At 61.0% G+C, this 56610-nt stretch carries 60 protein-coding genes and 1 other RNA gene (2 of these 61 cut by a window edge); 35 read left to right on the top strand and 26 right to left on the bottom strand.

Annotation, left to right across the window (positions count from 1 at the left end):
- Both KHO31_RS04285 and KHO31_RS04280 read left to right on the top strand, forming a co-directional pair.
- Positions 1-59, top strand: partial view of a substrate-binding domain-containing protein gene (locus tag KHO31_RS04285; protein WP_201084698.1) — the final stretch only. The gene continues 1021 nt to the left of window position 1, outside the view; 59 of the gene's 1080 nt are visible here — the last part of the coding sequence; its start codon lies beyond the left edge, outside the window; its stop codon occupies positions 57-59.
- Positions 60-168: 109 nt separating this feature from the next.
- The gene (locus KHO31_RS04280) at positions 169-435 is read left to right on the top strand and encodes a hypothetical protein (RefSeq protein WP_201070397.1); all 267 of its coding nucleotides are present in this window, start codon (positions 169-171) and stop codon (positions 433-435) included.
- A gap of 162 nt (positions 436-597) precedes the next feature.
- On the opposite strand, the gene KHO31_RS04275 is transcribed toward KHO31_RS04280, so the two are convergent.
- The 3 genes from KHO31_RS04275 to KHO31_RS39120 all read right to left on the bottom strand — a co-directional run bounded on the left by KHO31_RS04275 (position 598) and on the right by KHO31_RS39120 (position 2882).
- Positions 598-966: a COG4315 family predicted lipoprotein gene (locus tag KHO31_RS04275; RefSeq protein WP_201070395.1), complete on the bottom strand. Its 369-nt coding sequence runs from the start codon at positions 964-966 to the stop codon at positions 598-600.
- Positions 967-1249: 283 nt separating this feature from the next.
- Positions 1250-1567, bottom strand: coding sequence for a hypothetical protein (locus tag KHO31_RS04270; protein WP_201070392.1), 318 nt, complete (start codon positions 1565-1567; stop codon positions 1250-1252).
- Positions 1568-2651: 1084 nt separating this feature from the next.
- Positions 2652-2882 (bottom strand): Arm DNA-binding domain-containing protein, encoded by a 231-nt coding sequence (locus KHO31_RS39120; protein ID WP_328820946.1) that lies wholly within the window; start codon positions 2880-2882, stop codon positions 2652-2654.
- Between the two features lie 308 nt (positions 2883-3190).
- On the opposite strand from KHO31_RS39120, the gene KHO31_RS04265 reads away from it, so the two are divergent.
- Positions 3191-4393, top strand: a complete 1203-nt coding sequence (locus KHO31_RS04265) for a tyrosine-type recombinase/integrase (RefSeq protein ID WP_328820947.1) — start codon at positions 3191-3193, stop codon at positions 4391-4393.
- Positions 4394-4974: 581 nt separating this feature from the next.
- Here KHO31_RS04265 and KHO31_RS04260 read toward each other — a convergent pair.
- The 17 genes from KHO31_RS04260 to ompA form a co-directional block, all read right to left on the bottom strand.
- The gene (locus KHO31_RS04260; protein ID WP_201070390.1) at positions 4975-5451 is read right to left on the bottom strand and encodes a hypothetical protein; all 477 of its coding nucleotides are present in this window, start codon (positions 5449-5451) and stop codon (positions 4975-4977) included.
- Positions 5452-5503: 52 nt separating this feature from the next.
- Positions 5504-6142 (bottom strand): HD domain-containing protein, encoded by a 639-nt coding sequence (locus KHO31_RS04255; protein ID WP_201070388.1) that lies wholly within the window; start codon positions 6140-6142, stop codon positions 5504-5506.
- Positions 6143-6402: 260 nt separating this feature from the next.
- Positions 6403-7032: a flagellar biosynthesis sigma factor gene (locus KHO31_RS04250; protein ID WP_201070386.1), complete on the bottom strand. Its 630-nt coding sequence runs from the start codon at positions 7030-7032 to the stop codon at positions 6403-6405.
- Positions 7033-7034: 2 nt separating this feature from the next.
- The gene (locus KHO31_RS04245) at positions 7035-8039 is read right to left on the bottom strand and encodes a DUF2515 family protein (protein WP_201070384.1); all 1005 of its coding nucleotides are present in this window, start codon (positions 8037-8039) and stop codon (positions 7035-7037) included.
- A gap of 328 nt (positions 8040-8367) precedes the next feature.
- On the bottom strand, positions 8368-8598 hold the full coding sequence (locus KHO31_RS04240; RefSeq protein ID WP_201070381.1) for a hypothetical protein: 231 nt from the start codon (positions 8596-8598) through the stop codon (positions 8368-8370).
- Positions 8591-8818, bottom strand: a complete 228-nt coding sequence (locus KHO31_RS04235; RefSeq protein WP_201070378.1) for a hypothetical protein — start codon at positions 8816-8818, stop codon at positions 8591-8593. Before KHO31_RS04235 ends, KHO31_RS04240 begins: the two co-directional genes overlap by 8 nt.
- 730 nt (positions 8819-9548) lie before the next feature.
- Positions 9549-9704 (bottom strand): hypothetical protein, encoded by a 156-nt coding sequence (locus KHO31_RS04230; RefSeq protein ID WP_201084697.1) that lies wholly within the window; start codon positions 9702-9704, stop codon positions 9549-9551.
- Between the two features lie 371 nt (positions 9705-10075).
- Positions 10076-10762 carry a hypothetical protein gene (locus KHO31_RS04225; protein ID WP_236071082.1) on the bottom strand — a complete coding sequence of 229 codons (687 nt, stop codon included), beginning with the start codon at positions 10760-10762 and terminating at the stop codon, positions 10076-10078.
- A 1-nt stretch (position 10763) separates the two neighbouring features.
- Entirely contained in the window at positions 10764-11306 is a 543-nt protein-coding gene (locus tag KHO31_RS04220) for a hypothetical protein (RefSeq protein ID WP_201084696.1), read from the bottom strand.
- Positions 11303-12898, bottom strand: coding sequence for an AAA family ATPase (locus KHO31_RS04215; RefSeq protein ID WP_201084695.1), 1596 nt, complete (start codon positions 12896-12898; stop codon positions 11303-11305). The genes KHO31_RS04220 and KHO31_RS04215 overlap by 4 nt, the downstream gene beginning before the upstream one ends.
- Entirely contained in the window at positions 12895-13284 is a 390-nt protein-coding gene (locus tag KHO31_RS04210) for a hypothetical protein (RefSeq protein ID WP_201084694.1), read from the bottom strand. The genes KHO31_RS04215 and KHO31_RS04210 overlap by 4 nt, the downstream gene beginning before the upstream one ends.
- Entirely contained in the window at positions 13271-13507 is a 237-nt protein-coding gene (locus KHO31_RS04205; RefSeq protein ID WP_201084693.1) for a helix-turn-helix transcriptional regulator, read from the bottom strand. The genes KHO31_RS04210 and KHO31_RS04205 overlap by 14 nt, the downstream gene beginning before the upstream one ends.
- 196 nt (positions 13508-13703) lie before the next feature.
- Entirely contained in the window at positions 13704-14468 is a 765-nt protein-coding gene (locus KHO31_RS04200) for a hypothetical protein (RefSeq protein ID WP_201084692.1), read from the bottom strand.
- A 232-nt stretch (positions 14469-14700) separates the two neighbouring features.
- Positions 14701-15070, bottom strand: a transfer-messenger RNA (tmRNA) gene (gene ssrA, locus KHO31_RS04195).
- Positions 15071-15256: 186 nt separating this feature from the next.
- Complete coding sequence (locus KHO31_RS04190; RefSeq protein ID WP_201070353.1) at positions 15257-15970, bottom strand: HAD-IA family hydrolase; 714 nt, start codon at positions 15968-15970, stop codon at positions 15257-15259.
- 34 nt (positions 15971-16004) lie between these two features.
- Positions 16005-16703: a bifunctional 2-polyprenyl-6-hydroxyphenol methylase/3-demethylubiquinol 3-O-methyltransferase UbiG gene (gene ubiG, locus KHO31_RS04185; protein ID WP_201070350.1), complete on the bottom strand. Its 699-nt coding sequence runs from the start codon at positions 16701-16703 to the stop codon at positions 16005-16007.
- A gap of 219 nt (positions 16704-16922) precedes the next feature.
- The gene (gene ompA / locus KHO31_RS04180; protein WP_054037229.1) at positions 16923-17570 is read right to left on the bottom strand and encodes an outer membrane protein OmpA; all 648 of its coding nucleotides are present in this window, start codon (positions 17568-17570) and stop codon (positions 16923-16925) included.
- A 488-nt stretch (positions 17571-18058) separates the two neighbouring features.
- Between ompA and gyrA the strand changes: the two genes are divergently transcribed.
- Both gyrA and KHO31_RS04170 read left to right on the top strand, forming a co-directional pair.
- On the top strand, positions 18059-20695 hold the full coding sequence (gyrA, locus tag KHO31_RS04175) for a DNA gyrase subunit A (RefSeq protein ID WP_211622800.1): 2637 nt from the start codon (positions 18059-18061) through the stop codon (positions 20693-20695).
- Between the two features lie 123 nt (positions 20696-20818).
- Positions 20819-21421, top strand: coding sequence for a DUF2059 domain-containing protein (locus tag KHO31_RS04170; protein WP_063496923.1), 603 nt, complete (start codon positions 20819-20821; stop codon positions 21419-21421).
- Positions 21422-21615: 194 nt separating this feature from the next.
- On the opposite strand, the gene KHO31_RS39110 is transcribed toward KHO31_RS04170, so the two are convergent.
- Positions 21616-21909, bottom strand: coding sequence for a hypothetical protein (locus KHO31_RS39110; protein WP_236060704.1), 294 nt, complete (start codon positions 21907-21909; stop codon positions 21616-21618).
- Here KHO31_RS39110 and serC point away from each other — a divergent pair.
- The 15 genes from serC (at position 21799) to cysM (ending at position 37656) form a co-directional block, all read left to right on the top strand.
- The gene (gene serC / locus KHO31_RS04165) at positions 21799-22845 is read left to right on the top strand and encodes a 3-phosphoserine/phosphohydroxythreonine transaminase (protein ID WP_236060692.1); all 1047 of its coding nucleotides are present in this window, start codon (positions 21799-21801) and stop codon (positions 22843-22845) included. The genes KHO31_RS39110 and serC overlap by 111 nt on opposite strands.
- A 54-nt stretch (positions 22846-22899) precedes the next feature.
- Positions 22900-23982, top strand: coding sequence for a prephenate dehydratase (gene pheA / locus KHO31_RS04160; protein ID WP_074282563.1), 1083 nt, complete (start codon positions 22900-22902; stop codon positions 23980-23982).
- Positions 23983-24063: 81 nt separating this feature from the next.
- Positions 24064-25179 carry a histidinol-phosphate transaminase gene (hisC, locus tag KHO31_RS04155; RefSeq protein WP_201084691.1) on the top strand — a complete coding sequence of 372 codons (1116 nt, stop codon included), beginning with the start codon at positions 24064-24066 and terminating at the stop codon, positions 25177-25179.
- Positions 25180-25230: 51 nt separating this feature from the next.
- A complete protein-coding gene (locus KHO31_RS39105; RefSeq protein WP_201108642.1) occupies positions 25231-26181 on the top strand; it encodes a prephenate dehydrogenase in 951 nt (316 codons plus the stop codon).
- Positions 26182-26199: 18 nt separating this feature from the next.
- A complete protein-coding gene (gene aroA / locus KHO31_RS39100) occupies positions 26200-27504 on the top strand; it encodes a 3-phosphoshikimate 1-carboxyvinyltransferase (RefSeq protein ID WP_201108644.1) in 1305 nt (434 codons plus the stop codon).
- A 35-nt stretch (positions 27505-27539) separates the two neighbouring features.
- Positions 27540-28226 (top strand): (d)CMP kinase, encoded by a 687-nt coding sequence (cmk, locus tag KHO31_RS04145; RefSeq protein WP_201070337.1) that lies wholly within the window; start codon positions 27540-27542, stop codon positions 28224-28226.
- Between the two features lie 161 nt (positions 28227-28387).
- Entirely contained in the window at positions 28388-30121 is a 1734-nt protein-coding gene (gene rpsA, locus KHO31_RS04140) for a 30S ribosomal protein S1 (protein ID WP_063496917.1), read from the top strand.
- Between the two features lie 101 nt (positions 30122-30222).
- A complete protein-coding gene (locus KHO31_RS04135) occupies positions 30223-30549 on the top strand; it encodes an integration host factor subunit beta (RefSeq protein WP_028200079.1) in 327 nt (108 codons plus the stop codon).
- Between the two features lie 325 nt (positions 30550-30874).
- Positions 30875-31168 (top strand): LapA family protein, encoded by a 294-nt coding sequence (locus KHO31_RS04130; protein ID WP_074282569.1) that lies wholly within the window; start codon positions 30875-30877, stop codon positions 31166-31168.
- Between the two features lie 69 nt (positions 31169-31237).
- On the top strand, positions 31238-32413 hold the full coding sequence (lapB, locus tag KHO31_RS04125; protein ID WP_201084690.1) for a lipopolysaccharide assembly protein LapB: 1176 nt from the start codon (positions 31238-31240) through the stop codon (positions 32411-32413).
- A 126-nt stretch (positions 32414-32539) separates the two neighbouring features.
- Positions 32540-33955, top strand: coding sequence for a UDP-glucose dehydrogenase family protein (locus tag KHO31_RS04120; protein WP_201070331.1), 1416 nt, complete (start codon positions 32540-32542; stop codon positions 33953-33955).
- Entirely contained in the window at positions 33909-34916 is a 1008-nt protein-coding gene (gene rfaE1, locus KHO31_RS04115; RefSeq protein ID WP_236060646.1) for a D-glycero-beta-D-manno-heptose-7-phosphate kinase, read from the top strand. Before KHO31_RS04120 ends, rfaE1 begins: the two co-directional genes overlap by 47 nt.
- A 99-nt stretch (positions 34917-35015) precedes the next feature.
- Positions 35016-36008, top strand: a complete 993-nt coding sequence (rfaD, locus tag KHO31_RS04110) for an ADP-glyceromanno-heptose 6-epimerase (protein WP_201070328.1) — start codon at positions 35016-35018, stop codon at positions 36006-36008.
- Between the two features lie 77 nt (positions 36009-36085).
- A complete protein-coding gene (locus KHO31_RS04105; protein WP_201070325.1) occupies positions 36086-36478 on the top strand; it encodes a ComEA family DNA-binding protein in 393 nt (130 codons plus the stop codon).
- Between the two features lie 275 nt (positions 36479-36753).
- Positions 36754-37656: a cysteine synthase CysM gene (cysM, locus tag KHO31_RS04100; RefSeq protein WP_201070322.1), complete on the top strand. Its 903-nt coding sequence runs from the start codon at positions 36754-36756 to the stop codon at positions 37654-37656.
- 136 nt (positions 37657-37792) lie between these two features.
- Here cysM and mltB read toward each other — a convergent pair whose 3' ends face one another.
- Positions 37793-38977: a lytic murein transglycosylase B gene (gene mltB, locus KHO31_RS04095; RefSeq protein WP_236071078.1), complete on the bottom strand. Its 1185-nt coding sequence runs from the start codon at positions 38975-38977 to the stop codon at positions 37793-37795.
- 242 nt (positions 38978-39219) lie between these two features.
- On the opposite strand from mltB, the gene KHO31_RS04090 reads away from it, so the two are divergent.
- Together KHO31_RS04090 and KHO31_RS04085 are read left to right on the top strand one after the other, a co-directional pair.
- Positions 39220-40143 (top strand): histone deacetylase family protein, encoded by a 924-nt coding sequence (locus KHO31_RS04090; protein WP_201084689.1) that lies wholly within the window; start codon positions 39220-39222, stop codon positions 40141-40143.
- 63 nt (positions 40144-40206) lie between these two features.
- Positions 40207-41007 carry an enoyl-CoA hydratase gene (locus tag KHO31_RS04085; protein ID WP_211622798.1) on the top strand — a complete coding sequence of 267 codons (801 nt, stop codon included), beginning with the start codon at positions 40207-40209 and terminating at the stop codon, positions 41005-41007.
- 82 nt (positions 41008-41089) lie between these two features.
- Here the strand turns inward: KHO31_RS04085 and KHO31_RS04080 are convergent, their stop codons facing one another.
- Complete coding sequence (locus KHO31_RS04080) at positions 41090-42016, bottom strand: alpha/beta hydrolase (RefSeq protein WP_201070312.1); 927 nt, start codon at positions 42014-42016, stop codon at positions 41090-41092.
- 251 nt (positions 42017-42267) lie between these two features.
- Between KHO31_RS04080 and KHO31_RS04075 the strand changes: the two genes are divergently transcribed.
- The 6 genes from KHO31_RS04075 (at position 42268) to KHO31_RS04050 (ending at position 48639) form a co-directional block, all read left to right on the top strand.
- Positions 42268-43302: a methionine ABC transporter ATP-binding protein gene (locus KHO31_RS04075; RefSeq protein WP_201070309.1), complete on the top strand. Its 1035-nt coding sequence runs from the start codon at positions 42268-42270 to the stop codon at positions 43300-43302.
- On the top strand, positions 43292-43945 hold the full coding sequence (locus tag KHO31_RS04070) for a methionine ABC transporter permease (protein WP_054037200.1): 654 nt from the start codon (positions 43292-43294) through the stop codon (positions 43943-43945). The genes KHO31_RS04075 and KHO31_RS04070 overlap by 11 nt, the downstream gene beginning before the upstream one ends.
- 64 nt (positions 43946-44009) lie before the next feature.
- Complete coding sequence (locus KHO31_RS04065; protein WP_201070306.1) at positions 44010-44810, top strand: MetQ/NlpA family ABC transporter substrate-binding protein; 801 nt, start codon at positions 44010-44012, stop codon at positions 44808-44810.
- Between the two features lie 235 nt (positions 44811-45045).
- Positions 45046-45795 carry an electron transfer flavoprotein subunit beta/FixA family protein gene (locus tag KHO31_RS04060; protein WP_201070304.1) on the top strand — a complete coding sequence of 250 codons (750 nt, stop codon included), beginning with the start codon at positions 45046-45048 and terminating at the stop codon, positions 45793-45795.
- A 14-nt stretch (positions 45796-45809) separates the two neighbouring features.
- Entirely contained in the window at positions 45810-46745 is a 936-nt protein-coding gene (locus KHO31_RS04055) for an electron transfer flavoprotein subunit alpha/FixB family protein (protein WP_201070303.1), read from the top strand.
- Positions 46746-46848: 103 nt separating this feature from the next.
- Positions 46849-48639, top strand: coding sequence for an acyl-CoA dehydrogenase (locus tag KHO31_RS04050; RefSeq protein WP_201070302.1), 1791 nt, complete (start codon positions 46849-46851; stop codon positions 48637-48639).
- 146 nt (positions 48640-48785) lie between these two features.
- On the opposite strand, the gene KHO31_RS04045 is transcribed toward KHO31_RS04050, so the two are convergent.
- On the bottom strand, positions 48786-50072 hold the full coding sequence (locus KHO31_RS04045; protein ID WP_201070301.1) for a D-amino acid dehydrogenase: 1287 nt from the start codon (positions 50070-50072) through the stop codon (positions 48786-48788).
- A gap of 160 nt (positions 50073-50232) precedes the next feature.
- Between KHO31_RS04045 and KHO31_RS04040 the strand changes: the two genes are divergently transcribed.
- The gene (locus tag KHO31_RS04040; protein ID WP_201070300.1) at positions 50233-50721 is read left to right on the top strand and encodes an Lrp/AsnC ligand binding domain-containing protein; all 489 of its coding nucleotides are present in this window, start codon (positions 50233-50235) and stop codon (positions 50719-50721) included.
- A 98-nt stretch (positions 50722-50819) separates the two neighbouring features.
- Entirely contained in the window at positions 50820-51965 is a 1146-nt protein-coding gene (locus KHO31_RS04035) for a PA0069 family radical SAM protein (RefSeq protein ID WP_201121791.1), read from the top strand.
- A gap of 16 nt (positions 51966-51981) precedes the next feature.
- On the opposite strand, the gene KHO31_RS04030 is transcribed toward KHO31_RS04035, so the two are convergent.
- Positions 51982-52449 (bottom strand): NINE protein, encoded by a 468-nt coding sequence (locus KHO31_RS04030; protein ID WP_201070295.1) that lies wholly within the window; start codon positions 52447-52449, stop codon positions 51982-51984.
- Positions 52450-52547: 98 nt separating this feature from the next.
- The gene (locus KHO31_RS04025) at positions 52548-53750 is read right to left on the bottom strand and encodes a PQQ-dependent sugar dehydrogenase (protein WP_407945917.1); all 1203 of its coding nucleotides are present in this window, start codon (positions 53748-53750) and stop codon (positions 52548-52550) included.
- A 172-nt stretch (positions 53751-53922) separates the two neighbouring features.
- On the opposite strand from KHO31_RS04025, the gene rpsP reads away from it, so the two are divergent.
- From rpsP to KHO31_RS04000, 5 genes are all read left to right on the top strand, one after another.
- Positions 53923-54177, top strand: coding sequence for a 30S ribosomal protein S16 (gene rpsP, locus KHO31_RS04020; RefSeq protein ID WP_006050280.1), 255 nt, complete (start codon positions 53923-53925; stop codon positions 54175-54177).
- Between the two features lie 117 nt (positions 54178-54294).
- The gene (gene rimM, locus KHO31_RS04015; protein ID WP_201070291.1) at positions 54295-55038 is read left to right on the top strand and encodes a ribosome maturation factor RimM; all 744 of its coding nucleotides are present in this window, start codon (positions 54295-54297) and stop codon (positions 55036-55038) included.
- A 24-nt stretch (positions 55039-55062) separates the two neighbouring features.
- Entirely contained in the window at positions 55063-55830 is a 768-nt protein-coding gene (trmD, locus tag KHO31_RS04010; protein ID WP_201070289.1) for a tRNA (guanosine(37)-N1)-methyltransferase TrmD, read from the top strand.
- A 155-nt stretch (positions 55831-55985) separates the two neighbouring features.
- Positions 55986-56375 carry a 50S ribosomal protein L19 gene (rplS, locus tag KHO31_RS04005; protein WP_012433948.1) on the top strand — a complete coding sequence of 130 codons (390 nt, stop codon included), beginning with the start codon at positions 55986-55988 and terminating at the stop codon, positions 56373-56375.
- Positions 56376-56468: 93 nt separating this feature from the next.
- Positions 56469-56610: the 5' end (the start) of an NUDIX hydrolase gene (locus KHO31_RS04000; protein ID WP_211622796.1), read on the top strand. It continues 575 nt past the right edge of the window; 142 of the gene's 717 nt are visible here — the first part of the coding sequence; the start codon lies at positions 56469-56471; its stop codon lies beyond the right edge, outside the window.

Below are 56610 nucleotides of genomic sequence, written 5' to 3'. Positions count from 1 at the left end.
CGCGCGACTGCGGCAATCTGCTCGATCTCGATGTGGGGCTTGGCCCAGCTGCGATGTAAGCGACTGTAAACAAATTGGCGCCGTCGCCGCTGCATAGGGCGTTTGTTTGGGATAATCTCTAACCTTCCGCTTACGCCTTAACCGCGCGCTGTGCCGCGCCGAATCGATATGAAAGCTCTTCTTCACGCATGTGCTGCCGCAGCGACGGCCGGTGTACTTCTCGTCACCGCTTCGGCTGCCTTCGCGCAGAACTCGCCGGGTGTGCCGGGCGGTATATTGCAAGATCAGTTTCGTCTTGCCGAACATCCGCAGATGCCATTTGCGGCGTCGGCGCCTTCGGACAAATACCAGTCCAACAAAAAGTCAGCCATGCGCAAGCGCGGTGACAACGGTGATCCGAACGGGTGTAATTTGCAGTGTCCTAAAGACGAATAAGGGCGCGAGTCAGCGCTTTCGGGTTTTGCTTTTACGTTCCGCTTTTTGTGTTTGTTTGAGACGCCGGCATGCAGCCGGCGTTTTTCGTTGGTGTGCGTTGTTGCGCGCTGGTGCGTTTGATCAAGCCTCTTGGCTCGGGCCCCGTCGTTCAGCGGCTATCGGTTAAGGCTTTGCCGTGTGCCACATGTCCTTGAAGCCCTCTCCCTTCATGTCTCCTGCCTGCTTGTCGGCCGCATAGCGATACAGCGGATGGCCTTTGTACGCCCATTGCTGTTTGCCGTCGGCGGAAGGGATGACCGTCCAGTCGCCTGACGGTTTGTCGGACGCGCTCGCCGTGGCCGCCGGCCAGTTGTTCATGCAGCCGCCGGTGCAGGCGCTCACGCCGGGCTTGGTGTCTTTGTCGAAGGTGTAGAGCGTCATACCGTCCGCCGTGACGAAGCGGCCGTCGACGATCTTCGGGGCTTCGGCAAAAGCGGTCTGTTGCAGTGCAAGGAGGGTCAGTGTGGAGATGCATAAGAGAGTCTTGCGCATGATGTCGGCTCCTGATTTTGGTGTTGGTCTCGCGCGGAACGCAGCGTGCGGGCGCGCGTGAGGAATGAACGATTGAAGGGATGCGTTTATTCCTTTGGCTTCGCGCGGCTTTGATGCTCGCAAGCAAAAAGGCCCGCTCGAGGAGCGGGCCTTCTGTTTTATCGGCAGCCAACAAAAAACCCGCAAGCATCAGGCCGCTTACGGGTTTTGAGTGAGTTTTGATGGTGCAGCTCGAATCTGCGTGTCGCTTCTGTCCGACGAAGTCTACAATATTCCAACATGCCTATTGCAAGTAGCTTGGAATTTTCGTCTTGCATTCCTGTAGCGACTCGGTGCCACGATCGACAATCCCAAACCGGTATTTGCAGTAGTCAACAAAGTGCGCACGATCGATCGGCGGCAATTGGTCGATCGGCTCGTCGTCCCTCTCATTGGCAAATGGGTCGTGGAACTTCGTCTGCAACGTCGGGTATCGCTTCAGGAAGAACGTGGTCTGCGTCTCGTGATCGAGATACGAATTGACATAGCCCGTGTAGGCGACCAGCACGATTACAACGCTTGTACCGGCAATTGCCGCAAGCCATCTCCATGGTGCATTCATGGTGCACTCAGCCCAGTCAATTTCCGCAGCTTTTTGTCATGCGACCTCATCTCCGCCCACTGCTTGCCGTCTGCTGGCATTCACGAGGTCAAGCATCCGGCGGTTCTCCAGGACCGGCGTGCCTCCGACTATTACTCCCCTGTTCTGGCACGCAACGCACCACGCTGGATCGCCGATGAAAGCCATCCTGCGATATCTGCCGTCTTCGCCCTCGATCGTGCCTGCGTTGCCACTAGCGTGTACTCGGCTCCCATTGCCGCTCGTCAGTGGGTCATCCTCCACTGCTGCATAAAAAATCGTCATCTGCTCATGCCTACGCCAGCAACGCTAATGGCATTTTCATATTGTCCCGACATGATTAAGTGTCCTATCTGATTGAAAAAGAAACGGATATCCCTCTAGAATAGCTGCGTTTGATCCTCAGATGGTTTCTCGAAAATCATCGAACGATGAGGAATGCAAAACGTTGCGTAGATGCCACAACCATCAAGTACACTGCGGTGGCGGAAGAGAAGCGACTCGCAGGGAAGTGATTATTTTAGTTGCGATGACGCTGCGCAACCGGCAGGTCTTTTCTGATTTATCGTAGGATCACGCCCTGAGACGAGGGGCCCGATACACCGTGTAGCCAACATTTACGGCTTATGTTCAGCACTATCATGGGAAGGTCCGGGGAAGGCGTCCATGTGCTACTCGGCTCAAATTGAAGCGGACTACAAGAAGTACATAAAGATGTTCGGCGCTGTCATGAGCATTCGGGAGTTTGCGGAGTTGTATTGGGAGCATGGCGGGCGGAATCTGAAAGCCCCGATGGCAATGGAGGCGGTGTTTTCGCACGCCCAGGCCGATAATGAGCGTCGCATTCAGACACTGATTGCCGAAAACAATCGCTGCGGGCGACGAAGCTCGAACAGGAGCTTTTCAAGTAGCGGACACGTCTCGCCAATGCGGAGCGCATTCTGGACGCGAAGGCGACAAAAGCGGCCACTGAAAGTAAGCGGATCGCGTCCGACAAGATCGACGTCGCAGTGCGCCGGCTGGCTGACCTGAAACGCACTACCTTGAAGGATGGTGATTCGCGGATCTATACGCCGAGAGCCGGTAGCTTTTCCTTGCCGCTGTGCCGATATTTCAGGCGCCAATAGCGCGAACCATTCGGACGCATCTCAAGGTACACACCGCCGCCATCGGCGAGCTTTGCGTCTTGTCGCGCGACGCGTTCCTGCGGATTTCTGCGTCTGACAGCGGCATCGTCAACCTGTTCAAAGTGCCGTGAATACTGAAGTGGGGGTGCAAGGTATTCAGGACGGCGGATATACGATCAGAAATACCCCCGAGTACCCCGGATTAGTCAGGATGATGATAGATGGGGCAGAAAAATAAAAACCCCGCGAACCGTTAGTTGGCGGGGTTTTCGGACATCCTGAGCTGGATCAGGATTATGTGTTGGTGGAGGCGGCGTCTGCCAAAATTAATTCCGAAGTTTTCCGTGTCATTCCATCGAACATCAACACATCAAAGGTTTGCGGCCATTTCAACACCGTAACAGGCTAAAATGTTCCGGCACTATCCGCTACTTGGCGATGGGCTGAAATGGCACTCACTGACAGATAGGCAAAGGCACTGCAACCCGGCGACAAGCCGATTTTCGAGGGCAAGGTGACAGGGTTGATGCTCACCCCGGGCAAGACAGGCAGTAAGTGGACGCTTCGCTTCACCAGTCCCGTGACCGGCAAGCGCCGCGACGCGGGCCTCGGGGTTTATCCCGAAGTGCCAATTGCGGACGCCCGCGAGAAGGCGCTCGGCATGCGCCGCCTGATTGACGCGGGCAAAGACCCCATCGAGGAACGCGATCGTGAACAGCAGGCCGCCAGCATCACGGCGGCGGCACTGACTTTCGAAAAGGCCGCGCGCAAAGTTCACGAAGAACTCAAACCCGGCTGGCGAAACGCGAAGCATGCGGACGACTGGATTAGATCGCTTGAGGCTTACGCGTTTCCGCTGCTTGGTCAGAAGAAGCTCGACGCTGTGACGCCCGCCGATTGCGCGGACGTGTTGCGGCCTATCTGGCTTGAGAAGGCAGAGACGGCCAGCCGCACCCGCCAGCGTATGCACGCGGTCATGCAATGGGCGTGGGCGCACGGCCATATCACAGCGAACCCTGTCTCCGTTGTCGATCACATTCTGCCGAAGCAGAACGCGAAGAAGGAACATCAGCCCGCGATGCCGTGGCGCGACGTGCCCGCGTTCGTGAAGAAGCACGTTACCGAATTCAAGCAGGGAGAAGCCACGCGCGCCGCCTTGTTGTTCCTGATATTGACGGCGGCGCGTAGCGGCGAAGTGCGCGGCGCGGTATGGGATGAATTTGACCTGAAGGTCGGTGTGTGGACCATTCCCGGCGAACGGATGAAAGCCAAAGAGCCGCATCGCGTCCCGCTATCGGCCCCGGCGCTTGCACTCGTCCAAAGGCTGAAGGAACAGAAGCTGCACGAAGCGCTTGTATTCCCGTCACCGCGCGGGAAGGTCGTCAGTGACATGGTTCTCACGTCTTTCCTGCGTCGCGTACAAGCGCAAAGCGACACACCCGGACGGGTCGCAACGGCGCACGGCTTTCGTTCAAGCTTCCGCGATTGGGCCAGCGAACACGGCTACGCGCGCGACCTCGCAGAGCGGGCGCTCGCGCATACCGTTGCTAACAAGGTTGAAGCGGCCTATCACCGTACGGACCTACTGGACCAACGCCGCCCGATGATGGAAGCGTGGGCGGTGCACGTTCAGTCTTGCAGCTCCGCTGCCGTGCCAACTAGCGGGCCAGTCTTGACTTGAGCAAACCTGAATATTTTCACGGCCCCCCATCGGGGCACGTGGGGAATGGCCGAAACTTAACCGTCATCTTCTGGCGACTTACCATGCCGTCGCGTTGCGCGCGTCGCGCGGGTCAGGTACGCTGGCGACGTTGCCGTGGCTGGTTGACCCGTCCTCAAGCGTGGCTCTGAGGTCGGGACGTTCCCAGCGGCGACACCCGATGGTTGGGGTTGGACCTCTGCCACGTCAGAACCGACCCGAACCCCATCGGTCCTTTTCACCCGCCCGCCTCACAACGACGCCTCTGAACGAAAAAGCCTATCCTTGCGAGTCGGCTTTCGTGCCGTCTTTCCGGCTGTACATTCGTGCTACTGAGCGCGTCGTCATTTCCGGCCCCCGCGCAGGCGTCGTGTTAGACGCTGTTTTTTGGGCGGGAATTTTGCGCGCCGCCCGACGACTCATGAAACCGGGATCACCGGGAATCCTTGTCATTACGTCCATGACCGGTTTCGGGCTGCCGCGCAAGCTTGCACTATAACGTGCTTGGAGAACGCCCCAGGATAAGTTTGCAGTTCTTTGATCACACTCACGAAAACCTGCTATCAAAAGCTATCATTGCTATCAGGTTCGCGAGCTGCTTCATTTTCGACCTGTGCAGCGCTCAGACGCAACCTGACCGGGTATACCTGGTCTTTGTTCAATGCGACGAAGTTCGGCACGGTGCAATCGGTTTCAGCGCTTGCCACGTGTTCGCCACACCGGCATATGAGATTGGGACCGCGCCAGCCCGTCATACCGCAGCAGCCATTTGTCCGGTCAACGTGGTGCGTGACACTCAACCCGATCACGTCATCCTCCTGTACAAGCCAGCAACCCGCGTAGGCTTTCCACACGTCGCCGCGCTCCCGTATGGCGAAGCCCGCAGGAAAGCAGGGCTCACCAAATTTCCATGATTCACCACCGCGCGTGGTGTACTGCGACGTGTCTGCGATCATCAAAGCACGTGTAATTGGCGCGTCACACCGGTTGCAGCGAAAGCAGACGAGCTGCGTGTACTGCTTTTTTTCAGTTCTGAACATAGTGCATTTACGTAGACCCACTCGTTGGGCCATGCCTGACGGCAGTAATCGATCAGGCCAGTTCGTCGGTTCCCTGCCGGGTGAAGTAATCGTCAATGATTGCTCGCACGTCATTTCGCAGGCATTCGTCCGCTTGCGTCAGTACGTCGAGCAACAGACGCTTCTCGCGCATGTAGATTGCGGCGAACTGCGGATCGCGGTCCTCTACCGTGCGCAGGTTCGATAGGAGATCAGCCGCCTTGATCGTCTGCGCAGTTGCCGATGCCTGCGCCGTATGCGCCCGGTCCCTTGCCTTGCGTGCGGCCCGGTCGCCGCCATCAGGTGTCGATATCGCGGTCAGTTCGCCGACGAGCCGCCCGACGCGTTTACCGAACTCCGTCTCGATCAACGTCAGCGGAATGGCGGTGTCCTCAACCGTATCGTGCAGCCAGGCAACGGCAACCATCTCCGCAGTTACATCCTTAGCCCTCGACACCAACTCCGCCACTTCCGCCAGATGCACCGAATAAGGCTCGTCCGTGTATTTGCGACGCTGGTTTAGCGCAGCGTGCGCACCCAGCGCAAAAGCTCGCGCCCTTTCGATCAAGGCTCGGTCGGAGCCGTTGTTGCCGCATGTATGCTCTAACATATTGTTTCTCTTTAAAATCTGCCAATTGCACTCGCTGCACGCCTGCTCAGACGATGCCCACACGAAAGCGTCGTCCTGCTGTCACCTGAAACAGTCCGCGCCTAATGTTCGCACACGGCAGTTACGCCCGCGACCTTGCAGAGCGGGCGCTCGCGCATACCGTGGTAAATAAGGTTGAAGCTGCCTACCACCGCACCGACCTGCTAGAACAGCGGCGACCGTTGATGGAAGCGTGGGCGGCGCATGTCCGTTCTTTGCTGGGGTGAATGCCGCAGCGTGAGTCGAAAGCAGATGCTGGCGGAATTGCCCGCCAGCACATCCGTTCAATTGTCGTCGAGATGGTCTTCCATCAGCGGCGGGCCGCTCAGTTGTAGCGTAATCAGATAGCGCTCGTCTTTTGGCCGGTTTTCGTGAATGAACCGGCGAATGTCGAGCGCTACCTGATACTTGCCAGCAGCCTGCCAGAAGGTCTGCGGATCGTCCCCGCGCCGGATGCTTTCGATCATTGCAGGGGTACTGTCGATCGGTGGAAAGCGGCGAGCGCGTATGGGATGCCAGCCGTGCCGCCGCAATTGGTCCTGCAATTCAAGCATGACCGCCACCGCCTGATCGAGTGGCAACGTTTCAACCTGCGGGGAAAGCGTAACCGACAAAACATTGCCACGCTCGTCATATCCGACCGTGAGAAATTTTGCTGCGGGCGTCACAAACTGATACCGAGAATCAGTAAATCGAAATTTTGCCGGACGATTGATATAGCCTGCCCAAAATGCGCCGGGTTCAACCGGAGGAAGCGTTGAGCGTGATTGCTTGCGTACCTGTTCATAAGGTTCACCAAGCGTAAGAACCACCTCATCAACGGGCTTTGCCATCGCGTAGATACCCCATGCGATTGCGCAGCCGATCAATGCGCATGACAGATACCCGAGCCGTCTGATATTCCGACGCTGCATGATTACCTCGGATGCGCGATTAGATAGAGGGAGTTTTCAACGTCGTATTTGTCTGTCGGATGATGCAGTAGCTGGTTGAAACGCTGCGCGGCGCGCAAAACAAATGCCATCCGCTGTTGCGGATCGGCAAGATTCGCGAGAGGCTGCTTGCTAAATAGTTCACTTTTTTGTGCGTTCGCCCCTGACACAGTGCACTGATTTGCCAGTGCGAGTTGGATCTCGCGTGCTGAGCCAGTTGGGATATTCAGCGCCCATGCGAACTGGTTGGCGCGCATCAGCAGCGAGAATTCCGGATCGTCGTACATGGCTGGTTGCAGGATATTGAGTTGTTCGTGCTGCGCCAGTGCTTCAACGCCCCGCTCAATGTTCCCCGCATCAATTGCTCTGAATGCTTGCCGTATTTGCTCCGTCGGTTTGCCGAATGGCACTCGATCCGTAATCGGCCAGACAACCGAGCCGCGCAATTGTGCGCGTTCCTCAAGACATCTTTCAAAGCGCTGCAATCCAAATTTCTTGTAGAACATATGCAGCGGCCAAACGTCGAGAAACAGCGACATGTTTCCCTTGGCAAGCATCCGATAGACCTTGGCACCGCTTTCGACGGTCGCGGCACCCGCCGCTGACTGTGCCCCGTAAGCCGTCATCCATCCGGCCGGACCAACACTCGCTACCTTGCGCAAATTGGCAACGGTGTCCGAGGCCGATTTGCCGATCATTTCAGATGCGTTAAGCAGTCCACAACCTACCTGCTTTGACGCGAACGCTGCGAGTCCGGCCCACTGGAAACGTCGGTCATCCCACCAGAGTTGCGCATACGCCGCATTGATGCGGCGGTTGCGGGCAATCGGATCGTCAACGGATACAATGGCTTCGGCCTCCTTCTGATAGAAGCGCCAGCAGTCAATGCAGTCCTGCTTGTCATCTTCCGCCCGCTTTCTTGCGGCAGCCTCTTCTTCTTTCCAGTTCGGGTAGCAAATCGGACACCTTGGGTTATCGCACTTTTGCATGAAACTTGCTCGTTGTTGGCTTCGTTTTCACCACGCCCCGCAACGTTCGTTTGCGGCGCATGCCCACATATAAGGTTGGCCGCATCGAACATCGAGCGGCCGTTCCCGGCGCGGGGTAAACCTAGCAGATTGCAGGACACCTATGTTTTTGGGATATGCGCCGCTTTTTTTTGGAGCAAAAGACTGGGCTGTCGGCTCGCGTGGATCAACGAAAAAACCGACCCTTGCGAGGTCGGTTTTCATGTCGGTCTTTCCCGGCTGTCAATGTGTCAGGCGGCGCGCCGTGACACGTATCCGCCGCCCCAAGGTGCAAAATCCGCACAGCATGTCATTCACGCATAGCCACCGTTTGCGTCAATACGGCGCGTATGTCGGCGAGCGCATCCTCGAACAGACCAAAAATGGAAACCTGGGCAACGGTTGAAAGATCGGAGAACTGCTCCGCGACTTCTTCCAGACTCAACAGCCCCGCCAGCGCGTGCAGTTGATCGACGCGGATAACAGCAGTGTCAGGCGTCGTGGCGTCCTGCTGCGGAGAAGCGCATGAGAAATCAGCCATGATGCGCCTCCATTGCGTTGTCACACGCTTCGATCAAAGCGAGCACGGCGGCGCGCTCGGCTTTGCTCGCCTTCTGGAATTCTGATTGCGCACTCGACAGCTTGCGACGCGCATCGTCCAGACGTTCCTGGGCGGCGAATTTGGCGGCGCGTAGCGTGTCGATAGTATGGGATGGAACGGGCGATTGCGATTGCTCAGGGTAAGCGGACACGTGGTGCACGGTTGAAGCCTCCTGTATCGGGTTGATGAACCCGACGCCCCCGACGCCAATCGGGGTGGCCGGGCACAAGGCAAGGTTGGCGTACCGGCGATACAGGAAACCGGCGAGCGCAAGCGCTCCCTCACCAAGGCCCGACCATAAGGGCGCTTGATGCGGGCGTAAAAAAACCGCCGGTCGGCGGTTGCCCGCCTGTATCGTGCCCGGACGCCAATCCGGTATCACGGTGTTTCCATGACGTTTAAAGTATAGCGCACTGGCGGTGCGGCCCGCTTGCGCGTGGAACTATGGCCCGTGCCGTCCGCAGTTTCTTTCTGCGACGGACGGCCGCCGCTCCCGGAAACCAGGGGGACGCCCCTCCTAGTTATTCCTGCCGTTCCAGTTCGCAAAATGTCCTCAAAGTGCGCATTTATCCTGGGACACTTCGCACCAGGGTTCGCATCGTCCGCACCCGCAACCGGTCTGCGCCGGAAGGTTTCGGCCTCTGACAGATGCGAACCCTTGTGCCATGCGAACGCCTTTCTCAGGTATTAGCTACTCGATATCCGCGCCTCTTCGCGCCCGCATTGCGCATGCTCGGGGGAAGGACCCGCGCCGCCGATCTATGGCTTTTCCAGCCGCTGGCGGCACTCGCGCAGCAGTTCATTCACGCGCCGCCGTTCGTCGCGCCACTGCGCCGAATACAGGCCGTGCTTTTGCGCGTTGCGGGAAGAAGCGGCCTTGCCTTCCTCAGTCACTGGTCCCGTTGCGTTTGCCCACGCGTGAGCCCAAGGTCTGCGAGCGTTGTCGGCTTCGCAAACGGTGTCGTGTCGTGCGACACCGTTGCAATGTTGGCACCGCCACGTTCCTGCGTGGCGAGCATCTCCGCTTCGGCTTCCGTCCGGTTCACTGGCGGAATGAAGCGCGGTGTAGGTAAAGATTCTTTACTTACTGGCGTTATCAAACAACGTGTATCCTAGGCGCGCACTGTGCTTCATCAGTGCCCGCAATATGTTGATCCTGTTATTGATGGAGCGAAGGTGCCGTAATGCAAACGTCCTCCGGACGGAGCCGCGCCGCCTCGAAGCTCCCGCGACGGCGGCAACCCGTCACTTTGGAAATTGCCGCGTCTGAAACGCGACTACACTTTTTTCCGACCGGAAGATTCAGCGCGCGAGCCGCCTTTTGCACTCGCGCAGCAGTGCGTTCAGTTCGCGCAGGTCGGCCCGCCAGCGGACAGACGCCATGCCGTGTAGCGTTGCATTGCTGGCGGATAAAGCCTTACCCGCCTCGGTGCGCGGCCCCGTTGCGCTTTCCCACGGTTTCCAGCGCCGGATTGCCTCGGCCTGCCTGGCCTTCTGTTCCTCTGTCCAGCGTCGTCCCATGATCGTCCGTTAGTAGTTCGTTCGTCGGCTTCGTGGATTCTTCCGCGTGCGCGCGAGATTGGGGCGGCGCGCTGCCGTTGTTGACCTGCTGCGGCCCGTTCGCAATGTTGGCCTGCTTCACGAATGCGACTGGGCGCGGGTTCCTGATTTCCGCGATTGCCTCGACCGTCGCGCGGCACTGCGCCTGCGCTTTCAATGCCAGCGAAAGATGCGCCTGCATCTGGTTCAGGTACTCGCTGAACGCTGCCTTGCGGGCCAGATGGTTAAACATCATGTCGAGCGTGTTCGCCTGCGTTACAAGCATCGTTTCAAGCCCTTTCATCCTGCCACGCTGCACCGCGTCCGCCCGCGCACGCAGTTCGGCCAGATAAGCGGTCAGGTCCGTATCCGCGCCAAAAATCACTTCGCTGTATTTGAGGCTCGCGACCGCACCGCGCACAAGCGGACTCGATGCGAGCATCGCGCCGCGCTTTACCGGGTCTACAAAGCGTGGGTCTGTGATTTCCAGCCTGTCCGGGTTGCCCTTCGCGGTCGGCGGGTTTGCCGCCTGCTTCGCCGCCTTTACCGGTCGCCTGGTTGCCATCTCAGCGCCCCTCATAACGCCACGAACGCGCCGCCAGCAACGCCCGCGCTTCGGCTTCGGCGCGGCATTCGCGGACCTTCCCGCCGAAGTATTCGATGTTCGGCCACAGGTCCGACAGCGGGCCGCGTAGGGCGCGCGTCATCGTGTCGTGCCGCCGCTCATCCGACCATCCCTCGAAACGGCAAAGCTCGTCAATCATGTCGAACAGTACGCCTCTCATGCGCTGCACATCCGCTGGCGAAAGGTACGGCCCCCACGGCAGGTACGCGCCGCCGTCCGGGTCCACCAGCGCCCCGGCGAAACCGTCAGGCGCAGCTGGCGGGTCGTTGGCCGCTTCACCGGCTGGCGGATTGCCAGCGGCAGGAGTTTTCACGTCTTGCCGCTGTTCCAGCAGATACGCCATCACCTCGGGCTTGCGCGCGGCAAGCTCCGGCTTGATGGTGGCGACACCGCGCGCCGGTCCCTCGATGCCAATCCGCTCGTCTTCGAGCCGGAGAACGACACCCAGGGCGGCGGCGCGCTCCACGATATCAGCGGCACTCATACCGAATCCTTTACGCGCTCGTCGCCGTCTTCATCCCGAAGACCGCCAACTCGGTTAGCGTGGCGGTCTTCGCAATCTGGCCTCGAATCAGGTGAAAGGGGCAGACCGCAAACCCGCGTGGCTGTCGAAGACCGCCACGCCTCCCGAAGACCGCCACGTAAATTTGCTTGGCGGTCTTCGCGGTCCTGTGGGCGGTCTTCGGCGGGCGACTCATCGCGCGCCGAAGATTCCAACTCCCTCGCGCTGAAATCTTCGGGCGAAGTGCCCAAAGGGGCAGACCGCAAACCCACGCCGCTACCGAAGATTTCACGCACCCCCGAAGATTTCACGTCAGAGAGTTCGGAAATCTTCGTGAAATCTTCGCAGCCTGAAATCTTCGGCAACGCCCACCGCCAGCCGCCTTTCATGCCTGACTTGTCTTTTTCGACATCAAGCTCGCGGGCAGCACGAAACATCGTAGACCAGCTATAGCCCGCGCCGTCGGCATCCCGCTTGATGCGGCTCGCGTCCATCGGACCATCGGTCAGCAAACCTGCCAGAAACTCGCGCGCCTCGTCGCGCAGCGTCTTGCGTTCGTCGTCGTCCTGCTCGACCTCGCCTAGGATAGCGCGTGCGCTGCCGTCGATGCGTTCACCCCAGATAACGGCATTCGCGCGGATACCCGACTGGACCTCGACCCGTTCCAGCGCATAGGCGAACCCGCCATCGTCAGGCGCGATATTGGACTTTGCGCGGGCCAGAATCCGGCGCTCCGTGCCTTCCTCCTTCGCCGTGACCAGCACCATGCGCGCGAGCGCGCCGAACGCCTGGGAGCCGATCACACGCTCGACCGGCGCATTGCCTTTCGAACCCTTGGAAAAATGCGAGATGCCGATTACCGCGCAGCCGTGACGCGCTGCCAGATCAACCAGCGGTTGCAGATCGCGGCGCACGTCATTGGCTCGATGCGCGTCACCACCAACGGCACTCAGAACCGGATCAACAACCAGCAGGCGAACGCCGCCCATGCCCGCCATACGCTCGCTCAGAAGCGGCATGTCGCGGGCCGGATCGAACGGCACAAGCTCGCCGTCCGACTTCGCCACGCTACCGACGAAATGCACGTTGTTCAGGTCCGCGCCGCTCGCCATCAGGCGTGGCACCAACGTATCGGCGGGATCGTCCTCACTGCTCCAGATCAGCACCTGGCCAGGGTGTGCGCATGCGGTCCCGTCCGGCCATTGTCCGCCGCGCGTGACAACAGCAGCGAGCGCGAGCGCAAGCGCAAGCGCAAGCGTGGTCTTGCCGGTGCCCGCTGCGCCTGCCAGGACCGTCAGCTTGCCCGCCGGGAGCCAGTCCGGCCATAACCACGTAATGGGCTGCGGCTTCACGTCCGCCGCGCACTGAAGCAGGACCGCTAACTGTCCGGCGCGGGCGCCGCCCTCCGTTGCGTGATGGTTCGCCTTCATTTCCAGGGGCTGCGCGGTCGCCTTCGGCGCGCCCTGGGCGGCGCGCTGCGCGGCACGTTCCATCTGTTCGCGGCGCGCTTCGCTTATCTCGATCAGTTCGGCGGCGCGCAACAGATCAGCTTCCACTTCGCGTTCGCTTCTCATACCTTCCCTTTCGCCGCGTAACGGGCGAGCGCTTCCCACAGACAGCCGCGCGCGTGTTCCTCGATCCAATCGCGATGCTCGCGCCATTCATCGGGCGTCATGCAGCGCTCGCAGCGATCCAGTTCCTTCGCGATGTGCCGCTCGATCCATACACGCAACGATTCGGCCTGCTGGCGGCGCGGGCCGTCCAGACATGGTGACGGCCCGCTTGTGTACGGTTTCACTTCTGGCTGAACAGTGGCCCGCTTGGTGCGTGCGAGCTGACCGCGTGCTTCTGCATAGGAGGGCAGTTCGCGCCGCCAGCGCGCCCAGAATCCGGCACGCGCGGCGGCGAGTGCTTCCGCGTCGTCAGGCGGCGCGCTGCTGCCCGGTTCAGGCGCGACCACTGCGGCTACCTTTCGCCGGTTGCTGTGCGCGGCTTGCGTCAATCTGCTGCTGGACCCAGGCCACGACTTCAGCCTCGATCCAGCGAACCGCCGCACTGCCAATCTGGATCGGCTTGGGGAATTCGCCGCGTGCGATGCGCTCATACAGGGCGCTACGTTCCATGCCGGTGATCTCACTCACGCGGCGGCGCGCAATCAGGATGGGGATGGTTTGATCGGCCATGACTCACCTTCGGTAAGAAAGTGCGCGCCGGACTGGCGCGGCATGGCCGTATTAGATTGTCGTGAGCCGGTCCCGAATAGCCGGGTGGGTTCAGAAAACCCACCCCGGAAAAAGCGCCGGGGGGTAGGTAGGTTTGCGCTGAAGGGGTGGGTGGGTTCCAGTGAACGATGCGCGCAAACCCAATAGGCGCAAGGATTCAGGGGGTGGGTGGGTTATTGCCGGGGGTCTTCGGCGCACCGCCTGCCCCCTGCCAGTTTGCAACCTTGGCGACTTCATCGATACCCGTCTCGTTCGGGTTGCCGTCGTCGTTGGTCAGGCGGAACTCTGCCGCGTGTTCGCGCAACCACTTCTTGATCGCGTCCTTTACACTCTTGCCGCTGCCTTCTGTGACAGACAGCCAGGCATTGACAGCAGCGGCTAGCCGGGGAGCGTAGCGGGGGTGTTTGAGGTTCAGGTAGTCCGGCGCATCCGTCGCACCGGGAAAGAAAAATCCCGTTCTGACGCCGCGCGACGCGAGCCACTTGCGAACATCGTCAACAGTCACGGTGGTCAGCTTCCAGTCAGGTGCGACACGATAGATAATCGACCGCAACCTGACGGCGTGAGGTTCAGCAATGCCCCAGGCCTGGGCTGCGTCGTCGTCTCTTATCGTGACTTTCTGCGCATACGCTTCACCCTCGTCCGGCTCTTCGTCCCACCCCCGTTCCCAGGCCGGGCGGCGTATCGTTGCCTTCAGGTGTCCGGCCATCACGGCGTTCTCAAGCGCCGTCTGTGCCGTATGCACCCATGTGATACCGGTACTGTCGGTCAGGCTGGTTTCGCGGCTCCTGAAAAACTGGCGGGTGGAATCGATGGAGTGCGGGTCAAACCCAGCGATCAGCGCCGCAGCGTCTTCCACGCTGACCGGATCGACCAGACTCCACAGTGGATTGATTTCCTGGTACGCGTACGGATCGTTCACCTTGCCTCCCGAAGACTTGCCGGAGCGCTGACGAGGTTGCAGCAGCAGGCCAACTTGCGCGCACCGGACACAGCCGGATTCTAGCGGACTGTGGCGAACGCGCGACGGCTCTCAAGCGGCTAGAGAACTCACCGGCCAGCCGTGAAACGTTGCTCGATGATGGGCTAATTGATGGGCCAGAAAAAGCAAAACCCCACAAGTCTTTGAATTTGCGGGGTTTTGCTTAGAAAAATGGTGGAGGCGGCGGGAATCGAACCCGCGTCCAGAAGCACTCTACGACTAGTTCTACATACTTAGTTCTGTCATTTGATTTAACCACCACGACGCGGACGAACACGCTGCGTGACGGCGATTCACTAGGTTTTCGACCCGGGCGTCGTGACGCCGCCAAGGCTTAACTGACGTATATGACCTCTGTCGGTATTGCTACCGGTCTTGCGACTCTAGCCCGTCAGTGAACTAGGCAGAGGACGGCGGCCCTTAGGCTGCCAGTGCGAACGTTTCGTCGTTTGCAGTTACGTTTTTCCCATTGATTAACGAGGTGACGGGTCCTCGGTATGCCCTAGCCGCTTCGCAACCCCTGTCGAAACCAGGTCGCCCCCGCGGTTCGTTGCCCAATACTTATGGGCCAGCGTAGATTTTACAATAGTTTGACGGCCGCGTCCTGGCTGATTGCCGTGTTGTCTTGCCGTCTCGTCGCGCTGCGGTACGGTGGCGGCGAAGCGGTAAGACGCCGTAACGCGTTGCGTGCGCCGTGTCTGCGGTGTTCGCTGTATGCAGCTCGCTGCTCAGCCGATGTCGCGCAGCAGCTTCAGCAATTCTGCGGGCGAATGCACGACATGCTGCGCGTGCCATTGCGTCGGCGGAATGTCGTTGCCGCAGTAACCGTAGGCGGCCGCAATGGTCTTCATGCCGGCCGCGAAACCCGCCTGCACATCGCGCAGGTCATCGCCGACGTAGACCATGCGTTCCGGCACCATATCCAGCTCGCGCGCGGCGTGCAACAAGGGCGCGGGGTGCGGCTTCGAATGTGGCGTCGTGTCGCCGCTCACCACGCAACCCGCGCGCTCCTCGAGGCCGAGTTGCGCGATCAGCGGCTCGGTAAGCCTTGCCACCTTATTTGTCACGATGCCCCAGCGCACGCCCCGTGCGTCGAGATCGTCGAGCAATTCAGGGATGCCGGGAAACAGCGTGGTCTCGATGCACAAGTCGGCTTCGTAGTTGGCGAGAAACTCCTCGCGCATCGACGCGAACTCGTGGTTGTCAGGGCCGATGCCGAAGGCTCCGCCGATCAGCCCGCGCGCGCCCGCGGACGCGAGCGGCCGCAGGTCTTCCAGCGGCACCATCTCGAGGCCGCGATCGTGGCGCATTTTGTTGACAGCCGCCGCCAGGTCGGGCGCGGTGTCGGCCAGCGTCCCATCGAGGTCGAACAGGATAGCGAGGCAAAGACCGAGTGCGTTGTCGTTGTCTTCGCGTTGGGGGAGGGGTGTGGGATCGCTCATTGATTGGATTGAGTCCGGGGCAGGTCGGGGCAGATCAGACGTCGCGGCGACAGGCGAGCATGTAGTTCACGCTCGTGTCAGCGGACAGCGTGAAATGCTTGCTGAGCGGGTTATAAACGATACCTTTGATGTCAACCGTGCGCAGGCCGGCGGCGCGCACGAAGCTCGCCAATTCCGACGGACGAATGAAGCGCCCGTAGTCGTGCGTGCCCTTGGGTAACATTCGCGCGATGTATTCAGCGCCGATCACCGCGAACAGATACGACTTCACATTGCGATTCAGCGTGGAGAAGAATACCCAGCCGCCCGGTTTCACCAAGGTTTTGCATGCCTCGACAACGGCAGCCGGTTCGGGCACGTGTTCGAGCATTTCCATGCAGGTGACGACGTCGTAAGTGCCCGGTTCGCGGGTGGCCAGCGCTTCAGCGGCGATTTCTTCGTAACTAACGGTTACGCCGCTTTCAAGGCTGTGAAGATCCGCGACACCGAGCGCCTGGCTCGACAGGTCGATTCCCTTCACGTGCGCCCCCAATCCCGCCATCGACTCCGACAGAATGCCTCCGCCGCAACCGATATCCAGGACGGTTTTGCCGGCGAGATGCGCGTGCGCGTCGATCCAGCTTAGGCGAATCGGATTGAGTTCATGCAGCGGTTTGAATTCGGCGTTCGGGTCCCACCAACGATGTGCGAGATCGCTAAATTTCTGCAGTTCGTGGGGATCGGCGTTGGTCATAGCGGAAGCTGCCTCGATGAGAGCGTTGAGCGGGCGCTCGAGGATAAACCCTGAGTATATAGGCCGAGCGACGGGGCGGCAAAATGCCGCGCGGCGGTTGGCGCGTCGTGTTCCGGCAGATCGGGCGCGTACTCGGAGGAGAAAGCGAGCGGCGCCCGCGGCAGCGGCATAAAAAAAGCCCCGCCGAAGCGGGGCTTTGATGCTGCGGTAATTTGTAGCTTACTGCTTCGAAGTACCGACAACTTCGACTTCCACGCGACGATCCGGTGCGAGGCAAGCGACGAGTTGCTTGTGGTTCTTCTGGTTGCAACCGGTCGTGACCGGGTTGCGCTTGCCCTTGCCTTCCGTATAGATACGGTTGGATTCGATGCCCTTGCTCACGAGGTACGACTTCACAGCTTGAGCACGGCGCAGCGACAGGCGGTCGTTGTACTTGTCCGAACCGATACGGTCCGTGTAACCCGTTGCGACGATGACTTCCAGGTTCAGCGAGCCGACCTTCGATGCCAGATCGTCCAGCTTTTCCTTGCCAGCCGGCTTCAGGATGGCCTTGTCGAAGTCGAACAGAGCGTCAGCTTGATACGTAATCTTTTGGCTCGTAATAGCCGGTGCAGGTGCGACCGGAGCCGGCGGGGTCGGAGCCTGGGCAACCAGGGCGCCATCGCACTTAGCGTTGGCCGTTGCCGGCGTCCAGAATGCATCGCGCCAGCAAAGCTCGTTCGTGCCGTTCATCCACACGTATTCGCCGGTACCATTCACCCAGTTGTCGTTCGTGGCTTGTCGCGACGCCGGCACCGATTGCGCCATGGCGGATGCAGCCATAACTGCGGTAGCTGCAATGAACGCGAGCTTTGAAAGTTTATTCATATTTCTCCTCTCGAAATTGAGATTACCGCAGGTTTACTGCGAGCCTGTTGACGAAGACAAGTCATACATTGCTCGAAGTATAACATCGGTGTAGAACAAAAAACGTGCTGTGTAGACTTCGAGCAGTGTCTAACTCTTTGTGCGTTGGCATTTTGCCATATCGTTCCCTTCCAACGATAAAAAAATCTGTCCCCGATCAAATCGCCCTTCAAATGTGGTGCATGCGCAACAGAAGCAATCCGCTGAAGGCACCGCCAGTCATGGCTGAGCGGCGAATTGGCGCACGCACAAATCGAGCCTGCCTCGACTCGCTAGCTGGGCGCCAGGGCGCCGTTCCCGCTCGCCTGCTAATAGGTATACGTACCCCCGCCGGGGACGGATGCGCGACATGTTAGAATTGCGTGATGCGTTGCGCCTGCAATGCTTACGCGAAGGCGGCGGCGAAGTGGGGTTATCGCCGCCGCCTTGGCACGTAAAAGATACGGATAATGGATCAATTCGCCAAAGAGACTCTGCCAATCTCCCTAGAGGAGGAAATGCGCCGTTCGTATCTCGATTACGCGATGAGCGTGATCGTGGGGCGTGCGCTTCCCGATGTTCGCGATGGCCTGAAGCCGGTGCACCGGCGCGTGCTGTACGCGATGCACGAACTGAACAACGACTGGAACCGGGCTTACAAGAAGTCGGCGCGTATTGTCGGCGACGTCATCGGTAAATATCACCCGCACGGTGACACGGCTGTTTACGACACCATCGTCCGCATGGCGCAGAATTTCTCGCTGCGCTACATGCTGGTGGACGGTCAGGGCAACTTCGGTTCAGTCGACGGCGACAACGCCGCGGCGATGCGGTACACCGAAATCCGCATGGCAAAGATCGGCCATGAACTGCTGGCCGACATCGACAAGGAAACGGTCGACTTCACACCGAACTACGACGGCAGCGAAAACGAACCGGCCATCCTGCCGGCGCGGATTCCCAATCTACTGATCAATGGCTCGTCCGGTATTGCGGTTGGTATGGCGACCAACATCCCGCCGCACAACCTCAATGAGGTTGTCGACGCATGTCAGCATCTGCTGAAAAACCCGGAAGCCACGATCGACGAACTGATCGAGATCATTCCGGCGCCTGACTTCCCGACCGCCGGCATCATCTACGGCGTGGCCGGCGTTCGCGACGGCTACCGCACCGGCCGCGGCCGTGTGGTAATGCGCGCGCTCACGCACTTCGAGGAAATCGACCGCGGTCAGCGCATGTCGATCATCGTCGACGAATTGCCGTACCAGGTGAACAAGCGCTCACTTCTGGAACGCATCGCCGAACTGGTCAACGAGAAGAAGCTCGAAGGCATCTCCGACATCCGCGACGAATCCGACAAGAGCGGCATGCGCGTCGTGATCGAGCTGAAGCGCGGCGAAGTGCCGGAAGTCGTTCTCAATAATCTGTATAAGGCGACCCAGCTTCAGGACACCTTCGGCATGAACATGGTCGCGCTCGTCGACGGCCAGCCGAAGCTGCTGAACCTGAAGGAAATGCTGGCGTGCTTCCTGTCGCATCGCCGGGAAGTGCTGACGCGGCGCACTGTATACGAACTGCGCAAAGCCCGCGAACGCGGTCACGTGCTCGAAGGTCTGGCAGTCGCCCTCGCCAACATCGACGAATTCATCGCGATCATCAAGGCTGCGCCGACTCCGCCGATCGCCAAGCAGGAATTGATGGCGCGTCCGTGGGATTCGTCGCTGGTGCGTGAAATGTTGTCGCGCGCGGAGGCGGAGAACGCGTCGGCCGGTGGTCGTGAGGCTTATCGCCCTGACGGCTTGAATCCGTCCTTCGGCATGCAGTCCGATGGCCTCTACCGCTTGTCCGACACTCAGGCTCAGGAAATCTTGCAGATGCGTCTGCAACGCCTGACGGGTCTGGAGCAGGACAAGATCATCGGCGAATACCGCGAAGTGATGGCGCAAATCGCCGACCTGCTGGACATTCTGGCTCGCCCAGAACGCATTACGGCGATCATCGTCGACGAACTGACGTCGATCAAAGCCGAATTCGGCGACGCGCGCCGTTCGAAGATCGAGCTGAACGCAACCGAGCTGAACACCGAAGACCTGATCACGCCGCAAGAGATGGTTGTGACCATGTCGCACGCCGGCTACGTGAAATCACAGCCGTTGTCCGAATATAGTGCGCAGAAGCGGGGTGGTCGTGGCAAACAGGCCACGGCGATGAAGGAAGACGACTGGATCGACACGCTGTTCATCGCGAACACGCACGATCACATTCTGTGCTTCTCGAATCGTGGCCGCGTCTACAGCGTGAAGGTCTACGAAGTGCCGCAAGGTTCGCGGAATTCACGCGGCCGTCCGATCATCAATATCTTCCCGCTTCAGGACGGCGAGAAGATTACGGTTGTCTTGCCGGTAAAGGAGTTCTCGGCTGACAAATTCGTCTTTATGGGCACCGCGTTAGGAACCGTAAAAAAGACGCCGTTGGAAGCCTTCGGCCGCGTGTTGCGCAAAGGTATTATTGCGGTCGGTCTGGATGACGGCGATTACCTGATCGGCGCCGCCATTACAGATGGCCAGCACGACGTGATGCTGTTCTCGGATTCGGGCAAGGCAGTTCGCTTCGACGAGAACGACGTGCGCCCGATGGGCCGCGAGGCGCGCGGCGTGCGCGGCATGCAGCTGGAAGACGGCCAGAGCGTGATCGCGTTGCTGGTGGCTGGCGACGAGCAGCAGTCGGTGCTGACCGCAACCGAAAACGGCTACGGCAAGCGCACGCCGATCACCGAGTACACGCGTCACGGGCGCGGCACGAAGGGGATGATCGCAATCCAGACGTCGGAGCGTAACGGCAAGGTCGTCGCCGCCACGCTGGTGGATCAGGAAGCGCAGATCATGCTGATCACCAATACGGGCGTGCTGATTCGTACGCGCGTATCGGAAATTCGGGAAATGGGGCGCGCAACCCAAGGTGTTACACTCATCAGCCTTGACGAAGGGACCAAGCTTTCAGGTCTGCAACAGGTTGCTGAGGCGGAAGCGGATGTGGATGTGGAAGGCGACACCGAAGGTCCTGCCGAAGGCGACAACGGCGGTGAAGACGGTGGTGCGGCCTGATCTGCAGCGGCAGCTTTCAGTCTCGGCTATTGGTTGAAAGCTGCGCCGGGAATAATGGCGTATCGGGCCGATACGTATTCCGCGCAGCTCGCAGTTCAAGTTAATTTCTCTTAGGGAGTAATGATGCAAAAACGATTCAAACAACTGATGTTGCTGGCTGCTCTCGTGCCGACCTTCGCTATGGCTCAAGCACTTCAGAGCTCGGCTCCGGCGGCTCCGGCTGCTGCCGCGGCACCGGTTGATCCGGCCAAGCAGGCTGCAATCAAGGACCTGCTGGACGCAATCGACGCACAGAAGCTGGTCGGCGCAATCGGCAACAGCGCGCAAATGCAAGCTAAGCAACTGGTTCCGGCCATCCTGTCGGACGCCCTGAGCGAAAACAAGACGATGACGGACAAGCAGAAGCAGGCTTCCGTCCCGACGCTGCAAAAGAATGCAGTGCCGAAGCTGGTTGACGGCGCAGGCCAGGTGTTCGCAACGGACTCCTTCCGTCAAGACGCAATGCAAGCTCAGTACGACGCTTACGCGAAGTACTACAGCACATCGGAAATCAAAGATCTGACGGCGTTCTACAAGAGCCCGACCGGCCGCAAGTTCATCCAGGTGCAAGACCAGGTTGGCCGCGACGTCGTGAACGGCTTGATGCAAAAGTACATGCCGCAATCGATCAAGGCAACGCGTGACCAGGCAGACAAGGAAGTCGCTTCGGTCAAGCCGGCTAAGTAAGTTGACGAGGTTAGTCGGCTAACCTGGCCGACTGACCAAGCCAAAAGATCGAAAGGCTGCGCTGACATCGCGCTAGTCGCCGCTCGGCAAGCTATACGGCGTGCCGGGTTTGGCGGGTTGGCGGTGACAATGCGATAATGGCCGTTTGCGCACACGCGCAGACGGCCATTTTCTTTTTGGGCGCGAAATTGGTGTCAAACACGTGTTGCCAAACACGCGTCGTCAAACTCGTGCTGTCGAGTTCGCGTCGCTAATTTTGTAGTGGCTGCCTTCGCGGCTGCCGACTTCGCCGATTTTTGCGCGATCTGTTCGTTTTTCGCGCCAGCTTCCAGGATCTCACGATGCGCGTCTTTAATTTCTCCGCCGGCCCAGCTGCCATGCCCGAAGAAGTGCTGCGTCAGGCAGCCGACGAGATGCTCAATTGGCAGGGCAGTGGCATGAGCGTGATGGAAATGAGCCATCGCGGCAAAGAATTCATGTCGATCCATGAGGAAGCGCTCGTCGATCTGCGCGATCTGCTCGAGGTGCCGGCAAGTCACCGGATTCTGTTCCTGCAAGGCGGTGGCCTCGGTGAAAACGCGATTGTGCCGATGAATCTGATGGGCGCTAAAGCGCGCGCGGATTTCGTCGTGACGGGTTCGTGGTCGCAGAAATCGTTCAAGGAAGCGCAAAAGTACGGCACCGCGCATCTTGCCGCGAGCGGCAAGACCGCCGAGGGCTTCACGCGCGCGCCGGCACGCTCGGAATGGCAACTGTCGGACGATCCGGCGTATGTGCATCTGTGCACCAACGAGACCATTCACGGCGTTGAGACGTTCGAGATCCCCGATCTCGGCGATATTCCGTTGGTGGCGGACGCCTCGTCGCACATCCTCTCGCGCCCGATGGACATCGCCAAATACGGCGTGCTGTTCGGCGGTGCGCAGAAGAATATCGGCATGGCGGGCGTGACGGTTGTGGTCGTGCGTGAAGACATGCTGGATCGCGCGCAGTCGATCTGCCCGTCGGCGTTCGAATGGAAAACCGTCGCCGAGAACAATTCGATGTACAACACGCCGCCCACGTACGCGATTTACATCGCCGGGCTGGTGTTCAAATGGTTGAAGAAGCAGGGCGGCCTTACCGCGATGGAAGCGCGTAATCTCGAGAAATCGAAGCTGTTGTACGACGCGATCGATTCGAGCGGCTTCTATCTGAACAAGGTCGAGCGTGGCTCGCGCTCGCGGATGAACGTACCGTTTTTCCTCGCCGACGAGTCGCGCAACGAAGATTTCCTGGCCGGCGCGAAAGCGCGGGGAATGGTGCAGCTAAAGGGCCACAAGTCCGTCGGCGGCATGCGGGCGTCGATTTATAACGCCGTCCCGCTCGAAGGCGTCAAAGCGCTTGTCGAATACATGAAGGAATTCGAACAGCGCAGCGCCTGAGGTCGAGGCGCGCGCATCCTTTCCAGCAGTTACCCGGTAGGGCCGCATTCACGCATGGACGACGAACTCAATACCCGACTCAAACCCCTTCGCGAACGCATCGACGCGCTCGACGCGCAACTCATCGCGCTCCTCAATCAGCGCGCCGCGGTGGCGCTCGAAGTGGGTGAGGTCAAGAAGCATTTCAACGCGCCGGTGTTCCGCCCGGAGCGCGAGCAGCAGGTGATTGCGCGCCTGCAGGATATGAGCGACGGCCCGCTGGCCAGCGAGCATATCAGTGCGATCTGGCGCGAGATCATGGCCGCGAGCCGCGCGCTCGAGAAGACCATCAAGGCCGCGTATCTCGGCCCGGTCGGCACGTATAGCGAACAGGCGATGCATGAGTACTTCGGTCAGTCGATCGAAGGCTTGCCGTGCCCGTCGATCGATGAGGTATTTCGCTCGGTCGAAGCAGGCGCCGCCGAATTCGGCGTTGTGCCGGTCGAGAATTCGACCGAAGGTGCAGTGTCGCGCACGCTCGATCTGCTGCTGCAAACCCAGCTCACGATCGGCGGCGAACTGGCCTTGCCGATTCACCACAATCTCCTGACGCTGAACGGCGGCCTCACCGGCGTGACGCGGGTGTGCGCGCACGCGCAGGCGCTCGCCCAGTGCCAGCGCTGGCTCGCGACCAATGCGCCGCATCTCGAGCGGCAGGCGGTGTCGAGCAATGCCGAAGCCGCGCGCATGGCAGCGGAAGATCCGACTGTCGCCGCGATCGCTGGTGATCGCGCCGCGACGCATTACGGTCTGCAAGTCGCGTACGCCCTGATCCAGGACGATCCGCACAACCGCACGCGTTTCGTGATGATCGGCAAGGAGCGCACCGGCGTCAGCGGGCACGACCAGACGTCGTTGATCGTTTCGGTGGCGAACGAGCCGGGTGCGGTGTTCAAGCTGCTGGAGCCTTTGGCGCGCCATAGCGTCTCGATGACCCGTTTCGAGTCGCGCCCCGCGCGCGTCGGTACGTGGGAGTACTACTTCTATATCGACGTCGAAGGCCATCGCGACGAGCCGGCAGTCGCCGCCGCGCTGACCGAACTCGGCCAGAAGGCCGCGTTCCTGAAGATACTCGGCTCGTATCCGCGCGCCCGTTGATGTCGGCCGAGGCGCGCGTACGTCGCTCGGGCGCGCCGGTCGCAGGTTCACTTACTACTATTTAGTCGTTCGGAGATTTTCATGACAACGTCGTCCTTCGGTCCTTCCTATGTGCGCGCGATCGCGCCTTACATCGCCGGCAAGCCGATTTCGGAAGTGGCCCGCGAGTTCGGTCTCGACGAAGCGACCATCGTGAAGCTCGCGTCGAACGAAAATCCGCTCGGCATGCCGGAATCGGCGCAACGCGCCATGGCGCAAGCGGCTAGCGAACTCGGCCGCTATCCGGACGCGAATGCATTCGAACTGAAGGCAGCGTTGAGCGAGCGCTACGGCGTGCCGGCCGACTGGGTCACGCTCGGCAACGGCAGTAACGACATTCTCGAAATTGCCGCACATGCGTTCGTCGAGAAGGGCCAGTCGATCGTCTACGCGCAGTACTCGTTCGCGGTCTACGCGCTCGCCACGCAAGGCGTGGGTGCGCGTGCAATCGTCGTACCGGCCGTCAAGTACGGCCACGACCTCGACGCGATGCTCGCCGCGATCACGGACGACACCCGCCTGCTCTTTGTCGCGAATCCGAACAATCCGACCGGCACGTTCATCGAAGGCGCGAAGCTCGAAGCGTTTCTCGACAAGGTGCCGCGTCACGTGGTCGTGGTGCTCGACGAGGCGTACACGGAATATCTGCCGGAAGAAAAGCGCTACGATTCGATCGCATGGGTGCGCCGCTATCCGAATCTGCTGGTTTCACGCACGTTTTCGAAGGCGTTCGGCCTCGCCGGCTTGCGTGTCGGCTTCGCCATCGCGCAGCCTGAGTTGACCGATCTGCTGAACCGTCTGCGTCAGCCGTTCAATGTGAACACGCTGGCGCAAGCCGCGGCGATCGCGGCGCTGAACGACAAGGCGTTTCTGGAAAAGAGCGCGGCCTTGAATGCACAAGGCTATCGCCGCCTGACCGAGGCGTTCGACAAGCTCGGCCTCGAGTATGTGCCGTCGGACGGCAACTTCGTGCTGGTGCGCGTCGGCAACGACGAAGCAGCCGGCAACCGCGTCAACCTCGCGTTGCTGCAGCAGGGCGTGATCGTTCGCCCGGTCGGCAACTATGGTTTGCCGCAATGGCTGCGCATCACGATCGGCCTGCCGGAAGAAAACGAAGCGTTCCTCGCGGCGCTCGAAAAGACGCTCGCCGCCGCGTAAGCGGTTGACCTTGACCCGCGCGCCTCACTTCATGGAAGGCGCGCTTTTTCTGTGACTGACGTGGCCGCGTTCTCTTTCAATAAGCTGGTGATTTTCGGTGTCGGCCTGATCGGCGGATCGCTCGCGCGCGCGCTGCGTGAACGGGGTGAGCGGGGTGAGGCGGCCGGCGCGCGAACCGTGATCGGCGTCGGGCGTTCGCCCGCGTCGACAGCGCGCGCGCTTGAGCTGGGCGTAGTCGATGAAACCGCCGCGCTGGGTGATGACGTCGCGTTGCGTGCTGCGCTGTCCGGTGCCGACTTCGTGCTGCTTGCCGCGCCCGTCGCGCAGACACAGCCGCTGCTCGAACGCATTGCGCCGTTTCTCGATACCAATACGATCGTCACCGATGCCGGCAGTACCAAGTCCGACGTGGTCGCTGCGGCACGTGCGGCGCTCGGCGTACGCATCGCGCAGTTCGTGCCGGGGCATCCGATTGCCGGCCGTGAGGCGAGCGGTCCGGATGCGGCGTTGCCCGACCTGTACGTGAACCGCAACGTCGTGTTGTGCCCGCTGCCGGAGAATGCACCGGAAGCGGTCGAGCGCGTTGCCGCGATGTGGCGTGCTACCGGCGCTTGTGTGCGCGACATGACGCCCGAACAGCATGACCGCGTGCTCGCCTCGGTCAGCCATTTGCCGCACGTTTTGTCTTTCGCGCTGGTCGAGCAGATTCTCAATTCGCCCGACGCCGCGCTGAAATTTTCATTCGCCGCCGGCGGCTTCCGTGACTTCACGCGCATCGCCGCGTCCAGCCCGGAAATGTGGCGCGACGTGTGCGTGGCGAATCGCGTTGCGCTGCTCGACGAACTGGATGCCTACACGGCGGTGCTCGCGCGTTTGCGCGCGGCGATCGACGCCGGCGACGGCGCTGCGCTCGAAGCCGTGTTCGCCCGCTCGCGGGTCGCGCGTAGCGAGTGGCAGGAACAGCGCACTAACGCGGCCGCCTTAGGCGACGCGTCGAAATAACCGGAACTGGACTCAATCATGGAATTCCTCGACCTCGGACCATTTTCTCGTGCGTCCGGCATGGTTCGTTTGCCCGGTTCGAAAAGCATTTCGAATCGCGTGCTGCTGCTCGCGGCGCTCGCCGAAGGCGAGACGACGATCACGAACCTGCTCGACTCCGACGACACCCGCGTGATGCTCGACGCGCTTGAAAAGCTCGGCGTGCGCCTGAAGCGCGAAGGCGACACCTGTGTGGTGACCGGCACGCGTGGCGCGTTCACGGCGCGCACGGCCGATCTGTTCCTCGGCAACGCCGGCACGGCCGTGCGTCCGCTGACCGCGGCGCTCGCAGTGAATGGCGGCGACTATCGTATCCACGGCGTGCCGCGGATGCACGAGCGGCCGATCGGCGATCTGGTCGACGGCTTGCGGCAGATCGGCGCGAAGATCGACTACGAAGAGAACGACGGCTATCCGCCGCTGCGGATTCGCCCGGCGCAGATTTTGGCCGACGCGCCGATCCGCGTGCGCGGCGACGTCTCGAGCCAGTTCCTGACCTCGCTGCTGATGACGCTGCCGCTGCTGCGCACTGAAAGCGGCGTGACCACCGTGCAGGTGGATGGCGAACTGATCTCGAAACCCTACATCGAGATCACGATCAAGCTGATGGAGCGCTTCGGCATCAAGGTCGAGCGCAACGGCTGGCATCAGTTCGTCGTGCCGGCAGGGCAGCGCTATCAATCGCCGGGCACCATCATGGTGGAAGGCGACGCGTCGTCGGCGTCGTATTTCCTCGCGGCCGGCGCGCTCGGCGGCGGCCCGTTGCGAGTGGAAGGCGTTGGCCGGGCCAGCATCCAGGGCGACGTCGGCTTCGCCGATGCGCTCATCAAGATGGGCGCAAACCTGCAGATGGGCGAGGACTGGATCGAAGTGCGCGGCGTCGGCAACGACAACGGCAAGCTCGATCCGATCGACATGGACTTCAACCTGATTCCCGACGCTGCGATGACGATTGCCGTTGCCGCGCTGTTCGCGGACGGCACGACCACGCTGCGTAACATCGCCAGCTGGCGCGTGAAGGAAACCGACCGGATCGCCGCGATGGCGACCGAGCTGCGCAAGGTCGGCGCGAAGGTGCAGGAGGGCGAGGATTTCCTCGTCGTCACGCCGCCTGAAAAATTGATTCCGAACGCCTCGATCGACACCTACGACGATCACCGCATGGCGATGTGCTTCTCGCTCGTGAGCCTGGGCGGCGTGCCGATCCGGATCAACGACCCGAAGTGCGTTGGCAAGACCTTCCCTGATTATTTCGAGCGCTTCGCGGCGCTCGCTCAACCCTGATTCGCTCCCGAATCGACTGACGTGCGACTTTTTCGATGAAACCGATCCGTCCCTTTCACCAAACGCCCGTCATTACGATCGACGGCCCCAGCGCCTCCGGCAAAGGCACCGTGGCTGCGCTGGTTGCCGCGAGTCTCGGTTTCCATTTGCTGGACAGCGGCGCGCTGTACCGGCTCGCCGCGCTGGCCAGCGTCCGCTACAACGTTGCGGCGGACGACGCCGACGCGCTTGTCAAACTGATCGACGACCTGCACATCACTTTCCGTGAAGGGTTGGCGCAGCTCGACGGCGCGGATGTATCCGCGGAAATTCGCGCGGAAGAGGTCGGCAGCCGCGCTTCGGCGATTGCCGTGCACGCGCCCGTGCGAACCGCGCTGGTGGCCCGTCAGCGGGCTTTCCGTAAGGAACCGGGACTAGTCGCCGACGGCCGTGACATGGGCACGGTGATCTTCCAGGACGCCGTGCTGAAGGTGTTCATGACGGCCAGTGTGGAGGCCCGTGCGGCGCGCCGACATAAGCAATTGATCCAAAAAGGATTTTCTGCTAATATAGATGACTTGCTCCGGGATTTGCGTGAGCGCGACGAGCGTGACAGTCAGCGCACGGCCGCGCCGCTCAAGCCCGCAGCGGATGCAAAGCTGCTTGATACCTCCGCATTGTCTATCGACCAGGCGGTCGAGCAGGTGGTGCAGTGGTATGAAGCATTGGTCCCGCATGCCTGATGTACGGGCAGTGGGCGCAGTAGAGAAGAAGTGAGAAGCAAGTGTTGTCAGTAGGTGCTCTGCATATGTCGTGGAGCGTGTTTTAACCCCTTAACCCCGCGTGGCATTCGCACTCTAGCCGTCATTGCTGACCATCCGGCCAGCCGGGCACCGCGAGAACCATGCAAATTTTGATTTTTATGTCCGACCTGCAAACTTCCAACCCGAATACCGAATCTTTTGCGGCTCTGTTCGAAGAGTCGCTGACCAAGCAAGACATGCGCGCCGGCGAAGTGATCTCCGCCGAAGTCGTGCGTGTTGACCACAACTTCGTGGTCGTCAACGCTGGTCTCAAGTCCGAAGCCTACATCCCGCTCGAAGAGTTCCTGAACGACGCGGGCGAGGTAGAAGTGCAGGCGGGCGACTTCGTTTCCGTCGCGATCGACGCGCTGGAAAACGGCTATGGCGACACGATCCTGTCGCGCGACAAGGCGAAGCGTCTGGCTTCGTGGCTGTCGCTGGAAAAGGCTCTCGACAACAACGAACTCGTGACCGGCACGATCACGGGCAAGGTCAAGGGCGGCATGACCGTCATGGTCAACGGCATCCGCGCGTTCCTGCCGGGTTCGCTGGTTGACACGCGTCCGGTCAAGGACACGACCCCGTACGAAGGCAAGACGCTGGAATTCCGCGTCATCAAGCTCGACCGCAAGCGTAACAACGTCGTGCTGTCGCGCCGTGCTGTGATCGAAGCGACCCAAGGCGAAGAGCGCGCAAAGCTGCTCGAAACGCTGAAGGAAGGCGCGATCGTGGAAGGCGTGGTGAAGAACATCACGGATTACGGCGCGTTCGTGGACCTCGGCGGTATCGACGGCCTGCTGCACATCACCGACATCGCATGGCGTCGTGTGCGTCATCCGAGCGAAGTTCTGTCGGTTGGCCAGGAAGTCACCGCGAAGATCCTCAAGTTCGATCAAGAGAAGAACCGCGTTTCGCTGGGTATCAAGCAACTGGGCGACGATCCGTGGGAAGGCATTTCGCGCCGTTACCCGTCGGGCACGCGCCTGTTCGGTAAGGTCACCAACATCACCGACTACGGCGCATTCGTCGAAGTGGAATCGGGCATCGAAGGCCTGGTTCACGTGTCGGAAATGGACTGGACGAACAAGAACGTTGCACCGTCGAAGGTTGTTCAGCTGGGCGACGAAGTCGAAGTCATGGTTCTCGAAATCGACGAAGACCGCCGCCGTATCAGCCTCGGCATGAAGCAATGCAAGCCGAACCCGTGGGACGACTTCAGCCGCAACTTCAAGAAGGGCGACAAGCTGCAAGGCGCAATCAAGTCGATCACCGACTTCGGCGTCTTCATCGGTCTGCCGGGCGGCATCGACGGTCTGGTTCACCTGTCGGACCTGTCGTGGAGCGAAACGGGCGAAGAAGCAGTTCGCAAGTACAAGAAGGGCGACGAAGTGGAAGCGATCGTTCTCGGCATCGACGTCGAGAAGGAACGCATTTCGCTGGGTATCAAGCAGCTCGAAGGCGACCCGTTCAGCAACTTCGTTGCAATGAACGACAAGGGTTCGATCGTCGACGGCGTGGTCAAGACGGTAGATGCGAAGGGTGCAGTGGTTACGCTGTCGGCTGAAGTCGAAGGCTACCTGCGCGCTTCGGAAATCGCACAAGACCGCGTGGAAGATGCTCGCAACGTGCTGAAGGAAGGCGACAAGGTCAACGCGATGATCATCAACATCGATCGCAAGTCGCGTGGTATCAACCTGTCGGTCAAGGCCAAGGATTCGGCTGAGCAACAGGAAGCGATCCGCGGCCTGGCTTCGTCGGATTCGAGCTCGGCTGCTACCGGCACGACGAACCTCGGCGCGCTGCTGAAGGCTAAGCTCGACGGTCAGAACCAGTAATTGAGGAACGCCCCCAAACTTGGCGCCTCGCGCCAGGCCCCCGAAAGGGGAAATTACAACATGGGGGCGACCCGGCGTTTTCTTGAGAGGTCTGCTGCAGTATGACCAAATCGGAATTGGTCGCCCAGCTGGCTACGCGATTTCCGCAGCTTGTACTTAAAGATGCGGATTTCGCGGTGAAGACGATGCTTGATGCGATGTCGGAGGCGCTTGCCAACGGTCATCGCATCGAAATTCGCGGCTTCGGCAGCTTCGGCCTTAATCGTCGTCCCTCCCGCGTTGGGCGTAATCCGAAGTCGGGCGAGAAGGTGCTGGTACCTGAGAAGTACGTACCGCACTTCAAGCCGGGCAAGGAATTGCGCGAGCGGGTAGATCGACGTTCGGGCGAGCCGCTGAAGGCCGATGAGCCGGATGACGACGACCTGTAAATGCTTCGCTGCGCGGTTTGCAGCATGGCATTGGTAGCGTCAGCGGCCAAAGCCAGACGGCAAAGGACCAGAAAAAGCGCCTTCGGGCGCTTTTTTTTCGTCCGTCTTTTTTGTCCCCCACGCCCGGCGCATTCCCCAATCGATCTCACCTGCCCACGCATCCTCTTGCGGCAAGATCAACCTCGCGTAAGTCCTCTATTAGCCAGTTCCTGCCCAGTCGCGAGGGCTTCAATTACAATACGGGTCACTTCGGCGCGGGCAACACCGTGGCGCGACGCGTCATCAAGCCGGCGTCACCCCGCAACTGCCGTCAAGAGACCTATTCATGAAATTTATCGTCTGGCTGATCCGTGTGCTGGTGTTCGTGCTCTTGCTGGTGCTCGCGCTCTCCAATACACAACCCGCTACGCTGAATTTCCTCGCTGGCTACGCGTGGTCGGCGCCTTTGATTCTGATCGGCCTCGCGTTTTTCGTGGTGGGGCTGTTGGCCGGGCTGGTGTCGTCGATGCCTGCCATGGTGCGCCTGCGCATGGAGAATGGCCGGCTTAAGCGCGAGCTGCGTGTGGCACGCGAAGCCCCGGTCGTGGTCGAACAACCGCCCATGCCGCCGCTGATCTAAGTTGTCTTCTGCCGCGTTTCTGAAGCGCGGCTTTCCGTTTTTGCTGTTCCGCACATTTGCATTTATCGCATGGATCTAGACTTCTGGTGGCTGCTTGTCATACCCGTCGCTTTTGCGTTCGGCTGGATGGCCGCGCGCTACGACCTCAAGACGCTGCTGTCCGAAAGCGCCAACCTGCCGCGTTCGTACTTCCGCGGCCTGAATTTCCTGCTCAACGAGCAGCCTGACCAGGCGATCGACGCGTTTATCGAAGTCGTCAAGCTCGACCCGGAAACGATCGAGTTGCACTTTGCGCTAGGCAATCTGTTCCGCCGCCGCGGTGAGACGGACCGTGCGATTCGCGTACATCAGAACCTGTTGAGCCGCACCGATCTGCCCGTCACCGAGCGCGATCACGCGTTGTATGAACTGGGCCAGGATTTCCTGAAGGCCGGTTTGCTCGATCGGGCCGAAGAGACCTTCCGTTCGCTCGAAACCGGCAATTACGCGTTGGGTGCACAGCGTGCGCTACTAACCATCTACCAGATCGAGAAAGACTGGGTTAAGTCGATCGACACCGCGCGCCACCTGGAAACAATGGGCGCTGAGTCGCTCGACAAGGAAATCGCGCAGTTCCATTGCGAGCTTGCCCAGGAAGCGCTGCAGCAGAAAAACGCCGACGAAGCACGCCGCCAACTCGGCTTTGCATTGAAGGCGAATCCGGCCAACGTCCGCGCCACGATCCTGTTCGGCGACGTCGATGCGGCGGCCGGCTCGCAAGAGGCGGCTATCGTCCAATGGCGGCGCGTCGAGGAGCAGAATTCGGCCTATTTGCCACTTGTCGCGGAAAAGCTGATGAAGGCCTATGAGGCACTCGGCCGTCCACAGGATGGGGCCGATCTGCTCACCACGTGGGTGGACCTCTATCCGTCGAACGATCTGCTGGACGTGACCTATCAGCACATTGCTGCGGTACGTGGACCCGACGCTGCTCATGCGCTGGCGCGCTCGCAGATGCAGAAGTCGCCGAATCTGGCGGGCATGACGCGTCTTCTGGAAGCCCAGGAAGCCGTCGCGGAAGAGCCGCGGAAGAGCGAGCTCGAACTGATGCGTACGCTGATCCGTCAGCGCACCAAAAATTTGCCACGGTATACGTGCCAGAATTGTGGTTTCAGGGCGCGGTTGTTCTACTGGCAGTGCCCGGGTTGCAGCGGTTGGGAAACCTATGCGCCACGTCGCGTCGAACCGATCACGGCGTCGAACTGATCGCGAATGCGATCGTATAACCGTGCCGCAGCGACTGCGGCCCGTCAGGCGGATTAGCCCGGGCGGGATCATGACGGCCCTGTTTACTACGAGAAACTCCCACCGGATTCCTCTACCGGAAAGCGTATGAAAATCACCATTATCGGCACGGGCTATGTTGGCCTCGTCACTGGCGCGTGCCTCGCTGAAATCGGCCATGACGTCTTCTGTCTCGACGTCGATCCGCGCAAGATCGAAATCCTCAACAACGGCGGCGTGCCGATCCACGAGCCGGGGTTGCTGGAGATCATCGCCCGCACGCGCAAGGCGCGCCGCATCACGTTTTCGACGGATATCGAAGCGAGCGTGGCGCACGGCGAGGTGCAGTTCATCGCCGTCGGCACGCCGCCTGACGAAGACGGCTCGGCTGACCTGCAATACGTGCTCGAAGCGGCGCGCAACATTGGCCGCACGATGAACAGCTTCAAGGTGATCGTCGACAAATCGACGGTGCCGGTCGGCACCGCGCAGCGCGTGCGCGCGGTGGTCGAAGAGGAGTTGGCCAAACGCGGGCTCACCAATAGCGAGCAGCACCGCTTCTCGGTGGTGTCCAACCCTGAGTTTCTGAAGGAAGGCGCGGCGGTCGACGACTTCATGCGCCCCGATCGCATCGTGCTCGGCAGCGACGAAGACGAAGCCGGCCTGCGCGCGCGCGAACTGATGAAGCGTCTGTACGCGCCGTTCAACCGCAATCACGAGCGCACCCTGTACATGGACGTGCGCTCGGCTGAGTTCACGAAATACGCAGCCAATGCGATGCTCGCCACGCGCATCTCGTTCATGAACGAAATGTCGAATCTGGCGGATCGGGTCGGCGCGGATATCGAAGCGGTGCGCCGCGGCATTGGCTCGGACCCGCGCATCGGCTATCACTTCCTGTATGCCGGTTGCGGCTACGGCGGTTCGTGCTTCCCGAAGGACGTGCAGGCGCTGATTCGCGCCGCCAGTGAAAGCGGCCACAATCTGCGCATCCTCGAAGCGGTCGAGGAAGTGAATTACCAGCAGAAGGACGTGCTGGTGCACAAGATCACGGGCAAGCTCGGCGAAGATCTGAGCGGCCGCACGTTCGCCGTGTGGGGCCTCGCATTCAAGCCGAATACCGACGACATGCGCGAGGCGCCGAGCCGTCGCGTGATTGCCGAGTTGCTGGCGCGTGGCGCCCAGGTTCGCGCGTATGATCCGGTCGCGGTGGCCGAAGCGCGCCGCGTGTTCGCCATTGATCTGCACGACGCACCGGACCAGCTTGCGCGTCTCACGTTCACGAGCACCCAGGACGAAACGCTCACCGGCGCCGACGCGCTGGTAGTCGTCACCGAATGGAAGGAATTCAAAAGCCCGGATTTCCTGCATCTGAAATCAGTGCTGAAGTCACCGCTGATTTTCGACGGCCGCAATCTGTACGAGCCGGACGCGATGACCGAGCTCGGCATCGACTATCACTCGATCGGACGACCTTATGCCCAGCCCTCTGAATTTCCGGCCGATGTCTCCAGCAATGCCTGAGGCCGCTCAGTCCACACCCGCGCCCGCACTGACCGTGGTGCCGCGCGAACGCATCGGCGCGGCGCGCGTGCTGGTGGTCGGCGACGTGATGCTCGATCGCTACTGGTTCGGCGACGTGAACCGTATTTCGCCGGAAGCGCCGGTGCCGGTCGTGCATGTGCAGCGTCAGGAAGACCGTCTTGGCGGCGCGGCGAACGTGGCGCGCAATGCGGTTGCGCTCGGCGCGCAAGCGGGTTTGCTGTGCGTGGTCGGTCATGACGAGCCCGGCGAGCGCATCGTGCAACTGCTTGGCGAAAGCGGTGTCGCGTCGCATCTGGAACGCGATCCGGATCTGCTCACCACGATCAAACTGCGCGTGTTGTCGCGTCAGCAACAATTGCTGCGCGTCGACTTCGAAAACACGCCGGCGCACGAAGTGCTGCTCGCGGGCCTCGCGCGTTTCGACGACCTGCTGCCGTCGCACGACGTGATCCTGATGTCCGACTACGCGAAGGGTGGGCTCACGCACGTCACACAGATGATCGCGAAGGCGCATGCGGCGGGCAAACCGGTGCTGGTCGATCCGAAGGGGGACGACTGGGAGCGCTATCGCGGCGCCACGCTGATCACGCCGAATCGCGCCGAGTTGCGCGAGGTGGTTGGACACTGGAAGTCCGAAGAAGATCTGATCGCGCGTGTGACCAAACTGCGTGCCGATCTCGAGTTCAAGGCGTTGCTGCTGACGCGTTCGGAAGAAGGCATGACGCTCTTCTCCGACGACGGCATCCTGCACGCTTCGGCCGTTGCACGCGAAGTGTATGATGTATCGGGCGCGGGCGACACCGTGATCGCCACGCTCGCCGTCATGCTCGGCGCGGGTCTTACGCTGGTCGAGGCGGTCGGGCTCGCGAATCGCGCGGCCGGCATCGTGGTTGGAAAACTCGGTACCGCCACCGTCAACTACGACGAACTTTTTCATTGATGCAGCCCGCCGGATTCCTTGCCTTGCGCGCTTCAGTTTCAGCGGCGCAAAAGAGGGACCCGCGGGGCGTCAACTGAACACCATTACCGCAGGATCATTATGACCCTCATCGTCACCGGCGCGGCCGGCTTTATCGGCAGCAATCTCGTGAAGGCGCTCAATGAGCGCGGTGAACAACGCATCATTGCGGTTGATAACCTCACGCGCGCGGACAAGTTCAAGAACCTCGTCGACTGCGAAATCGACGACTATCTCGACAAGACTGAGTTCGTCGAACGCTTCAAGCGTGGCGACTTCGGCAAAGTTCGTGCGATCTTCCACGAAGGCGCTTGCTCGGACACGATGGAAACCGACGGCCGCTATATGATGGACAACAACTTCCGCTATAGCCGTGAGGTGCTCGATGTCTGTCTCGCGCAGAACATCCAGTTTCTCTATGCGTCCTCGGCGGCAACGTATGGCGGCTCAAGCCGCTTCGTCGAAGAGCGCGAGGTCGAACAGCCGCTCAACGTGTACGGTTATTCGAAGTTCCTGTTCGACCAGGTGATTCGCCGCGTGCTGCCTACCGCGAAGAGCCAGATTGCCGGCTTCCGTTATTTCAACGTATATGGGCCGCGCGAGACGCATAAGGCGCGCATGGCGTCGGTGGCGTTTCACAACTTCAACCAGTTCCGCGCCGAGGGCAAGGTCAAGCTGTTCGGCGAATACAACGGCTATGCTGCGGGCGAGCAGACGCGCGATTTCGTCTCTGTCGAAGACGTGGTCAAGGTGAACCTGTTCTTCTTCGACAATCCGGACAAGTCGGGCATTTTCAACCTGGGCAGTGGCCGCGCTCAGCCGTTCAACGACATCGCGAGCACGGTGGTCAACACGCTGCGTGCGTTGAACAACGAGCCGCCGTTGTCGCTCGCGGATCAGGTGCAACGCGGGCTGATCGAATACATCCCGTTCCCCGATGCATTGCGTGGCAAGTACCAATGCTTCACGCAAGCCGACCTGACCAAGCTGCGTGCTACCGGTTACGACGCACCGTTTCTGAGCGTGCAGGAAGGTGTCGATCGATACGTACGTTGGCTATTCGGCCAGGTGTAAATCTTTCGGATACCTCTTTAAACTGGAATCTCCCGGTTGGTGATGGTCGTCAACCGGTTGTACGAGGGAGATTCCATATGTTTCGAAAAATTCTGGTTACCGCGGCCATGCTGGCCGCTTTCGGCCACGCCTATGCGGCGGTCGACGTCAACACGGCTAACGAGGATGCGCTGCGCGGCATCAAGGGCATCGGTCCTGCCAAAGCGAAAGCCATTCTCGAAGAGCGTTCAGCGCATGGTCCGTTCAAGGATCCGTCCGATCTCGGCAAGCGCGTCAAAGGCATGGGCGGGCATACCGTCGAGCGCTTGCAGGCGGAGGGTCTCGCTGTCGGTCCGGCTGGCGCGGCTGCTAACACGCAGGCTGCGGCGTCTGCACAGACCAAGGGCGCGGCCGCTGCGGGCAATGGCGCCAACGCGGCCAACTCGGCCACTACCCAAAAGAGCAACGCCACTGTGGCGGTGAAGAAATAGCCTGACGCGGGCCGTGCGTGCGAGGCGCTTCACCTCTGTGCACACGGCCTGATGCCGTCGTTCCCCTTCATGGTCGGAGTGGGTAAGAACACTCCTTCAGCTGTCATGCAGATGACTGGCTCCCGCGGTTCTCAGCCGCGGGCTTTTTGCGTTGCACGCGCTCGCCAGTTGGCGCCTGCATCCATGCGGCCAGAAGGGCCGCACGGCAGCCGCACGCACGGTGGTTTAGAATCGATGGATTGAAGACTCCGCGCATCGACAGCACCCGAACCGATATGACTTACAAAACGATTGAAGACACGATCGGCAATACGCCGCTCGTGCAACTCGTCCGGCTCCCTGACGACGAGATCCGCAGCCGCAATAACGTGATCCTTGCGAAGCTTGAGGGCAACAATCCCGCGGGGTCGGTGAAGGACCGCCCGGCGCTGTCGATGATCAAGAAAGCGGAAGCGCGCGGGCGTATCAAGCCGGGCGACACGCTGATCGAATCGACCAGCGGCAACACCGGCATCGCGTTGGCGATGGCTGCGGCGATCCGCGGCTACAAAATGGTGCTGATTATGCCGGAGGACCTGTCGGTGGAGCGCCGTCAGAGCATGGCCGCCTATGGCGCGCAGATCGTGCTGACGCCGGTGACGGGCGGCATGGAGTACGCGCGCGATCTGGCTGAACAGATGCAGCGCGAAGGCAAGGGCATCATCCTCGACCAGTTCGCGAACCCGGACAATCCGGCCGCGCACGTCGAAGGCACCGGCCCGGAAATTTGGCGCGACACAGAAGGGCGCATCACGCACTTCGTCTCGTCGATGGGCACGACCGGCACGATCATGGGCGTGTCCACCTACCTGAAGGAACAGAATCAGGCCATCGAGATCATCGGTGCGCAGCCGGAAGAGGGGTCGCGCATTCCGGGCATCCGCAAATGGCCGGAAGCCTATCTGCCGAAGATTTTCGATCGTAGCCGCGTGGATCGCGTCGAGAACGTGGGCCAGGCTGCGGCCGAAGCGATGGCGCGGCGCATGGCGTCAGTTGAGGGGATCTTCGCCGGCATCTCGTCGGGTGGAGCCTGCGAGGTGGCGCTGCGCGTCGCGCGCCAGGTCGAAAACGCAACGATCGTGTTTATCGTCTGCGATCGGGGTGACCGGTATCTGTCGACGGGTGTGTTCCCGGCTTGATTGCGCTTCAGCGCATTGAGTGGCCCTCAAACTGAGTTGGCCAATAAAAAAAGCGCCGGTCTAACTGGCGCTTTTTTTGTATCGCTTGCTACCTGTTCGTGACGCGGCGAGTGTCTGGCAACCGCCGCTCGGCTTATTATTGCGACGCCGCACCCGGCGCCGCTGCATTGCCGCTGTCACCCGCCGCGTCGCTCGCTTCCATCTGCGCTTTGACCCGCTGGCCCAATTGATAGACCGCCAGTGCGTAGAAGAAACTGCGGTTATAGCGAGTCAGCACATAGAAGTTCTTCAAGCCCAGCATGTACTCGGTACCGCGCCCGGGCGACGGCAGGTCCACCACCGTGACCGGCGTGCCCGCTTCCGACGCGATATCGACTCCCGGCTCGTTCAGCAGCAGTCCGGCACGGAGCAATTGGTCCAGCGGCCAATGCGGCTCCGGCTTACCATCGGCGGCCGCTTGCGCCACACCCAGGCTGCCGGCGTCCATGCCGATCTTCCACACCACGGGTCGGCCGTTTTCCCAACCGTTCTGCCGCAGATAATTCGCCACGCTGCCGATCGCATCCGCCTGGCTCGTGCGCAGATCGATCTGCTTGTTACCGTCGTAGCTCACCGCATATTGCACAATGCTGCTCGGCAGGAACTGCGGAATGCCGATCGCGCCGGTATAGGAGCCGAGCACGGTGGTCGGATCGATTTGCGAATCGCGCGTCCACACCAGGTAGTCTTCGAGATTCTTGCGGAAAGTCGCCTGGCGATCCGCGCGATTGGCCGTATTCGGGTAGTCGAAACTGAGCGTGGTCAGCGCGTCGAGCACACGGAAGTTGCCCATGAAGCGCCCGTAGATCGTCTCCACGCCAATGATGCCGACGACCACTTCCGGCGGCACGCCGAACTCTTCGTAGGCGCGTTGCAGCGTGGCCTGATTGGCGCGCCAGAAGCGCACGCCGGCGTTGATGCGCACCTGGTCGAGAAAGCGCGACTGATACACACGCCAGTTCTTGATCGTCGGGGAGGGCGACGGCGTAACCAGCTTGACCGCCGTGGCCGAATAGCTCACGCGCGCGAAGAGGGCGTGCAATGCGGCTTCGTCGAAGTCGTAGCGCGCCGACATGTCGCTAATGAAGGCGTCGACATTCGGGTTATTCGCGTAACGCTGCGGAATGATCTCTTCTTCGAAGGTTTGCCCTTGCGGCACCGCCGGTTGAGGCTGGCTTTGCGCGAGCAGCAGCGGCTTTTTCGCGGCGCTTTGCGCCATCGCCGGACTGGTTGCCATGAACATGCACGATGCGACGGATAGTGCAGCGGTTACGGTCTTCATGCGTAGCCGGTTTCGTGCAGACAGAGCAAGCTTGACGGTCATAGTGAGCTAGGGGCGCAGTGCGAAAGAGACAGGGGAAACGGACCGAGGCAGTATACCCGACGCTTTCCGCAAAACTGTGCCCAGCGCGTCACAGTCGCATCGTGTGGTAACTTGGCAAATGTTGGCGCGCCCAGTGCGCGCGCCCATGGACGGAGACACGCCGCGCGCGCTTTGAAAGCGCCGCGCCGCAAACGAGACACATGGCAACAGGCTTTTATTCCCACGCCGATTGTTTGCTGCACGATATGGGGCAATGGCATCCTGAATGTCCGGCGCGCCTGCAGGCAATCGAAGACCAACTGATCGCGAGCCGCATCGACGCGCTGATCGAGCGCGAGTCGCCGCCGCTTGCCGACGAAGCCGCGCTCTTGCGCGTGCATACGCAAGCCCACATCGATTACATCCGCAGCCGCTCGCCTGCGGAGGGCCTCGCCGAAATCGATCCCGACACGTCGATGAACCCGCACACGCTGCAGGCCGCGTTGCGCGCAGCCGGCGCCGCGGTGGCCGCGACCGACGCGGTGATCGAAGGCCGCTTCGACAACGCGTTCTGCAGCGTGCGGCCGCCCGGCCATCATGCGGAGCCGGCACGCGCGATGGGTTTCTGCTTTTTCAACAACGTGGCGATCGCCGCGCGTCATGCGCTCGAGGTGCACGGCCTGCAGCGCGTCGCGATCGTCGACTTCGACGTCCACCACGGTAACGGCACCGAAGCGGCCTTTTCGGGCGATTCGCGTGTGCTGATGTGCAGCATCTTCCAGCATCCGTTCTATCCGTTCACCGGTGCCGACAATCAGGCGCCCAACATGTGCAACGTGCCGATACCGGCCCGCTCGAAAGGCATGGTGGTGCGCGAAGCGGTGGACATGCTGTGGCTGCCGCGCCTGCATGATTTCAAGCCGGAGATGATCTTCATTTCGGCCGGCTTCGACGCGCATCGCGAGGACGATCTCGGCAATATGGGTCTCGTCGAAGACGACTACGCCTGGATCACCGATCAGGTGCGCGAGATCGCGAAACGCTATGCGCATGGGCGGATCGTCAGCTGTCTCGAAGGCGGGTACAACCTGTCGGCGCTCGGACGCAGCGTGGTTGCGCACGTGCGCTCGCTGGCCGGAATCTGAGTTGCCACGCCGCAAGAACTGCGCGAACGTTGCGAACTGCATGAATTCAACGAGGAGCGAGCCATGAATGCCGAGGTGCGCAGTGCTTCGCTGGTCGAAATCGAACACGACGCCTATGGTGTGCCGGGCGTCGTGCGATTGACGATGAACCGTCCCGATGCCTTCAACGCGCTCTCCGAAGCCCTGCTAGACGAGTTGCAGTCGGCGCTGACGGCGCTGGCCGCGTCCAGCGCGCGGGTGGTGGTGATCACAGGTGCCGGCCGCGCGTTCTGCGCGGGACACGATCTGCAGGAAATGCGTGCGGCGCCATCGCTCGCCTATTACCAGGCGTTGTTCGCGCGCTGCACGAAACTGATGTTGACGATCCAGCGCTTGCCGCAACCGGTGATCGCGCGCGTGCACGGCATCGCCACGGCTGCCGGCTGTCAGCTGGTCGCGATGTGCGATCTGGCAGTCGCGGCCGATACCGCGCGCTTTGCTGTCTCGGGCGTCAACCTGGGACTCTTCTGTGCGACGCCTTCAGTGCCGCTGTCGCGCAATCTGTCGCGTAAGGCAGCGCTCGAAATGCTGCTTACCGGCGATTTCATCGACGCCGTGCAGGCGAGGCAGCAAGGCCTCGTGAATCGCGTGGTTCCGGCGGACGCGCTCGACTCAGAAGTCGCGCGGCTCGCGAAAAGCATCTGCGCGAAACCCGTCGAAGCGGTGAGGGCCGGCAAAGGCCTGTTCTATCGACAGCTCGAAATGGGCATCGAAGCGGCGTATCAGCTAGCCGGCCAGACCATGGCCTGCAACATGATGGACGACTCCGCACTCGAAGGCGTGCAGGCCTTCATCGACAAACGCCCGCCTGACTGGAAGCGCTAGCCAGGCTGGGTCGTTCCTGGCAGGGGGCGGGGCCAGCATGCAGATGTGCGGGAGGCTGAGGCGCCACCATGCCGTGCGGCGCTCAGGCTTTGGGCAAGCGTTTCTCAATCCAGTCGATGAGCGCGCCGATCACCCGATCCCGGTCGAGATCGTTCATCGTCTCGTGATAGCTGTCTTCGTGCATCGTGAGCGTCTTGTCCGGCGAACCCGCATGCGCGCCGAAATCGCGGCTGCCGTCCGGTTCCGTGAGCTTGTCGGCGGTGCCGTGATACACCAGCAACGGTACGCGTAGCCCAGCACGGCCGCGTTCGATGCGCGCCATCGCCAGCAACAACTCCGCGCCCGTACGTGCGGGAATCGCGCCGTGATGAACCAGTGGGTCATTGCGATTGGCATTCACCACGGGCTGAAGGCGTGACAGCAAAGCCGCATCGATCTTCATGGCCGGGAAGGTCGGCCAGATGCGGCTGATCACCTGGCTCACCTTGAGCATCCAGCGCGGCACATCGCGGCCCGGTGCGAGCGCGGGGCTTGACAGGATCAGACCGCTCAACCGACGCCCGCTCGCCTCCAGCCGTTCGATTGCGTAGAGCGCAGCGACTGCGCCGCCCATGCTGTGGCCCATCAGAAACAGCGGTGCGCAGCGGGTAGCCGCTTCATCGAGCAAGGCTTGGGCGTCGAGCAGATAGTCGTCGAAGCGATTCACCCACACGCGTTTGCCGGGCGCATGCCCGTGTCCGCGCAAATCGATGGCGACGAGTTCAATGCCCGCCGGGTTCAGCCGATCCGCCAGTGCCGCGTAACGCCCCGCGTGCTCCGCGAGCCCATGTATCAGCGCGACCGTGCCACGCAGTTGTGTCGTCGCAGGCCAGCGGTACAACGGCAGTTCGACGCCGTCGCTCGTCGTGACCGTCGAGCGCTGCGCGCCGCCGCCTTTCGGGGCGTCGGCAAGGGCGTCCGCAGGGGCACCCGCAGCGGGGCGCACATTGTCAGGTCGAGTTGTTTCCATAGCGGGCGTTTATCCTGAACGTGTCCTGATTCTGATTCGCCCGATCATAGTCGCAGCGGGTGCGCACACGCGAGCTTCTCGCGCCGGGCATGCCTCTAATGCCCTGTGGTTATGAAAAGATCGTAATTGATTATTAAAGGGAATGACGACGCTGCGGTAGAATTGCGGGCTCAAATCCCAATAAAAGCAACGGCGGCCGCTTGTCGGGAGCGCACAACGCTCGTTGGCAAACTCCGCCGTTTAGTTTTTCCATGATCGAAATACGCAATATCTCCCAGCGGTTCGCCGGGCCCCGGGGCTGGGTCGAGGCGCTGCACAATGTCAACCTGTCGATTCCGGCGGGCGAGGTGTTCGGCATTATCGGCCGCAGCGGCGCGGGCAAGAGCACGCTCGTGCGCACCCTCAACCTGCTGACGCGCCCGAGCGAAGGCAACATCGTCGTCAACGGCCGTGATCTGACAACGCTGCCCGCCGCGCAATTGCGCGAGGCGCGTCGCGAAATCGGCATGATTTTCCAGCACTTCAACCTGCTGTCGTCGCGCACGGTGTATGAGAACGTGGCGTTGCCGCTCGAACTCGCCGGCATGAAACGCGACGAGATCGAAGCGAACGTGCTGCCGCTGCTCGAACTGGTCGGCCTGTCGGCGCAGAAGGATCGTTACCCGGCGCAGATCAGCGGCGGCCAGAAGCAGCGCGTCGGCATCGCGCGTGCGCTGGCGAGCAAGCCGAAGGTGCTGCTCTCCGACGAAGCGACTTCGGCGCTCGATCCAGAAACCACGCGCGCGATCCTCGATCTGCTCAAGCGTATCAATCGCGAATTGAACCTGACGATCGTGCTGATCACGCACCAGATGGACGTGATCAAGCAGGTCTGCGACCGCGTCGCCGTGCTGGATGCAGGCCGTGTGGTCGAAGAGGGCAAGGTCATCGACGTGTTCCTGCAACCGCATCATGAAGTGACGCGCGCGCTGATTGGCGACGTGATCGCGCAGGAACTGCCTCCCGCCATGAAGGCGCGAGTGGCTGAACGTCTGAAGACTGGCAGCGGTCATTTGCTGCGCCTTGCGTTCACCGGCTCGGGTGTCGACCAGCCGATCCTGTCGGAAACGATTCGCCGCTACGAACTCGACTTCAACATCCTGCACGGTCAGATCGACGAGATCCAGGGGCAGGCGTTCGGCTCGCTAGCGGTGCTCGCGGGCGGCGAACCGGCGAAGGTGGCGGAGGCGCTGACGTATCTGCGCGAACAGGGTGTGGTGGTCGAGGAGCTGTCGTATGTTGAGTGAAATGTTCGATATGTTCGTCCAGTCGTTCTGGGAAACGCTCGTGATGGTCGGCATTTCCGGACTGGTCGGCGCGGCGGTCGGTTTGCCGCTCGGCGTGCTGCTGTATCTGACGGATCGTCAGGGCGTGCTGCAAAACATTGCCGTGAATCGCGTGATGGGCGTGATCGTCAACGCGGTGCGTTCCACGCCATTCATCATCTTGCTGGTCGCGGTGATTCCGTTTACGCGCCTCGTGGTGGGTTCTTCTATCGGCACGGCTGCGGCCGTGGTGCCGCTCACGATCGCCGCCGCGCCGTTCATTGCGCGTCTGGTTGAGACAGCGTTGCGCGAAGTCGATCGCGGTCTGATTGAAGCGGCGCAGGCAATGGGCGCGACCACCAGCCAGATCGTCTTCAAGGTGCTGTTGCCGGAATCACTGCCGGGTGTAGTCGCCGGTTTGACGATCACGTTTGTCTCGCTGGTCGGCTATTCGGCGATGGCCGGTGCGATCGGCGGTGGCGGTCTCGGCGATCTCGGCATTCGCTACGGGTATCAGCGTTTCCTGCCGGAAGTCATGGTGACGGTCGTGGTGATCCTGATCGTCTTCGTGCAACTGGTGCAGTCGTTCGGGGATTGGCTCGTGCGTCGTTTGAGCCATAAGTAAGCAGCGATAAACAAGGGTCATCGGAACCCGCTAAACAGAATCTTCAGATTCGGAAAGGTCCATCATGCAACGTCGTTTCATTCTCAAGCTGGCCGCTACACTTGGCGCCGCGTCGCTGTTCGCTGCCGCCACGGCGGCTCACGCTGAAGATACGATCAAGGTCGGTGTCACCGGCGGCCCGCACGCGCAGATCATGGAAGTCGTGAAGACGGTCGCGGCAAAGAACGGTCTGAACATCAAGATCGTCGAGTTCTCCGACTACGTGCAGCCGAACGCAGCGCTCGCCGGCGGCGACCTGGACGCGAACAGCTACCAGCATGACCCGTACTTGCAGGCACAGGTCAAGGACCGCGGCTACAAGTTGATTCGCATCGCCGATACGGTCACGTACCCGATGGGCATCTATTCGAAGAAAGTGAAGACGCTGGCTGAATTGCAGCCGGGCGCGAAGATCGCGGTGCCGAACGATCCGACCAATGGTGGACGGGCACTCCTGTTGCTGCAGAAGCAAGGGCTGCTGAAGCTGCGCCCGGATGCGGGTCTGAAGGCGACGCCGCTCGATATCGTCGACAACCCGAGGAAGCTGAAGATCGTCGAACTCGACGCCGCGCAAATTCCGCGCTCGCTGAACGACGTGGACGCCGCCGCGATCAATACGAACTTTGCGATGGAAGCGGGTCTGAAGCCCAAGCAGGACGCCATCGCGATCGAAGACCCGAAGGGTCCGTACGTGAACATCATCGCAATCCGCGAAGCTGACAAGAGCAAGCCGTGGGTTGCGAAGCTGGTCGCAGCGTATCATTCACCGGAAGTGAAGCAGTTTGTCGAGAGCAAGTTCGGCGGATCGGTGATCACCGCCTGGTGATCTGACGGTTTCGCCTGGCAAGACACGACGGCAATGCAAAATTAGAGTCGTAAGTCTTAACCCGGGGTTGTCTCCCGGGTTTTTTCGAGATTAAAATAGAACGACCGTTCGATATTGCCGTCACGCCGCTGAGGAGCGATATCCTCCTGCTAAAGCCGCCCACGACACGGCTGCCATGAGGGCAGTCGCTATAATGTTCGTTGGGTTGACGTATTCGTAACTTTGGAGCGTGTGCATGAAAATCCTGGTGCCAGTCAAGAGAGTGGTCGATTACAACGTGAAAGTTCGAGTGAAATCGGACGGTACGGGCGTCGACATCGCGAACGTGAAGATGTCGATGAATCCGTTCGACGAAATCGCGGTTGAAGAAGCCGTTCGTCTGCGGGAAGCGGGCGTGGCGACCGAAGTGATCGCCGTGTCGTGCGGTGTGACGCAGTCGCAGGAAACACTGCGTACGGCGCTGGCCATCGGCGCGGACCGCGCGATCCTGATCGAGTCCAATGAAGATCTGCAGCCGCTGGCCGTTGCCAAGCTGCTGAAGGCGCTGATCGACAAGGAACAGCCTGGGCTGGTCATCCTCGGCAAGCAGGCCATCGACGACGATTCGAACCAGACCGGCCAGATGCTGGCTGCGCTGGCTAACCTGCCGCAAGCCACGTTCGCCTCGAAGGTTGTCGTGGCCGACGGTAAAGCTACGGTGTCGCGCGAAGTCGACGGCGGCGCGGAAACGCTGTCGCTGAGCTTGCCCGCTGTGATCACGACCGACCTGCGCCTGAACGAGCCGCGTTATGTCACGCTGCCGAACATCATGAAGGCGAAGAAGAAGCCGCTGGAAGTCATCAAGCCGGAAGATCTCGGCGTTGATGTGACGCCGCGTCTGAAGACGCTGAAAGTCGTCGAGCCGCCGAAGCGCTCTGCCGGTGTGAAGGTGCCGGATGTGAAGACGCTGGTCGAGAAGCTGAAGACCGAAGCCAAGGTGCTGTAAGGGAGACGGACGAAATGACGAATCTGGTAATTGCAGAACACGATAGCGCATCGATCAAGGCTGCGACGCTGAATACGATTGCAGCCGCGCAGAAGATTGGTGGCGATATTCACGTGCTGGTGGCAGGGCACAACGCACAAGCGGCGGCAGATGCAGCAGCGAAGATTGCAGGTGTTTCGAAAGTATTGCTGGCCGACGCGGCGCAACTCGAAGCGGGCCTCGCAGAAAACGTCGAAGCAACGGTGTTGAACATCGCGAAGGACTACACGCACATCCTGGCGCCGGCGACCGCCTACGGCAAGAACATCGCGCCGCGCATCGCCGCGAAGCTCGACGTCGCGCAGATCAGCGACATCACCGCGGTGGACAGCGCCGACACGTTCGAGCGTCCGATCTACGCGGGTAACGCGATCGCGACGGTGCAATCGGCTGACCCGATCAAGGTCATCACGGTCCGCACGACCGGCTTCGACCCGGTTGCAGCAGAAGGCGGCAGCGCAACGGTCGAGAAGATCGAAGCGGCAGCCGACACGGGCCTCTCGCAATTCGTGAGCCGCGAAGTGACGAAGCTGGACCGTCCGGAACTGACGTCGGCGAAGATCATCGTCTCGGGCGGCCGCGGTCTGGGTAACGGCGAGAACTACACCAAGGTTCTCGAACCGCTGGCTGACAAGCTGAACGCAGCGCTGGGCGCATCGCGCGCAGCAGTGGATGCGGGCTTCGTGCCGAACGACTATCAGGTCGGCCAGACCGGCAAGATCGTCGCGCCGCAACTGTATGTGGCCGTCGGTATCTCGGGTGCGATCCAGCATCTGGCCGGTATGAAGGACTCGAAGGTCATCGTCGCCATCAACAAGGACCCGGAAGCGCCGATTTTCAGCGTCGCCGATTATGGTTTGGTGGGCGATCTGTTCACGCTTGTGCCGGAACTCGTTAGCGAGCTCGGCTAACAGCCACAGCGCCGAGTAACAGGCGTCTGGCAGCACACGAAAGGGCGTGGGACCTATCAGGTCCGGCGCCCTTTTTTTATCGAAAGACAGGAGGAGAACTGAAATGAGCTACACGGCGCCGATCAAGGACATGTTGTTCGTGATGAAAGAACTGGCCGGTCTCGAAGATATCGCGACGCTGCCAGGCTTCGAAGACGCGAATCTCGACACGGCTCAGGCCGTGCTCGAAGAATCGGCGAAATTGTGCGGTGAAGTGCTGGCGCCGTTGAACGTCGAGGGCGATCGCAATCCGAGCAGCTGGAAAGACGGCGTGGTCACCGCAACGCCCGGTTTTAAGGACGCATTCCGCCAGTTTGGCGAAGGCGGCTGGCAAGGCGTGCAACATCCGGTCGACTACGAAGGCCAGGGCCTGCCCAAGCTGATCGCCACGCCGTGCGTCGAAATGCTCAACGCTTCGAACCTGTCGTTCGCGTTGTGTCCTTTGCTAACAGACGGCGCGATCGAAGCGCTGCTGACTGCCGGCACGGAAGAGCAAAAACAAACCTACGTGCCCAAGTTGATTTCCGGCGAGTGGACCGGCACGATGAACCTGACCGAGCCGCAAGCCGGCTCCGATCTCGCGCTGGTGCGCACGCGCGCCGAGCCGCAGGGCGATGGTTCGTTCAAGCTGTTCGGCACGAAGATTTTCATCACGTGGGGCGAGCACGACATGGCGAAAAACATCGCCCATCTCGTGCTGGCGCGCACGCCGAATGCACCGGAAGGCGTGAAGGGCATTTCGCTCTTTATCGTCCCGAAGTTTCTCGTCAACGAAGACGGCTCGCTCGGTGCGCGCAACGACGTGCATTGCGTGTCGATCGAGCACAAGCTCGGCATCAAGGCGAGCCCGACCGCGGTGCTGCAATTCGGCGATCATAGCGGCGCGATCGGTCATCTGATCGGCGAAGAAAATCGCGGTCTCGAATACATGTTCATCATGATGAACGCGGCGCGTTTCGCGGTGGGTATGCAGGGTGTGGCGATGTCGGATCGCGCGTATCAGAAGGCCGTTGCGTATGCGAAGGATCGCGTGCAAAGCCGGCCGGTGGATGGCTCCGCGAAACAATCGGTGGCGATCATTCAACACCCCGATGTGCGCCGTATGCTTGCGACGATGCGCGGCCTCACGGAAGCATCGCGCGCGTTGGCGTATGTCGCCGCGGCTCACAGCGATATCGCGCATCGTCATCCTGACGAAGCGTTGCGCGCTGAACATCAGGCGATCTACGAATACTTGGTGCCGATCGTGAAGGGTTGGAGCACGGAACTGTCGATCGACGTGACGAGCCTCGGCGTGCAGGTGCACGGCGGCATGGGTTTCATCGAAGAAACGGGCGCCGCACAGTACTACCGCGACGTGCGCATTCTGCCAATCTACGAAGGGACGACCGCGATTCAGGCTAACGATCTGATCGGCCGCAAGACTGTGCGGGACGGCGGCAAGGTCGCGAAGTTGCTGCTGGCTGGTGTGGCTGAAACGATTGAGGCGCTGGGCGCGCAACAAGGCGCGGCGTTCGATTCGATGAAGAAGTATCTGACGCAGGGTCATCGCTCGCTGGGCGCGGCGGTCGATTTCGTCGTCGCCAACACGAAGAGCGATCCGAACGCGGTGTTCGCCGGCAGCGTGCCGTACCTGAAGCTGGCGGGCGTCGTGCTGGGTGGCTGGCAGATGGCGCGTGCGTTGCTCGTGGCGGCTGAAAAGCGCGACGAAGATCCATCGTTCTACGGCGCGAAGATCGCGACGGCGCAGTTCTACGCAGAGCATGTGCTGCCGCTGGCCTCGGCGTTGGAAGCGTCGATCGTCAGCGCGAAGGGTGGGGAGAGTGTGCTGGCGTTGTCGGAAGATCAGTTCTGATGTCGCACTTCTCTCGAGCGATGTAGCGAAAGCTCGTGTGCAAAAAACAAACGGCGCCCTGTGAGGCGCCGTTTGTTTTTGTCAGGCCGGTTTGTCTGGGGCGACGAACCGGCGTAACCGCTCGCGAAGCGTTAAAACGTTAAATCTTATGCATAGGCCGGACGATGCGAGCCGTTGGTCTCGCCGAGATAGCGATGCACCGACAGATCATCCGCCTTGATCACCGGCTGCTTGCCCGACATCACGTCGGCCAGCAATTGTCCCGAGCCGCACGACATCGTCCAGCCCAGTGTGCCGTGACCCGTATTCAGGAACAGGTTCGGCACAGGGGTGCGGCCGACGATCGGCGTGCCGTCCGGCGTCATCGGGCGTAGACCGGTCCAGAAGGTGGCCTTCGACGTATCGCCGCCGCCCGGGAACAGATCGTTCACGCACAGTTCCAGCGTTTCGCGGCGCGCCTGGCGCAACGACTTGTCGAAGCCGACGATCTCCGCCATGCCGCCGACGCGAATCCGGTCGTCAAAGCGCGTGATCGCGATCTTGTAGGTTTCGTCGAGCACGGTCGACACTGGGGCTGCTGCTTCATTGACGATCGGTGCGGTGATCGAATAGCCCTTGAGCGGGTAGACCGGAATCTTCACGAGGCCGGACAGGAATTTCGTCGAGTACGAACCGAGCGCGACAACGAACGAATCCGCGCGCACCAGTTCCGCACCGCATTGCACGCCGGCGATACGGTCACCTGCCATCGCCAATGCGTCGATCGGCGTGTTGTAGCGGAACTTGACGCCCAGTTGTTCGGCGAGCGCGGCGAGGCGCGTGGTGAACATCTGGCAGTCGCCGGTTTCGTCGCCCGGCAGGCGCAGACCGCCCGTCAGCTTGTGCGAGACCGCGGCGAGCGCAGGTTCTGCTTGTGCGAGTTCGGCCGACGACAGCAGCTCATACGGCACGTTGGCTTCCTGCAGAACGGCGATGTCTTTCGCGGCACCGTCGAACTGCTGCTGAGTGCGGAACACCTGCAGCGTGCCGCCCGTGCGGCCTTCGTACTGGATGCCGGTTTCGGCGCGCAGCGCTTGCAAACAATCGCGGCTGTATTCGGCGAGGCGGACCATACGGCCCTTGTTCACCGCGTAACGCGCCGACGTGCAGTTCTGCAGCATCTGCCACATCCATTGCAACTGGAATTGCGTGCCGTCGAGGCGGATCGCCAGCGGTGCATGCTTCTGGAACATCCACTTGACGGCCTTCAGCGGTACGCCCGGCGCCGCCCACGGCGACGCGTAGCCCGGCGAGATCTGGCCGGCATTGGCAAAGCTGGTTTCGAGCGCCGGGCCGGCCTCGCGATCGATCACCGTGACTTCGTGACCGGCACGCGCCAGATAATAAGCACTCGTCACGCCGACGACGCCACTGCCCAAAACGACGACTCGCATAGCTGCTCCAGAGAAAGGTCTGAGGGCGGCGCGCTCGTCGATTCGTTGGAATTCGTTCGATTAACGAGGTGTAACGCGGTTCGCCCAGTGATAACCGCTATACTATTAACAGTCAGGTAGGTTTTGTTATTGTATTTTCAAGATTTTCAGCAAAAACACCATGCGCACACAACGGCAACCGGTCCGGGCCCTCGACAAACTCGATCACAAGATCCTGCGGCTCCTGCAGCAGGACGGCCGGATGGCAATGAAAGACCTTGCCGAACATGTCGGACTGTCGGTTACGCCTTGCATTGAGCGTGTGAAGCGGATGGAGCGGGACGGCGTCATCACCGGCTATCACGCACGCGTGAACCCGGCTGAACTGGGCGCGGCGCTGCTGGTGTTCGTCGAGATCACGCTCGATCACAAAAGCGGCAACATGTTCGACCAGTTCCGCCGCGAGGTGCAGAAGATTCCGGAGGTGCTGGAGTGCCACCTTGTCTCGGGCGACTTCGACTACCTGATCAAGGCGCGCATCGGAGAAATGGCCGACTATCGCAAGCTGCTGGGCGACATCCTGTTGCAACTGCCCGGCGCGGTGCAGTCGAAGAGCTACGTGGTGATGGAAGAGATCAAGGAAACGCTCACGATTGCGGTCGGCGATTAGCTCACGCGGAAGGTGTGTAGCGGGACTCGACAAACGGCGTAAACACTGTATATTTATACAGGTGTTTTGCGCCGTTTTTGTTTTTTCGTGCTCCAGCCGTGACCGATTCCGACATCCATTCCGCTAACGAGTTTCCGATCGCTCCGCCCACGCCCCGCAAGGGGCGCGGCGCCGTGACGAACCTGCAAGGCCGTTACGAAGTCGATCAGCGCGAAGTGGTGGACGACGGCTGGCTTTCGTCACCGGAAGAAGACAGCGAGCCCAAGGCCTTACGCACGCAGGTTTTCGAAGAGCGCGCCAAGACCATTCTCACGCGCAATGCGTCGCCGGATATTCCGTTTGGTGTGTCGCTGAACCCGTATCGGGGCTGCGAACATGGTTGTATCTACTGCTTCGCTCGGCCTACGCATAGTTATCTGGGGCTCTCGCCGGGGCTCGACTTCGAAAGCCGCATCTACGCGAAGGTCAACGCGCCGGAGTTGCTCGAGCGCGAGTTGTCGAAGAAGTCTTATGTGCCCGAGCCGATCGCGCTCGGCGTCAATACAGACGCCTGGCAGCCCGCCGAGCGCGATTTGCGGCTTACGCGGCGGGTAATCGAAGTACTCAGCGAGCGGGGCCATCCATTTGCGGCGATCACCAAATCGTCGCTGATCGAGCGCGATCTCGATCTGCTCGCCCCCATGGCGGCGCGCGGGCAGTTCATGGCGGCCATTACGATCACCACGCTGGATGCGGATATCGCACGCACGCTCGAGCCGCGTGCGGCCACGCCGTCGCGCCGATTGCGCACGATCCGTACGTTGAGCGAGGCGGGTATCCCTGTTGGCGTCAGCATTGCGCCGGTGATTCCGTTCGTCACCGAGCCGGACATGGAGCGCGTGTTGGAAGCCTGTGCGGAGGCCGGCGCATGCAATGCGAGCTACATCGTGTTGCGCTTGCCGTGGGAAGTGGCGCCGCTATTCAAAGATTGGCTCGCGGCGCATTTTCCCGATCGGGCTGATCGGGTGATGAGCCGTGTACGCGACATGCGGGGCGGTAAGGACTACGACTCGTCCTTCTCCACGCGAATGAAGGGAGAAGGCTTGTGGGCGGACCTGCTGAAGCAGCGCTTCCACAAGGCCGTGCGCCGGCTCGGGTTAAACCGGCGCGATCGCGGCATTCTGGATATGTCGCACTTTCGTCGGGCCGAGTCGGTGCGCGTTGAACCGCCGCGGCGCGACGATCCTCAATTGGATCTTTTTTAGCGCAACGCGCGGTGGTTTATTGCGACAGCGCTTTGGCGGCCTGCACCTGACCTTCGAAGTAAGTCTGGAACGAGATCGCGAGGCCCGTCATCAGCAGGAACGCGCCGATCAGCAACGAAAAGATCACGATGAAAATCACGGTCCAGCCAGAGCGGCTTTTGCGCTGGGTTTGCGCGTTGAACTGCGCATCCCATTTTTCATCCGGCCGCAGGCCGTAGACGATCGCAGCCAGAAAGGCTGAGAGCAGCGAAACGGCGCCAAAAAAAGCGAGCACCCAGCCGAGCATCGAGGCACGCTCGCTTGCCACGACCAGCATGGCGCCTGGAATTCCGATCAGCGTGCCGAGCAGATGGGCCCAGCCGTAAATGTCGCGCGCGCCATACAAATAGAAACGGTGGGCGCCCAGGCTGCCAAAGAAGAATGCCAGCGCGGCGGTAATCGTCTTGGATCTGAAATGCGAGGAAGTCGAAGCAAGAGTGGACATGTAGGCAGGAGCAGAGTGACAGGCGGTCGAAAGGGGCGGGGCGCCGGTGGGCACGGACCGACGCGCATTCTACGCCCGCCGCGCGCTTACGGCTCAAGCTAAGGCGCTGAATAGGTCACGCGGTAGACTGCTCCAGCGTAGTCGTCGCTGATCAGGAGCGAACCGTCAGGCATCGGTTGGACGTCGACCGGGCGGCCCCATACCACTTCTCCCGGTTGGAGCCAGCCTTCGGCAAAGACTTCCTGATGCGCGTTGCTGCCGTCCGGGTTGGTGATCACCCGCACGACCCGGTAGCCGACTTTCGTGCTGCGATTCCATGAACCGTGTTCGGCGACAAAAATATTGTCTCGATAAGCGGGCGGAAACATCGAGCCGCTGTAAAAACGCATGCCGAGCGAGGCGACGTGCGCGCCAAGTTTGACAACTGGCGGCGTGAAGGCGCTGCACGGATGGTTTTTGCCGAATTCGGGATCGGGCGTGTCGCCGCCGTGGCAGTACGGAAAGCCGAAGTCCATGCCGACGTGTGGTGCGCGGTTGAGCTTGTCGTCCGGTACGTCGTCGCCCATCAGGTCGCGACCGTTGTCGGTGAACCACAACTCATGCGTCACCGGATGCCACGCGAAGCCGACCGTGTTGCGAACGCCGCGCGCCACGACTTCATAGTGGCTGCCGTCTGGGTCCATGCGGCCGATTAGCCCAAAGCGGTCGCGGTCTTTCAGGCACACGTTGCAGGGCGCGCCTTGCGGCACGTACAGCTTGCCGTCCGGCCCGAAAGCGATGAATTTCCAGCCGTGATGAGTCTCTGTCGGCAGTTTGTCGGTGACGACGGCGGGTTTGGGCGGGTCGTTCAGATGGGCGTCGATCGCATCGAAGCGTAGAATCTTCGACACTGCGGACACATACAGCGCGCCGTCCCGCCACGCCACGCCCGCCGGTGTTTCCAGTCCGGAGGTGATCACGTGGCGAGCCGTCACTCGCCCGTTCTGCAATTCGAGCGCGTAGACGTGGCCGTCGAGGCTGCCTATATAAAGAATGCCCTTCGGCGAGAGCGCCATCCCCCGTGCGCTCGGCACCTCGTCCGACAGGACCTCGATATGAAAGCCCGGCGGCAGTTTGATGCGCTCGATCGGCAGCGCGGCTAGCGCTGGCAGGGCAGTGACAGCGAGCAACAATGTCGCGCCCGCTCTCAGGGCCTGAACGCGGACCGTGCGCACAAAGCCGGCAAACAGCGAAAAGCCCGCAACTCGCCGAAAAACGGCGGACAAAGCGAAAAAAACCGCAGGCGGCGGCAGGAGTTTCACGGGCGCTCCGTCAGGTAATTCGGGCGTTTCGGCGTGGTCCGAGGTCCTCGCGGGTATGGCCGGCGCAACCCCGTCGCTCAGTTTATCCCGGTAAGTGTTTGTTATGGCGTCGGTTTCCCGCTATAATCGCGTGTTTCAGTCGTTCCGCACCCCGGTTTTCAAGGATTCTAATATGGTCATCATCCGCTTGGCTCGTGGCGGCTCCAAGAAGCGCCCGTTCTACAACATCGTCGCAACCGATTCGCGTAACCGTCGTGACGGCCGCTTCATCGAGCGCGTTGGCTTCTACAACCCGGTCGCTACGAAGGGTGAGTCGCTGCGTATCGCTCAAGACCGCCTGACGTATTGGCAAGGCGTTGGCGCACAACTGTCGCCGACCGTCGAGCGTCTCGTGAAAGAAGCGCAAAAGGCGCAGCCGGCTGCTTAATGGTAGCTAGCATGCGGATCGTCGTCGGTTCGGCCGGCGGCTCGCGCAGCTTGCGTGAGCAGTCCGATGCGCGAGTTTTACTGAAGCAGGCGTCGAAGTTGGCAGCGAGGTTCTCTTATGTCTGATCGTGATTCCGGTAGTTCTGATCGCGTAAAGGCAAAAGCGGCAAAAGCAGCAGCCCCGCGCGCGAAGACGTCTGGTCAGGCGCCGTTTGGTGCATTCGTCCGCAAGCCGGTCGAACGGGCCGAAGGCAAGGCGAAAGCCGAAGTTGCAAGCGCCGGTTCCGAGGCAGCAGGAATGCGCGTGGAAACGGCGGAAAGCTGGCCAGCCGATGCGGTCGAGGTCGGTGCAATTGTCGGCGCTTACGGCCTCAAAGGCTGGGTCAAGGTAGCCGCTCATGCGGATGCCGGACATGGCGGCGACGCATTGCTAAGCGCGAAGCGCTGGTGGCTGATGAAAGGCCACGAGCGCAAGTCGGCGCCGTCATTGCAGGCAAAAACCCATAGCGACAGTGTCGTTGCCCATCTGGGCGGCGTAACTGACCGCGATGTGGCATTGGCCCTGCGCGGCACGCGCGTTTATATCAGCCGCAGCGAATTTCCGGCTCTGGAAGCCGACGAATTCTACTGGGTCGACCTGCTCGGCCTGGATGTGGTGAACGTTGCCGGGGTCAACCTCGGCAAGGTTGCAGACATGATCGACAACGGTGCGCACTCGGTGTTGCGCATCGAATACCCGGATACCGACAAAAGCGGTAAGCCGGTCACCGGCGAGCGCTTGATCCCGTTCGTCGGCGTCTTTGTCAAAACGGTGGATCAGGCGGCGAAGCAGATCATCGTCGACTGGGAAGCCGATTACTAAATAACTCGCTGACCGGAGAGAGCGATGCAGTTCGATGTCGTGACGCTCTTTCCTGACATGTTTCGCGCGCTAACCGACTGGGGTATCACCAGCCGTGCGGCGAAGCAGGAGCGCTACGGGTTGCGCACGTGGAATCCACGCGATTTCACTACTGACAACTACCGTACAATCGACGATCGCCCCTACGGCGGCGGCCCCGGCATGGTCATGCTGGCCAAGCCTCTGGAAGACGCGATCGGCGCGGCGAAAGCGGCGCAGGCGGAGCAGGGCATCGGCGCGTCGCGCGTCGTGATGATGTCGCCGCAAGGCGCCACGCTGAATCACGATCGTGTTATGCAGTTCGCGGCCGAACCCGGTCTGATTCTGTTGTGCGGGCGCTATGAAGCGATCGATCAGCGTTTGCTCGACCGTGTCGTCGACGAAGAGGTCAGTCTCGGCGACTTCGTGCTGTCCGGCGGCGAATTGCCGGCGATGGCGTTGATGGATGCCGTGGTGCGTCAGTTGCCCGGCGTGCTGAACGACTCGCAATCGGCGGTGCAGGATAGTTTTGTCGACGTGCTGCTGGATTGTCCGCATTACACGCGTCCGGAGGAATATGACGGCTTGCGTGTACCCGATGTGCTGCTCGGCGGCCATCATGCGGAAATCGAAGCGTGGCGTCGGCGTGAAGCCTTGCGCAATACGTTGAACAAACGGCCCGATCTGATCGTGAAGGCCAGAAAGAACAAGATGTTGAGCCGTGCCGACGAGGCATGGCTTACGAGTCTCGCGAAGGAAGCGTCGAAGGCGTAAAGCCTTGGTCTTTCGAGCGGACATAGGCGGTGCCGCACATGCGTGTACGGCGCCAGATGTGAACCCATCCTCTATCGGGGCCGTAGCCAAGCGCAACAGGTAAAACCCGCGCGCGGCAGGTACGAACGCCGACAAGATGGACTTAGGAGTCAGTGATGAATCTGATTGCAATACTCGAGCAGGAAGAAATCGGCCGCGCCCTCGGCGAGAAGACCATTCCCGAATTCGCCCCCGGCGATACGGTGATCGTCAGCGTGAACGTGGTTGAAGGTACGCGTAAGCGTGTTCAGGCTTACGAAGGCGTGGTCATCGCCAAGCGTAACCGTGGTCTGAATTCGTCGTTCATCGTCCGCAAGATTTCGTCGGGCGAAGGCGTCGAGCGTACGTTCCAGACGTACTCGCCGCTGCTGGCAAGCATCGTCGTGAAGCGTCGTGGCGATGTCCGTCGTGCGAAGCTGTACTATCTGCGCGACCGTTCGGGCAAGTCGGCTCGAATCAAGGAAAAGCTGGTCGCGAAGAAAGACCGCGCTGCTCCGGAAGCGTAAAAGCTGTAAGAAAAAGCACCCCTCGCGGGTGCTTTTTTGTTTGCCAGGTCAAAATAGCGGCATGTCCCCTATCCGCTCATTCCGAGAGACCCGTTGATCCGCCCCGCCTTCGAGCCTGAAACTCTGCCTGTCGAAGCGACGGGTGCCGATCTGCCACCGGTGGTTGCCGGGCGCCTGACGCCCGACGGTCTGCGTGCGCGTTTCGAGCAGCGTCTTAGCTGGACGCCTGAACCGA

The organism is Paraburkholderia domus (assembly GCF_905220705.1).
In the GTDB taxonomy this organism is placed as follows: Bacteria; Pseudomonadota; Gammaproteobacteria; order Burkholderiales; family Burkholderiaceae; genus Paraburkholderia; species Paraburkholderia domus.
Note: the sequence above shows the minus strand (reverse complement) of the source record. Positions and strands in the feature narration are given on the sequence as shown.

Bases quoted from the DNA above. Each gene is read 5' to 3' on its own strand.
- KHO31_RS04280 (WP_201070397.1), top strand. From the start codon at position 169: ATGAAAGCTCTTCTTCACGCATGTGCTGCCGCAGCGACGGCCGGTGTA.
- KHO31_RS04275 (WP_201070395.1), bottom strand. From the start codon at position 966: ATGCGCAAGACTCTCTTATGCATCTCCACACTGACCCTCCTTGCACTG.
- KHO31_RS04270 (WP_201070392.1), bottom strand. From the start codon at position 1,567: ATGAATGCACCATGGAGATGGCTTGCGGCAATTGCCGGTACAAGCGTT.
- KHO31_RS04260 (WP_201070390.1), bottom strand. From the start codon at position 5,451: ATGTTCAGAACTGAAAAAAAGCAGTACACGCAGCTCGTCTGCTTTCGC.
- KHO31_RS04250 (WP_201070386.1), bottom strand. From the start codon at position 7,032: ATGCAGCGTCGGAATATCAGACGGCTCGGGTATCTGTCATGCGCATTG.
- KHO31_RS04245 (WP_201070384.1), bottom strand. From the start codon at position 8,039: ATGCAAAAGTGCGATAACCCAAGGTGTCCGATTTGCTACCCGAACTGG.
- KHO31_RS04240 (WP_201070381.1), bottom strand. From the start codon at position 8,598: ATGGCTGATTTCTCATGCGCTTCTCCGCAGCAGGACGCCACGACGCCT.
- KHO31_RS04225 (WP_236071082.1), bottom strand. From the start codon at position 10,762: ATGGCAACCAGGCGACCGGTAAAGGCGGCGAAGCAGGCGGCAAACCCG.
- KHO31_RS04220 (WP_201084696.1), bottom strand. From the start codon at position 11,306: ATGAGTGCCGCTGATATCGTGGAGCGCGCCGCCGCCCTGGGTGTCGTT.
- KHO31_RS04215 (WP_201084695.1), bottom strand. From the start codon at position 12,898: ATGAGAAGCGAACGCGAAGTGGAAGCTGATCTGTTGCGCGCCGCCGAA.
- KHO31_RS04205 (WP_201084693.1), bottom strand. From the start codon at position 13,507: ATGGCCGATCAAACCATCCCCATCCTGATTGCGCGCCGCCGCGTGAGT.
- KHO31_RS04190 (WP_201070353.1), bottom strand. From the start codon at position 15,970: ATGAGCGATCCCACACCCCTCCCCCAACGCGAAGACAACGACAACGCA.
- ubiG (WP_201070350.1), bottom strand. From the start codon at position 16,703: ATGACCAACGCCGATCCCCACGAACTGCAGAAATTTAGCGATCTCGCA.
- ompA (WP_054037229.1), bottom strand. From the start codon at position 17,570: ATGAATAAACTTTCAAAGCTCGCGTTCATTGCAGCTACCGCAGTTATG.
- gyrA (WP_211622800.1), top strand. From the start codon at position 18,059: ATGGATCAATTCGCCAAAGAGACTCTGCCAATCTCCCTAGAGGAGGAA.
- KHO31_RS04170 (WP_063496923.1), top strand. From the start codon at position 20,819: ATGCAAAAACGATTCAAACAACTGATGTTGCTGGCTGCTCTCGTGCCG.
- serC (WP_236060692.1), top strand. From the start codon at position 21,799: ATGCCCGAAGAAGTGCTGCGTCAGGCAGCCGACGAGATGCTCAATTGG.
- KHO31_RS39110 (WP_236060704.1), bottom strand. From the start codon at position 21,909: ATGGATCGACATGAATTCTTTGCCGCGATGGCTCATTTCCATCACGCT.
- pheA (WP_074282563.1), top strand. From the start codon at position 22,900: ATGGACGACGAACTCAATACCCGACTCAAACCCCTTCGCGAACGCATC.
- hisC (WP_201084691.1), top strand. From the start codon at position 24,064: ATGACAACGTCGTCCTTCGGTCCTTCCTATGTGCGCGCGATCGCGCCT.
- aroA (WP_201108644.1), top strand. From the start codon at position 26,200: ATGGAATTCCTCGACCTCGGACCATTTTCTCGTGCGTCCGGCATGGTT.
- cmk (WP_201070337.1), top strand. From the start codon at position 27,540: ATGAAACCGATCCGTCCCTTTCACCAAACGCCCGTCATTACGATCGAC.
- rpsA (WP_063496917.1), top strand. From the start codon at position 28,388: ATGCAAATTTTGATTTTTATGTCCGACCTGCAAACTTCCAACCCGAAT.
- KHO31_RS04135 (WP_028200079.1), top strand. From the start codon at position 30,223: ATGACCAAATCGGAATTGGTCGCCCAGCTGGCTACGCGATTTCCGCAG.
- KHO31_RS04130 (WP_074282569.1), top strand. From the start codon at position 30,875: ATGAAATTTATCGTCTGGCTGATCCGTGTGCTGGTGTTCGTGCTCTTG.
- lapB (WP_201084690.1), top strand. From the start codon at position 31,238: ATGGATCTAGACTTCTGGTGGCTGCTTGTCATACCCGTCGCTTTTGCG.
- KHO31_RS04120 (WP_201070331.1), top strand. From the start codon at position 32,540: ATGAAAATCACCATTATCGGCACGGGCTATGTTGGCCTCGTCACTGGC.
- rfaE1 (WP_236060646.1), top strand. From the start codon at position 33,909: ATGCCCAGCCCTCTGAATTTCCGGCCGATGTCTCCAGCAATGCCTGAG.
- rfaD (WP_201070328.1), top strand. From the start codon at position 35,016: ATGACCCTCATCGTCACCGGCGCGGCCGGCTTTATCGGCAGCAATCTC.
- KHO31_RS04105 (WP_201070325.1), top strand. From the start codon at position 36,086: ATGTTTCGAAAAATTCTGGTTACCGCGGCCATGCTGGCCGCTTTCGGC.
- cysM (WP_201070322.1), top strand. From the start codon at position 36,754: ATGACTTACAAAACGATTGAAGACACGATCGGCAATACGCCGCTCGTG.
- mltB (WP_236071078.1), bottom strand. From the start codon at position 38,977: ATGAAGACCGTAACCGCTGCACTATCCGTCGCATCGTGCATGTTCATG.
- KHO31_RS04090 (WP_201084689.1), top strand. From the start codon at position 39,220: ATGGCAACAGGCTTTTATTCCCACGCCGATTGTTTGCTGCACGATATG.
- KHO31_RS04085 (WP_211622798.1), top strand. From the start codon at position 40,207: ATGAATGCCGAGGTGCGCAGTGCTTCGCTGGTCGAAATCGAACACGAC.
- KHO31_RS04080 (WP_201070312.1), bottom strand. From the start codon at position 42,016: ATGGAAACAACTCGACCTGACAATGTGCGCCCCGCTGCGGGTGCCCCT.
- KHO31_RS04075 (WP_201070309.1), top strand. From the start codon at position 42,268: ATGATCGAAATACGCAATATCTCCCAGCGGTTCGCCGGGCCCCGGGGC.
- KHO31_RS04070 (WP_054037200.1), top strand. From the start codon at position 43,292: ATGTTGAGTGAAATGTTCGATATGTTCGTCCAGTCGTTCTGGGAAACG.
- KHO31_RS04065 (WP_201070306.1), top strand. From the start codon at position 44,010: ATGCAACGTCGTTTCATTCTCAAGCTGGCCGCTACACTTGGCGCCGCG.
- KHO31_RS04060 (WP_201070304.1), top strand. From the start codon at position 45,046: ATGAAAATCCTGGTGCCAGTCAAGAGAGTGGTCGATTACAACGTGAAA.
- KHO31_RS04055 (WP_201070303.1), top strand. From the start codon at position 45,810: ATGACGAATCTGGTAATTGCAGAACACGATAGCGCATCGATCAAGGCT.
- KHO31_RS04050 (WP_201070302.1), top strand. From the start codon at position 46,849: ATGAGCTACACGGCGCCGATCAAGGACATGTTGTTCGTGATGAAAGAA.
- KHO31_RS04045 (WP_201070301.1), bottom strand. From the start codon at position 50,072: ATGCGAGTCGTCGTTTTGGGCAGTGGCGTCGTCGGCGTGACGAGTGCT.
- KHO31_RS04040 (WP_201070300.1), top strand. From the start codon at position 50,233: ATGCGCACACAACGGCAACCGGTCCGGGCCCTCGACAAACTCGATCAC.
- KHO31_RS04030 (WP_201070295.1), bottom strand. From the start codon at position 52,449: ATGTCCACTCTTGCTTCGACTTCCTCGCATTTCAGATCCAAGACGATT.
- rpsP (WP_006050280.1), top strand. From the start codon at position 53,923: ATGGTCATCATCCGCTTGGCTCGTGGCGGCTCCAAGAAGCGCCCGTTC.
- rimM (WP_201070291.1), top strand. From the start codon at position 54,295: ATGTCTGATCGTGATTCCGGTAGTTCTGATCGCGTAAAGGCAAAAGCG.
- trmD (WP_201070289.1), top strand. From the start codon at position 55,063: ATGCAGTTCGATGTCGTGACGCTCTTTCCTGACATGTTTCGCGCGCTA.
- rplS (WP_012433948.1), top strand. From the start codon at position 55,986: ATGAATCTGATTGCAATACTCGAGCAGGAAGAAATCGGCCGCGCCCTC.